This window comes from Corynebacterium sp., assembly GCF_030532195.1.
Taxonomy (GTDB): Bacteria; Actinomycetota; Actinomycetes; order Mycobacteriales; family Mycobacteriaceae; genus Corynebacterium.
The window spans coordinates 468,156-525,160 of record NZ_JAUNLP010000001.1 but is presented as its reverse complement, the minus strand read 5'-3'; the positions used below and the strand labels follow the sequence as shown (position 1 = coordinate 525,160).

The 57,005-nt window shown below is 58.9% G+C and carries 53 protein-coding genes (2 of these 53 cut by a window edge); 40 read left to right on the top strand and 13 right to left on the bottom strand.

Features of this window, described 5'->3' with window-relative positions; translation table 11 throughout:
* The 15 genes from prmC to Q4E11_RS02285 form a co-directional block, all read left to right on the top strand.
* Nucleotides 1–52, top strand: partial view of a peptide chain release factor N(5)-glutamine methyltransferase gene (gene prmC, locus Q4E11_RS02355; RefSeq protein WP_303163283.1) — the 3' end only. Its footprint begins 899 nt before the window's first position; 52 of the gene's 951 nt are visible here — the last part of the coding sequence; its start codon lies off the left edge, out of view; it ends in the stop codon at nt 50–52.
* A gap of 49 nt (nt 53–101) precedes the next feature.
* Nucleotides 102–758, top strand: a complete 657-nt coding sequence (locus Q4E11_RS02350; RefSeq protein ID WP_303163281.1) for an L-threonylcarbamoyladenylate synthase — start codon at nt 102–104, stop codon at nt 756–758.
* A gap of 28 nt (nt 759–786) precedes the next feature.
* Nucleotides 787–2,031, top strand: a complete 1,245-nt coding sequence (locus Q4E11_RS02345) for a glycosyltransferase family 4 protein (protein ID WP_303163280.1) — start codon at nt 787–789, stop codon at nt 2,029–2,031.
* Complete coding sequence (locus Q4E11_RS02340) at nt 2,028–2,477, top strand: hypothetical protein (RefSeq protein WP_303163277.1); 450 nt, start codon at nt 2,028–2,030, stop codon at nt 2,475–2,477. The genes Q4E11_RS02345 and Q4E11_RS02340 overlap by 4 nt, the downstream gene beginning before the upstream one ends.
* Before the next feature lie 379 nt (nt 2,478–2,856).
* Complete coding sequence (gene atpB, locus Q4E11_RS02335; protein WP_303163276.1) at nt 2,857–3,651, top strand: F0F1 ATP synthase subunit A; 795 nt, start codon at nt 2,857–2,859, stop codon at nt 3,649–3,651.
* 142 nt (nt 3,652–3,793) lie between these two features.
* Nucleotides 3,794–4,045: an ATP synthase F0 subunit C gene (locus Q4E11_RS02330; protein WP_070429331.1), complete on the top strand. Its 252-nt coding sequence runs from the start codon at nt 3,794–3,796 to the stop codon at nt 4,043–4,045.
* Between the two features lie 30 nt (nt 4,046–4,075).
* Nucleotides 4,076–4,639 (top strand): F0F1 ATP synthase subunit B, encoded by a 564-nt coding sequence (locus Q4E11_RS02325; protein WP_303163275.1) that lies wholly within the window; start codon nt 4,076–4,078, stop codon nt 4,637–4,639.
* Between the two features lie 5 nt (nt 4,640–4,644).
* The gene (locus Q4E11_RS02320; RefSeq protein WP_303163274.1) at nt 4,645–5,463 is read left to right on the top strand and encodes a F0F1 ATP synthase subunit delta; all 819 of its coding nucleotides are present in this window, start codon (nt 4,645–4,647) and stop codon (nt 5,461–5,463) included.
* A 54-nt stretch (nt 5,464–5,517) separates the two neighbouring features.
* On the top strand, nt 5,518–7,161 hold the full coding sequence (atpA, locus tag Q4E11_RS02315) for a F0F1 ATP synthase subunit alpha (protein ID WP_303163273.1): 1,644 nt from the start codon (nt 5,518–5,520) through the stop codon (nt 7,159–7,161).
* A gap of 53 nt (nt 7,162–7,214) precedes the next feature.
* Nucleotides 7,215–8,195, top strand: coding sequence for a F0F1 ATP synthase subunit gamma (locus Q4E11_RS02310; RefSeq protein ID WP_303163272.1), 981 nt, complete (start codon nt 7,215–7,217; stop codon nt 8,193–8,195).
* A 2-nt stretch (nt 8,196–8,197) separates the two neighbouring features.
* The gene (gene atpD, locus Q4E11_RS02305; protein ID WP_303163269.1) at nt 8,198–9,637 is read left to right on the top strand and encodes a F0F1 ATP synthase subunit beta; all 1,440 of its coding nucleotides are present in this window, start codon (nt 8,198–8,200) and stop codon (nt 9,635–9,637) included.
* Between the two features lie 11 nt (nt 9,638–9,648).
* The gene (locus Q4E11_RS02300) at nt 9,649–10,020 is read left to right on the top strand and encodes a F0F1 ATP synthase subunit epsilon (protein WP_303163268.1); all 372 of its coding nucleotides are present in this window, start codon (nt 9,649–9,651) and stop codon (nt 10,018–10,020) included.
* Between the two features lie 241 nt (nt 10,021–10,261).
* Entirely contained in the window at nt 10,262–10,744 is a 483-nt protein-coding gene (locus tag Q4E11_RS02295; protein ID WP_303163267.1) for a DUF2550 domain-containing protein, read from the top strand.
* A gap of 66 nt (nt 10,745–10,810) precedes the next feature.
* On the top strand, nt 10,811–11,503 hold the full coding sequence (gene nucS, locus Q4E11_RS02290) for an endonuclease NucS (RefSeq protein WP_303163266.1): 693 nt from the start codon (nt 10,811–10,813) through the stop codon (nt 11,501–11,503).
* A 2-nt stretch (nt 11,504–11,505) separates the two neighbouring features.
* Nucleotides 11,506–11,862 carry an ATP/GTP-binding protein gene (locus tag Q4E11_RS02285; protein WP_303163264.1) on the top strand — a complete coding sequence of 119 codons (357 nt, stop codon included), beginning with the start codon at nt 11,506–11,508 and terminating at the stop codon, nt 11,860–11,862.
* Between the two features lie 87 nt (nt 11,863–11,949).
* Here Q4E11_RS02285 and mce read toward each other — a convergent pair whose 3' ends face one another.
* A complete protein-coding gene (mce, locus tag Q4E11_RS02280; protein ID WP_303163262.1) occupies nt 11,950–12,402 on the bottom strand; it encodes a methylmalonyl-CoA epimerase in 453 nt (150 codons plus the stop codon).
* Between the two features lie 31 nt (nt 12,403–12,433).
* Between mce and Q4E11_RS02275 the strand changes: the two genes are divergently transcribed.
* Both Q4E11_RS02275 and Q4E11_RS02270 read left to right on the top strand, forming a co-directional pair.
* The gene (locus Q4E11_RS02275; RefSeq protein WP_303163487.1) at nt 12,434–12,739 is read left to right on the top strand and encodes a thiamine-binding protein; all 306 of its coding nucleotides are present in this window, start codon (nt 12,434–12,436) and stop codon (nt 12,737–12,739) included.
* Between the two features lie 48 nt (nt 12,740–12,787).
* Entirely contained in the window at nt 12,788–13,837 is a 1,050-nt protein-coding gene (locus tag Q4E11_RS02270) for a co-chaperone YbbN (protein WP_303163260.1), read from the top strand.
* Between the two features lie 30 nt (nt 13,838–13,867).
* Here Q4E11_RS02270 and Q4E11_RS02265 read toward each other — a convergent pair whose 3' ends face one another.
* A complete protein-coding gene (locus Q4E11_RS02265; RefSeq protein WP_303163258.1) occupies nt 13,868–14,263 on the bottom strand; it encodes a TIGR02611 family protein in 396 nt (131 codons plus the stop codon).
* Between the two features lie 225 nt (nt 14,264–14,488).
* On the opposite strand from Q4E11_RS02265, the gene Q4E11_RS02260 reads away from it, so the two are divergent.
* On the top strand, nt 14,489–15,640 hold the full coding sequence (locus tag Q4E11_RS02260) for a serine hydrolase (protein ID WP_303163256.1): 1,152 nt from the start codon (nt 14,489–14,491) through the stop codon (nt 15,638–15,640).
* 79 nt (nt 15,641–15,719) lie between these two features.
* Here Q4E11_RS02260 and glgB read toward each other — a convergent pair whose 3' ends face one another.
* Nucleotides 15,720–17,915, bottom strand: a complete 2,196-nt coding sequence (glgB, locus tag Q4E11_RS02255; RefSeq protein ID WP_303163255.1) for a 1,4-alpha-glucan branching protein GlgB — start codon at nt 17,913–17,915, stop codon at nt 15,720–15,722.
* A gap of 138 nt (nt 17,916–18,053) precedes the next feature.
* Nucleotides 18,054–20,084 (bottom strand): maltotransferase domain-containing protein, encoded by a 2,031-nt coding sequence (locus Q4E11_RS02250; protein ID WP_303163254.1) that lies wholly within the window; start codon nt 20,082–20,084, stop codon nt 18,054–18,056.
* Between the two features lie 143 nt (nt 20,085–20,227).
* On the opposite strand from Q4E11_RS02250, the gene Q4E11_RS02245 reads away from it, so the two are divergent.
* The 8 genes from Q4E11_RS02245 (at nt 20,228) to Q4E11_RS02210 (ending at nt 28,858) form a co-directional block, all read left to right on the top strand.
* On the top strand, nt 20,228–21,067 hold the full coding sequence (locus tag Q4E11_RS02245; protein WP_303163253.1) for an ABC transporter ATP-binding protein: 840 nt from the start codon (nt 20,228–20,230) through the stop codon (nt 21,065–21,067).
* 2 nt (nt 21,068–21,069) lie between these two features.
* Nucleotides 21,070–21,873: an NUDIX domain-containing protein gene (locus Q4E11_RS02240; RefSeq protein WP_303163251.1), complete on the top strand. Its 804-nt coding sequence runs from the start codon at nt 21,070–21,072 to the stop codon at nt 21,871–21,873.
* 26 nt (nt 21,874–21,899) lie between these two features.
* Nucleotides 21,900–23,084: an SAM-dependent methyltransferase gene (locus tag Q4E11_RS02235; RefSeq protein WP_303163249.1), complete on the top strand. Its 1,185-nt coding sequence runs from the start codon at nt 21,900–21,902 to the stop codon at nt 23,082–23,084.
* A 337-nt stretch (nt 23,085–23,421) separates the two neighbouring features.
* Nucleotides 23,422–24,207: an electron transfer flavoprotein subunit beta/FixA family protein gene (locus tag Q4E11_RS02230; protein WP_303163248.1), complete on the top strand. Its 786-nt coding sequence runs from the start codon at nt 23,422–23,424 to the stop codon at nt 24,205–24,207.
* A gap of 54 nt (nt 24,208–24,261) precedes the next feature.
* Nucleotides 24,262–25,209 carry an electron transfer flavoprotein subunit alpha/FixB family protein gene (locus Q4E11_RS02225; protein WP_303163246.1) on the top strand — a complete coding sequence of 316 codons (948 nt, stop codon included), beginning with the start codon at nt 24,262–24,264 and terminating at the stop codon, nt 25,207–25,209.
* 221 nt (nt 25,210–25,430) lie between these two features.
* A complete protein-coding gene (locus tag Q4E11_RS02220; protein ID WP_303163486.1) occupies nt 25,431–26,606 on the top strand; it encodes a cysteine desulfurase family protein in 1,176 nt (391 codons plus the stop codon).
* A 63-nt stretch (nt 26,607–26,669) separates the two neighbouring features.
* On the top strand, nt 26,670–27,803 hold the full coding sequence (mnmA, locus tag Q4E11_RS02215; RefSeq protein ID WP_303163244.1) for a tRNA 2-thiouridine(34) synthase MnmA: 1,134 nt from the start codon (nt 26,670–26,672) through the stop codon (nt 27,801–27,803).
* A 2-nt stretch (nt 27,804–27,805) separates the two neighbouring features.
* Nucleotides 27,806–28,858, top strand: a complete 1,053-nt coding sequence (locus tag Q4E11_RS02210) for a methionine synthase (protein WP_303163243.1) — start codon at nt 27,806–27,808, stop codon at nt 28,856–28,858.
* A gap of 5 nt (nt 28,859–28,863) precedes the next feature.
* On the opposite strand, the gene Q4E11_RS02205 is transcribed toward Q4E11_RS02210, so the two are convergent.
* Together Q4E11_RS02205 and Q4E11_RS02200 are read right to left on the bottom strand one after the other, a co-directional pair.
* A complete protein-coding gene (locus Q4E11_RS02205; RefSeq protein ID WP_303163242.1) occupies nt 28,864–30,024 on the bottom strand; it encodes an ATP-binding protein in 1,161 nt (386 codons plus the stop codon).
* Between the two features lie 164 nt (nt 30,025–30,188).
* Nucleotides 30,189–30,857, bottom strand: coding sequence for a 3'-5' exonuclease (locus tag Q4E11_RS02200; RefSeq protein ID WP_303163241.1), 669 nt, complete (start codon nt 30,855–30,857; stop codon nt 30,189–30,191).
* Nucleotides 30,858–30,967: 110 nt separating this feature from the next.
* On the opposite strand from Q4E11_RS02200, the gene ligA reads away from it, so the two are divergent.
* Nucleotides 30,968–33,049, top strand: a complete 2,082-nt coding sequence (ligA, locus tag Q4E11_RS02195) for an NAD-dependent DNA ligase LigA (protein ID WP_303163485.1) — start codon at nt 30,968–30,970, stop codon at nt 33,047–33,049.
* Here ligA and Q4E11_RS02190 read toward each other — a convergent pair.
* Complete coding sequence (locus Q4E11_RS02190) at nt 33,046–35,412, bottom strand: glycogen/starch/alpha-glucan phosphorylase (RefSeq protein ID WP_303163240.1); 2,367 nt, start codon at nt 35,410–35,412, stop codon at nt 33,046–33,048. The two genes, ligA and Q4E11_RS02190, sit on opposite strands and share 4 nt — an antisense overlap.
* A 107-nt stretch (nt 35,413–35,519) precedes the next feature.
* Nucleotides 35,520–36,182, bottom strand: a complete 663-nt coding sequence (locus tag Q4E11_RS02185; protein ID WP_303163239.1) for an amino acid-binding ACT domain protein — start codon at nt 36,180–36,182, stop codon at nt 35,520–35,522.
* Nucleotides 36,183–36,410: 228 nt separating this feature from the next.
* On the opposite strand from Q4E11_RS02185, the gene gatC reads away from it, so the two are divergent.
* The 7 genes from gatC to Q4E11_RS02150 all read left to right on the top strand — a co-directional run bounded on the left by gatC (nt 36,411) and on the right by Q4E11_RS02150 (nt 44,160).
* Entirely contained in the window at nt 36,411–36,704 is a 294-nt protein-coding gene (gatC, locus tag Q4E11_RS02180) for an Asp-tRNA(Asn)/Glu-tRNA(Gln) amidotransferase subunit GatC (RefSeq protein WP_303163237.1), read from the top strand.
* 15 nt (nt 36,705–36,719) lie between these two features.
* Nucleotides 36,720–38,234, top strand: a complete 1,515-nt coding sequence (gatA, locus tag Q4E11_RS02175; RefSeq protein WP_303163236.1) for an Asp-tRNA(Asn)/Glu-tRNA(Gln) amidotransferase subunit GatA — start codon at nt 36,720–36,722, stop codon at nt 38,232–38,234.
* A gap of 126 nt (nt 38,235–38,360) precedes the next feature.
* Nucleotides 38,361–39,455, top strand: a complete 1,095-nt coding sequence (locus Q4E11_RS02170; protein ID WP_303163235.1) for an iron ABC transporter permease — start codon at nt 38,361–38,363, stop codon at nt 39,453–39,455.
* Complete coding sequence (locus Q4E11_RS02165; protein WP_303163233.1) at nt 39,456–40,247, top strand: ABC transporter ATP-binding protein; 792 nt, start codon at nt 39,456–39,458, stop codon at nt 40,245–40,247. It begins immediately after the preceding gene.
* Between the two features lie 15 nt (nt 40,248–40,262).
* Nucleotides 40,263–41,381, top strand: coding sequence for an ABC transporter substrate-binding protein (locus Q4E11_RS02160; RefSeq protein ID WP_303163231.1), 1,119 nt, complete (start codon nt 40,263–40,265; stop codon nt 41,379–41,381).
* Between the two features lie 67 nt (nt 41,382–41,448).
* Nucleotides 41,449–42,480, top strand: coding sequence for an ATP-dependent 6-phosphofructokinase (locus Q4E11_RS02155; RefSeq protein WP_303163230.1), 1,032 nt, complete (start codon nt 41,449–41,451; stop codon nt 42,478–42,480).
* Between the two features lie 195 nt (nt 42,481–42,675).
* The gene (locus tag Q4E11_RS02150) at nt 42,676–44,160 is read left to right on the top strand and encodes a hypothetical protein (protein WP_303163228.1); all 1,485 of its coding nucleotides are present in this window, start codon (nt 42,676–42,678) and stop codon (nt 44,158–44,160) included.
* A gap of 18 nt (nt 44,161–44,178) precedes the next feature.
* On the opposite strand, the gene Q4E11_RS02145 is transcribed toward Q4E11_RS02150, so the two are convergent.
* Entirely contained in the window at nt 44,179–45,012 is an 834-nt protein-coding gene (locus Q4E11_RS02145) for a class I SAM-dependent methyltransferase (RefSeq protein ID WP_303163226.1), read from the bottom strand.
* Nucleotides 45,013–45,065: 53 nt separating this feature from the next.
* Between Q4E11_RS02145 and gatB the strand changes: the two genes are divergently transcribed.
* Nucleotides 45,066–46,574, top strand: coding sequence for an Asp-tRNA(Asn)/Glu-tRNA(Gln) amidotransferase subunit GatB (gene gatB / locus Q4E11_RS02140; RefSeq protein WP_303163224.1), 1,509 nt, complete (start codon nt 45,066–45,068; stop codon nt 46,572–46,574).
* A gap of 12 nt (nt 46,575–46,586) precedes the next feature.
* Here gatB and Q4E11_RS02135 read toward each other — a convergent pair whose 3' ends face one another.
* Nucleotides 46,587–47,672 (bottom strand): glucose dehydrogenase, encoded by a 1,086-nt coding sequence (locus tag Q4E11_RS02135; protein WP_303163222.1) that lies wholly within the window; start codon nt 47,670–47,672, stop codon nt 46,587–46,589.
* Nucleotides 47,673–47,748: 76 nt separating this feature from the next.
* Here Q4E11_RS02135 and Q4E11_RS02130 point away from each other — a divergent pair, with 76 nt between their 5' ends.
* Both Q4E11_RS02130 and Q4E11_RS02125 read left to right on the top strand, forming a co-directional pair.
* Nucleotides 47,749–49,062, top strand: coding sequence for a DoxX family membrane protein (locus tag Q4E11_RS02130; RefSeq protein WP_303163221.1), 1,314 nt, complete (start codon nt 47,749–47,751; stop codon nt 49,060–49,062).
* A gap of 77 nt (nt 49,063–49,139) precedes the next feature.
* Nucleotides 49,140–50,018, top strand: coding sequence for a hypothetical protein (locus Q4E11_RS02125; protein ID WP_303163220.1), 879 nt, complete (start codon nt 49,140–49,142; stop codon nt 50,016–50,018).
* Nucleotides 50,019–50,043: 25 nt separating this feature from the next.
* Here the strand turns inward: Q4E11_RS02125 and ilvD are convergent, their stop codons facing one another.
* The 3 genes from ilvD to Q4E11_RS02110 all read right to left on the bottom strand — a co-directional run bounded on the left by ilvD (nt 50,044) and on the right by Q4E11_RS02110 (nt 54,184).
* On the bottom strand, nt 50,044–51,888 hold the full coding sequence (gene ilvD, locus Q4E11_RS02120) for a dihydroxy-acid dehydratase (protein ID WP_303163219.1): 1,845 nt from the start codon (nt 51,886–51,888) through the stop codon (nt 50,044–50,046).
* Between the two features lie 134 nt (nt 51,889–52,022).
* Nucleotides 52,023–52,511 carry a PH domain-containing protein gene (locus Q4E11_RS02115; RefSeq protein WP_303163217.1) on the bottom strand — a complete coding sequence of 163 codons (489 nt, stop codon included), beginning with the start codon at nt 52,509–52,511 and terminating at the stop codon, nt 52,023–52,025.
* Between the two features lie 44 nt (nt 52,512–52,555).
* Complete coding sequence (locus tag Q4E11_RS02110) at nt 52,556–54,184, bottom strand: mechanosensitive ion channel family protein (protein ID WP_303163215.1); 1,629 nt, start codon at nt 54,182–54,184, stop codon at nt 52,556–52,558.
* 202 nt (nt 54,185–54,386) lie between these two features.
* On the opposite strand from Q4E11_RS02110, the gene Q4E11_RS02105 reads away from it, so the two are divergent.
* The 3 genes from Q4E11_RS02105 to ilvC all read left to right on the top strand — a co-directional run.
* Nucleotides 54,387–56,297 (top strand): acetolactate synthase large subunit, encoded by a 1,911-nt coding sequence (locus Q4E11_RS02105; RefSeq protein ID WP_303163213.1) that lies wholly within the window; start codon nt 54,387–54,389, stop codon nt 56,295–56,297.
* A 35-nt stretch (nt 56,298–56,332) separates the two neighbouring features.
* Nucleotides 56,333–56,836, top strand: coding sequence for an acetolactate synthase small subunit (ilvN, locus tag Q4E11_RS02100; RefSeq protein ID WP_303163211.1), 504 nt, complete (start codon nt 56,333–56,335; stop codon nt 56,834–56,836).
* Nucleotides 56,837–56,897: 61 nt separating this feature from the next.
* On the top strand, nt 56,898–57,005 hold the start of the coding sequence (ilvC, locus tag Q4E11_RS02095) for a ketol-acid reductoisomerase (RefSeq protein ID WP_303163210.1). 909 nt of this gene lie beyond the right edge of the window; the window shows 108 of its 1,017 coding nt (coding positions 1–108); the start codon lies at nt 56,898–56,900; its stop codon lies beyond the right edge, outside the window.

The window sequence follows — 57,005 nt, the reverse complement described above, 5'->3', positions numbered from 1 at the left end:
AGACTTCGCGGGGCGCGATCGTTTTACCGTCGCACGCAAGCCGGGTGCTTGAAATTACCTAAATATATACGCATGAGTTTTGAAGCAGGAGCAAAAATCTGATGAGCAGGATTATGGACTGCAGCACAGATGAAAATCGCGAACGCGCGATCACGACGGCAGTGGACGCTGTCAAGGCTGGTCGGCTGATTGTGATGCCGACGGACACGGTCTACGGCCTCGGCTGCGATGCCTTTGATAATCAGGCAGTCGCGTCACTGCTGCGTGCCAAGCACCGCGGCCCGGATATGCCGGTGCCGGTTTTGGTCGGCTCCTGGACCACCATCGAGGGCCTTGTTCGGGAATACACCCCGGCAGCCCGCGCACTGGTTGAAGCCTTCTGGCCGGGCGGCTTGTCGCTCGTGGTCAACCAGGCCCCGAGCCTGCCGTGGAACCTCGGCGACACCGCCGGTACCGTCATGCTGCGCATGCCGCTGCACCCGATTGCAATTGAGATTCTGCGTCGCACTGGCCCCATGGCTGTGTCGAGCGCGAACATCTCCGGGCAGGCGCCGGCCACCAACGCCGTGCGCGCAAAGCAGATGCTCGGTGGGGAAGCGGCCGTCTACGTCGACGGTGGCGAGGCCACTATTGGTACTCCTTCAACAATTGTCGACATTTCGACTCCGACTCCGCGTATTCTGCGCGAAGGGGCAGTCCCGGTGGAAGCCGTGGCTGAGGTACTCGGCACTACGGCCGAGCGTCTTCGCGGGCAGTAATTTCTAGCAGCAGTTTTCAGCAGGGACTATGACAAGCATTTTGGCAGCGCAGTCGGGTGGAGCAGGTGTGCCCATCCGAGAGCTCGCCATGCTTGTTTTAGTCGCAGCCGCGGTGAGCTATCTGCTCACGGGCGTGGTGCGCTACGTGCTGGTGCGCTCCGGGTGGCTTGATCAACCGCGCCTGCGCGATGTCCACGACATCCCAAAGCCAAGGCTTGGTGGCGTGGCGATGTACTCCGGAGTGCTCGCCGCCGTGGCGTTGGCCTCGGTCATGCCGGCACTCAACCGCGGTTTTCCACCTATGACACCCGATATGCGCGCAATTGTGGTTGCCGCATCAGTGCTGTTAGTGGTGGGAATTTGGGATGACCTCTTTGACCTGGATGCAATTACCAAGCTGATAGGCCAAATCGCTGCAGCGCTCTTGATGTCTTTCATGGGCGTCAACTGGTATCTGCTCTATATCCCATTTGGTGGCGGTTCCACGCTTATTCTCGACCCAATCATGTCCACAGTCTTTACTGTGTTGTTCACGGTCGCGCTCATCAACGCTTTCAACTTCGTCGACGGCATCGACGGACTCGCCGCCGGCCTGGGCATGATCGCCGCCGGCGCGATTCTGGTCTATTCGATGGTCATGCTCCATGACCAAGGTGGAACGGTTTCCGCATATCCGCCGGCCATGATTTCGGCGTGCCTCTTTGGCGCCTGCCTCGGCTTTCTGCCGCACAACTTCGAACCGGCGCGCATCTTCATGGGGGACTCCGGCGCAATGATGATCGGGCTGCTGCTCGCCGGTGCCTCCGTCTCGGCTTCCGGTCGCATCGCACCGTCTATGTACGGCACTGCCGACGTCATCGCCTTGATGTCGCCGATCTTGGTCGTCATCGCCGCCATCAGCGTGCCGATGCTCGACCTTCTCCTCGCTGTCATCCGCCGCGTCAGCCAGGGCAAGTCGCCCTTCTCACCAGACAAGATGCACATCCACCACCGTCTGCTGTCGATGGGGCACAGCCACCGCCGCGTCGTGCTGGTGCTCTACCTGTGGGTCTCCGTTGTCGCGTACGCCGCTGTCGCGACCACCGTGTTCCCATCGGAATTCGTCGCAATCACCTTTGGTCTGCTGCTTATCGTCGCGGTTATCTTCACCGTCCGCAGGCGCAATTCGCTTAACGACGGAGCCTCCAGCGGTAAGCAGCCTGGAAATAGTGGCGGCAGCCGACAGGCCCGCAGACAACGGCATGGCGGCAGAAGGTACAATCTTCGACCGTGACTGAAAAAACAACACCGGAGCCAGAGTCAAAGTACGACGACTCCAGGCGACCTTTGCTCGCAGCCCTTCGTTCGGGTGCCATCGCCCTTGCCGCCATCACAGTGCTCTCACTGCTTGTCTGGGGTGGTAAGAACGGCATGCCCGGTGTGTGGGGAGTACTGCTAGGTGCCGGTATCAGTGGTGGATTCGTATTAATTACGGTGCTGGGCATTCTCTTTACTGCCCGTACAACTCCTGCAACGACGCTCGCTGTCGTGCTCGGTGGATGGCTGCTGAAGATTATCGTGCTGATCGGAATCTTGGTTCTTATTAGAGATCTTGAGTTTTACGACAACATGACATTCTTCGTCACCGTGATTCTTACATTGCTGGTTACACTCGGCGCTGAAGTGTGGGGAATGTCGCAATCTAACCTCACTTACGTCCAGCCGGAGAAGAAAGAATAGTGTTCTGACCTGCTGAGAACATGAAGTTTGTCTACAAAACTGCAGGTTAAGGACATTTTGCAGGAAATCTGCAGCGCATGCCACAAATAGAGGCCAAAACCCAACTGGGGTGTTGGCCTCTTTGTGGTTTTCGGGGTCGGTTTCGCGGGGGTGTACCGGGTGGGGAATTTGAGTCGAAACTGTTATCCTGAGTTTCGGGTAAGACGGCCTGTAGGGGATTAAACAGAGTTTCCACAGGTACGGTCCCCGTGAGCGCCGTGCTGATGAGCGAATGGAATCCGCGGCGCGACACGTTAAATGACGTCCTTCGCACCGCTTGACAATAGTTCTAGCGGCCCAATCACGGGAGAGAACGCTGAGCGTTACAACACTTGCCGAGATGCGGGGTGAGTTCCACTCACCCAACTTGCAGGAGGAGTATTTCCCGGGTGAACAATTTGGTGACTTCATCTTCGGAGGTGCTGGCGACTGGTTCGCCATGGACCGTCTGATGGTCGTTCGCCTTTTGATGGCCGTTATCGTCGCCGTGTTCTTCGTCGTCGCAATGCGTCGTCCGAAGCTCGTGCCGACTGGTATGCAGAACGTTGCGGAGTTGATGCTGGACTTCGTCCGCATCCACATCGCGGAGGAGATTCTGGGTAAGAAGGAGGGGCGTCGTTTCCTTCCGGTTCTGACCACCATCTTCTTCCTTGTTATCTCGATGAATATTGCGGCCGTTATTCCTGGCCTCAATATTTCGCCAAACGCCCGAATCGGTATGCCGCTGGTTCTGGCGCTGTTCGCTTACATTGCCTTCATCTACGCGGGCTCGAAGAAGATGGGCTTCTTCAAGTACGTGAAGTCGACCGTAGTGATTCCGAACTTGCCACCGGCGCTCCACATCATCGTGGTGCCTATCGAGATTCTCTCCACCTTCGTTCTCCGTCCAGTTACGCTGACCATCCGTCTGATGGCCAACATGCTGGCGGGCCACATGGTTCTAGTCCTGCTGTTCGGTGCCACGAACTTCTTCTTCTGGCAGCTGAATGGTTGGACCGCCCTGTCCGGGTTGACCCTCATTGCTGCTGTAGCATTCACGCTGTTCGAGCTGCTGGTGATTTTCCTGCAGGCGTACATCTTCGCCCTGCTGAGCGCCGTATACATCGAACTGTCGCTACACGCAGACGAGCACTAGCCCACAATAAAGAGGCCGCACACTTCGGCAATAAGGCCTCGTCAATTTAATAGCAAGACCCACTTGACCCATAAACCCCGGTTTTACCTAAATAGCAACTGATTTCTCCGGGGTCATCCTTTAAGAAAGGGAACGGTTCATAATGAACGACGTCATCCTCTCCGCCCAGGACGCTGTCCAGGCTGTCGACACCAACTCCGGCCTGAAGACCATCGGTTACGGTCTGTCCACCCTGGGCCCGGGCCTCGGCATCGGCATCGTCGCCGGCAAGACCGTTGAGGGTATGGCACGCCAGCCAGAGATGGCCGGCCAGCTGCGTACCACCATGTTCCTGGGTATCGCCTTCACTGAGGCCCTCGCCCTGATCGGCCTGGTCGCAGGCTTCGTTTTCTAAGTCCGGACCTCAAGCGGAGAACATTAAACCATGACAGATTTCACCTTTTTGCTGGCAGCGGAGGGCCTCCCAATGGGAGAGTCCATCAACCCGCTGCTGCCAAAGACATATGACATCGTCTGGTCTCTTGTCCCGCTGGTAGTTATCCTGGTTCTCTTCTGGAAGCTCGTTCTTCCGAAGTTCCAGGAGGTCCTGACCGAGCGGGAGGACCGGATTGAGGGCGGCATTGAACGCGCTGAGGCTGCACAGGCCGAGGCAAAGGCCGCTCTGGAAAAGTACAACAGTCAGCTCGCTGAGGCCCGCACTGAAGCAGCAAAGATTCGCGACGAAGCCCGTGCACAGGGTCAGCGCATCATTGCAGACGCTACGACCAAGGCCAACGACGAGAGCGCACGAATCATCGAGTCCGGTGAAAAGCAGCTTGCTGCCCAGCGTGAGCAGGTAGTCGCAGAGCTGCGCAAGGAAATGGGCCAGAATTCCATCAATCTGGCTGAGCGCCTCCTGGGCGAGCAGCTGTCCGATGAGGTTCGTACCTCCTCGACGATTGATAATTTCCTGTCCAACCTTGACACCGTGGCTCCGGCCGGAAAGTAGGCGACATGCACGCAGCAAGCCGCGAATCCCTGGCAGCACTGAGCAAGCGCCTGGATGCCGCCGTCGGCGGCGACCAGATTTCAGTCGCTCAGGCTGCTCAGACTGGTTCCGAGCTTTTCGACATCGTCGAGGTCCTGGACTCCGACCGCGGCCTGCGTGTCGCTGTCGCCGACCCTTCGGCGACTGCGGAACAGCGTTCCGGCCTTGTCCGGAGCCTGTTCGCGGGCAAGGTATCTGAGACGACACTTAACATCGTCGTGGATGCTGCCGCGCAGGTATGGTCCACCCCGCGTGAACTGCGCGAGGGACTGGTGGAGCTGGGTCGTCGTGCCCTTCTTCGCTCCGCCGAAGGCCAGGGACAGCTCGAGACCGTTGAGTCCGAACTGTTCCAACTAGGACATATCCTGGCTGAGCAGTCGCAGCTTGAACAGCTGCTGGCCGACAAGGCCGCAACCCCCGAAGCCAAGCGTGGGCTCCTGGCCTCTGTGCTGTACGGCAAGGTCACCTCGGTGACTGAGACCCTGGCACTGCAGGCTGTTGGACGCCCATCCAAGCGCCCCGCGGACGACATTGACTCCCTGTCCCGGCTAGCCGCCGGCCTGCGGAACCACGTCGTCGCTCGCGTGACCAGTGTCACCGCCCTCTCTGACGAGCAAGAGCGCGCACTGGCGGACAAGCTCGGCCGAGTCTACGGCAAGGCGATGTCCATCCACACCGTTATCGATAAGTCGATTATTGGTGGACTGGTCATCCGGGTTGGCGACGAGGTCATCGACGGTAGCCTTTCAACGAAGCTTGAGAAGCTGCGCGTCGGCCTCGGCTGACGGATGGTTTAGACGATTAATCACTGGAAGAATATTACCGAGAGCAGGAAGAACATGGCGGAGCTGACGATCTCCTCCGACGAGATCCGTAGCGCGATTGCGAACTACACCTCGAGCTACTCCCCGGAGGCCTCCCGCGAGGAGGTTGGCGTTGTTATCAGTGCAGCTGATGGTATCGCCCAGGTTTCGGGAATGCCGTCGGTCATGACGAATGAGCTTCTTGAGTTCCCAGGCGGCGTCATTGGCGTCGCACAGAACCTTGACACCGACAAGGTCGGCGTCGTGGTCCTGGGTAACTTCGAGTCGCTTAAAGAGGGTGACGAGGTAAAGCGGACGGGTGACGTCCTTTCAATTCCGGTCGGGGATAACTTCCTCGGTCGCGTTATCAACCCCCTGGGCCAGCCTATTGACGGCCTGGGCGACATTGAGGCTGAAGAGGACCGCGTCCTCGAGCTGCAGGCACCTTCCGTGCTGCAGCGTCAGCCAGTTGAAGAGCCGATGGCTACTGGTATTAAGGCCATCGACGCTATGACCCCAATTGGTCGTGGTCAGCGTCAGCTGATCATTGGTGACCGTAAGACCGGTAAGACCGCGGTCTGCCTGGACACCATCTTGAACCAGAAGGCTAACTGGGAGTCCGGCGACCCGGACAAGCAGGTGCGATGCATCTACGTTGCCGTTGGTCAGAAGGGCTCGACCATCGCTGGTGTGCGCCAGACCCTCGAGGAGCAGGGCGCACTTGAGTACACCACCATCGTCGCTGCCCCGGCGTCGGATGCCGCAGGCTTTAAGTGGCTTGCACCATTCGCAGGCGCCGCACTGGGACAGCACTGGATGTACCAGGGCAAGCACGTCTTGGTTATCTACGATGACTTGACCAAGCAGGCAGAGGCATACCGTGCCATCTCGCTGCTGCTGCGTCGCCCACCGGGACGCGAAGCTTACCCGGGTGACGTCTTCTACCTGCACTCCCGTCTGCTGGAGCGTGCTGCAAAGCTCTCCGACGACATGGGTGCTGGCTCGCTGACCGCACTGCCGATCATCGAAACCAAGGCAAACGACGTGTCGGCCTTCATTCCGACCAACGTCATTTCCATTACTGACGGCCAGGTCTTCCTCGAGTCTGATCTGTTCAACCAGGGTGTCCGCCCGGCTATTAACGTCGGTGTCTCGGTCTCCCGTGTTGGTGGTGCCGCTCAGACCAAGGGTATGAAGAAGGTTTCCGGTAACCTGCGTCTTGACCTCGCTGCTTACCGCGACCTGGAAGCATTCGCAATGTTCGCTTCCGACCTGGATGACGCTTCCAAGCGTCAGCTCGAGCGCGGTCAGCGTCTGGTTGAGCTGCTGAAGCAGAAGGAAAACCACCCGCAGCCGGTCGAGTACCAGATGACCTCCATCTTCCTCGCAGGCGAGGGCGAGTTCGACGATGTCCCGGTTGAGGATGTCCGTCGCTTCGAGGCTGAGTTGTTGGAGCACCTGCAGGACACCCAGAAGCCGGTCTTTGAACAGATCGCTGGCGGCGTCCCGTTCTCCGACGAGTCCAAGGCTGCTCTGAAGTCCGCAACTGCTAACTTCAAGAAGTCTTTCCAGACCTCCGAGGGTGCCCCGCTGGCTTCCGAGGCTCCGGTCGACGCACTGAACGCCGACGAGCTGAAGAAGCAGCAGATTACGGTCTCCCGCAAGACTGCCAAGAATTAGGCAGGTTGAGCTACTCAATGACCGTTTTCGCAAAAGAAGGGAGGGAATAGGACATGGCGAATCTTCGTGAACTTCGAGCTCGCATCAAGTCGGTGAACTCGACCAAGAAGATCACCAAGGCCCAGGAGCTTATCGCTACCTCGCGCATTACTAAGGCGCAGCGTCGCGTGGCAGACTCCCAGCCGTACGCCGACGAAATCGAGAAGGTCATCGGACGTCTCGCATCGGCTTCGTCGCTGGATCACCCAATGCTGGTTCAGCGTGAGGGTGCCCAGCGTGTCGCAGTCCTGGTTGTCACCAGTGACCGTGGCATGTGTGGCGGCTACAACCACAATGTCCTCACTAAGGCCGCAGAGCTGCGGACCGCCCTGGAGGAAAAGGGCCATGAGGTCGTTCTCTACGTAACTGGCCGCAAGGGTATCGAGTACTACGACTTCCGTGGTGTCGAGCTCGCCGGTACGTGGGAGGGCTTCTCTCAGGACCCGGACTACGCCGCAACGCACGACGTGCGTCGCCACCTCATCGATGGCTTCACCGCAACGTCGGATAGCACCGCGAAGTACCGCGAAGGCCTGCGTGTTGCCGAGGGCGAGCCCATTCAGGGCTTCGACCAGGTACACGTTGTCTACACGGAATTCGTTTCCATGCTTTCTCAGACCCCGCGTGCACACCAGATGCTCCCAATCGAGCCTGTGTACGAGGACGTCGAGATCGCACAAGGTGAGGACATGCTTTCCGACGGATCGGATGAGCTCACCGCGGACTACGAGTTCGAGCCTGATCCCGACACCCTGTTGGCAGAGCTCCTGCCGCAGTACGTGTCTCGCACCCTGTTTGCAGTGATGCTCGAGGCCGCTGCCTCTGAGTCCGCTGCCCGTCGTAACGCTATGAAGTCTGCGACGGACAACGCTACCGAGCTGGTCAAGGACCTCTCGCGTGTTGCAAACCAGGCACGTCAGGCACAGATTACCCAGGAAATCACAGAAATCGTCGGTGGCGCCGGTGCGCTCGACGACAGCGGAGAAAGTGACTAGATATGAGCACAGCTCTAAATGAGCAGAACACCACCACGGCTGTGGGCCGTGTTGTGCGTGTCATCGGTGCCGTCGTCGACGTGGAGTTCCCGCGTAACGAACTGCCGGCACTTTACAACGCGCTGACCGTGGAAGTTACTCTTCCTTCGGTCGCAAAGACCATCGTCCTCGAGACTGCTCAGCACCTCGGTGACAACATGGTTCGTACCATTGCTATGGCCCCGACCGACGGCCTTGTCCGCGGTTCCGAGGTCAAGGACACCGGTAAGCCGATTTCGGTTCCGGTTGGTGACATCGTCAAGGGTCACGTCTTTAACGCAATGGGCGACTGCCTGGATGAGCCGGGTCTGGGTCGCGATGGCGAGCAGTGGGGCATCCACCGCGAGCCGCCGGCTTTCGACCAGCTCGAGGGTAAGACCGAGATTCTGGAAACCGGTATTAAGGTCATCGACCTGCTGACCCCGTACGTAAAGGGCGGCAAGATTGGTCTGTTCGGTGGTGCAGGTGTCGGTAAGACCGTCCTTATTCAGGAGATGATTACTCGTATTGCACGAGAGTTCTCCGGTACTTCGGTCTTCGCCGGTGTTGGTGAGCGTACCCGTGAGGGCACCGACCTCTTCCTGGAAATGGAAGAGATGGGCGTTCTCCAGGACACCGCCCTGGTCTTCGGCCAGATGGATGAGCCTCCGGGAGTCCGTATGCGCGTCGCGCTGTCCGGCCTGACCATGGCTGAGTACTTCCGTGACGTTCAGCACCAGGACGTGCTGCTCTTCATTGACAACATCTTCCGTTTCACCCAGGCCGGTTCTGAGGTCTCGACCCTGCTGGGTCGTATGCCTTCCGCCGTGGGTTACCAGCCGACCCTGGCTGACGAGATGGGTGTTCTGCAGGAGCGCATTACCTCCACCAAGGGCCGTTCGATTACCTCTCTGCAGGCCGTTTACGTTCCTGCCGACGACTACACCGACCCGGCCCCGGCAACGACCTTCGCCCACCTCGACGCAACCACCGAGCTCGACCGCTCGATTGCTTCGAAGGGTATTTACCCGGCAGTGAACCCGCTGACCTCGACCTCTCGTATTCTCGAGCCGTCGATCGTCGGTGAGGAGCACTACCGCGTTGCTCAGCAGGTTATTAACATCCTGCAGAAGAACAAGGAACTCCAGGACATCATCGCCATCCTCGGTATGGACGAGCTGTCCGAGGAGGACAAGGTGACCGTGCAGCGTGCACGTCGTATCCAGCGATTCTTGGGTCAGAACTTCTTCGTTGCACAGAAGTTCACGGGTCTGCCTGGTTCGTACGTCCCGCTGAAGGACACCATCGAAGCCTTCGACCGCATCTGCAAGGGCGACTTCGACAACTACCCAGAAATGGCCTTCGACGGCCTGGGTGGCCTCGACGATGTCGAGAAGAAGTACGCTGAAATGCAGAAGAAGTAAGGGGCATCCTCATGGCTGAAATCACCACTGAACTGGTCGCTGTTGAGCGTCCGCTCTGGAAGGGCAAGGCCACCCTGGTCTCTGCCCAGACCACTGAGGGTGAGATCGGCGTGCTGCCCGGACACCAGCCGTTGCTTGGCCAGCTGGTCAACAACGGTGCGGTGACCATCAAGACCGCTGACGGCGAAACCCTCGTCGCTTCGGTCCAGGGTGGGTTCATTTCCGTGTCGTCCTCGAAGATTTCTATCCTCGCGGACAGGGCAATGTGGGCTGACGAGGTTGATCTTTCCGACGCCGAGTCCAAGCTTGCTTCGGATGACCCTGAAGTAAAGGCACAGGGTGAGTCGGAGGTCCGCGCGGCTCGTCGCGCAACTTCGAAGTAACCTAGTGGCCTGAACATCCGGTCGCACGACCGTATTCTTCCTGCTTCTATAAGACGAGGCGGTGAGTTTTCCAAGATGATTCTTGGGAGGTTCGCCGTCTCGTTTTTCTTATACTTTTTTCATACCTTTGCAACAATCGGGTAAGATTTGTAAAAAGCCTCTACTGCGCTTTTGACCCAAGGTTCGTCATCTATTCCCCGGATTGCGAGGCTGGCAGGCTGTGTTTTCGAGCGTAACCCTGATGTCTATCGTGTTTATGATCATCGGTGCGATTTTGATTATTGGCGGAGCTCTTGCTCTGTGGCGTTTCGCAAGCCTGCATGCCAAGGGGACGCCGATGATTGCCCGACCGATTCCGGCCGCTGACGGCGCTCATTGGCGTCATGGTGTCATGGTTTACACCGAGTCCTGCCTAAAGCTGTATAAGCTACGTTCGCTGCGGCCCGGTCGTGATGCTGAGTTTGCCCGTAACGATGTCAAGATTCTCGATCGTCGAGATCCCACTGACGTCGAAGCGGGCTTTTTTCAACCCGGTTTAAGGGTAGTGCGCATTGACTCGGCAAAAAATGGGCAGTGGGAACTGGCTCTGGACTCATCTGCGGATACCGCGCTTGTGGCGTGGGTGGAATCGAAGCCGTCGTCACGCCAGACCCGAGAACTTCCGACCAATATTGAGCGCCGGTTCCGTCACGTGGCTGACCGCGGACGTCGGGCGCAAAAGTAGCGGCAAAAGTAGAGGGAAACGGGTTCTAAGTTTTTGCCTTGACCGGGCGCACGTTAGGGTAGGGGAATGCGCCTAGTCATTGCCGAATGCACCGTCGACTACGTCGGTCGCCTGAATGCCCACTTGCCGCTTGCCCCACGCCTGCTGTTGGTCAAGGCGGATGGTTCGGTGTCCGTACACGCCGATGACCGTGCATATAAGCCACTGAACTGGATGACTCCTCCGTGCACGCTGACGGAAAAGGAGATTCTCGACGAGTCCGGAGAGGACACCGGCGAGATGCTTTGGGTCGTAGAGAATAAGAAGCGTGAGCAGCTGCGTATTACCATCGCCAAGGTGCTTGCTGATAGCACCTATGAGCTCGGGGAAGACCCGGGACTTGAAAAGGACGGTGTGGAAGCACACCTGCAGGAGCTGCTCGCAGATCAGTTTTCCACCTTCGGTGAGGGCTATACCCTGATTCGTCGCGAATACCCGACGGCAATTGGTCCGGTCGATCTGCTTGGGCGTGATGAAAACGGCGCGACTGTTGCCGTCGAGGTCAAACGTCGCGGCGGAATCGACGGTGTGGAGCAGCTGACTCGCTATCTGGATATGCTCAACCGCGATGAGCTGCTCGCACCGGTGACAGGTATCTTTGCCGCCCAGGAAATCAAGCCGCAGGCCAAGACACTCGCGGAAGATCGTGGTATTCGCTGTGTGACCGTCGATTATGATGCCCTGCGCGGTCTGGAATCCAACGAATTGCGGTTGTTCTAGTTATGCCTCGCAGAAATCACAAGCGTCGCGGTAACGGACAGGGCAGGGGCGGCAAGAATAGCCGCAGGCGTGGCGGGAACAGTTCACTGCCGGCCTTCGGCTCCACCTTCCAGTCCACTCGAACTGAGTCCGGTCCGGCCGGTTGGCAGGACGTGGACTTCTCAGTGCGCAACATCAGTGCCGGACAGTCCACCAAGGTCTACCGCTGCCCGGGCTGTGATCAGGAAATTATGCCGGGGACCTCTCATATTGTCGCCTGGCCGCAGCACTATGGGGCGGGTGCCGATGACCGTCGCCACTGGCACACCAACTGCTGGCGCAACAGAGCCCACCGCACCATCACTCGGCGCTGGGGATAAGGGAATAGCGACCGATACGCGATGGGAAGCGATGGGCTCTGGGGCATGGCGCCGTCGAAAAGCAATCAGACGGCGTAGTGCATAAATTTACTTAGCCGGCTCAACGAGCTCCAGCAGCACGCCACCTGCATCCTTCGGGTGGATGAAGTTGATGCGCGAACCCGCGGTGCCGATCTTCGGTTCCGGGTAGAGCACGCGGGTGCCCTGCTCCTTCAGATGAGCCATCAGGGCCTCCAGATCAGTGACGCGAACTGCGTACTGCTGGATACCCGGGCCCTTCTTATCCAGGTACTTTGCAATGGTGGACTGCTCATTCAGCGGTGCGAGAATCTGAACCAGAGTGCCGCCCTCGACCTTGTCAGCCGGGCCGAGCATTGCCTCGTGGACGCCCTGCTCTTCGTTGACCTCATCGTGGTAATTGATAAAGCCGAGATTTGCGCGGTACCACTCGACAGCCGCATCAAAATCCGGAACTGCGACGCCGACGTGATCGACGGCGACTACGTACTTATGGGGAACTGGAATCTGTGACTCACTCATGATTCCAAGAATACCCGCTATCATCGGCGCCATGATTGTCGCGTTTTCTGTTGCCCCCACTTTCTCCGATCCTGACCAGGGAATGGCCGAGGCCGTCGCCGAAGCCGTTCGGGTAGTCCGCGAATCGGGACTGCCCAATGAGACCAACGCAATGTTCACGCTCGTGGAAGGCGAGTGGGATGAGGTCATGGACGTCATTAAGCGTGCCACCGAGGCCGTGACGCGCGTCAGTCCGCGCACGTCGCTGGTGATTAAGGCGGACATCCGCAATGGGTACACCGGGCAGTTGCGCGCAAAGGTCGACGCGGTGGAAGACGTCTTGAATGAGGCCGACTAGCGTAGGCTTTTAAGGCGCTTGACGACGACTTGAGAGAGGACCCAAATAATGCCAGCTGGACATGGTCACTCGCACGGCCATTCGCACTCCCATGGCCATTCCCACAGCCATGATGGCCACCGTGAATGCTCAACTCCGCCGCCGCCTCCGGGCACGGTTGATTTGGAGCAGCTCGCTCAGCGGGCCGAGGCCGAGCGGCAGCGCCGCGAAGAAATCCAGCGGGCCAGCGGGGATCAGGGCGACGGCTTGCCGCCGGTCGTAGAAATTACCCCCGCTAACCTGGAGGCCGAAGTCATTTTGCGCTCGGAGCAGGTTCCGGTGATTGTGCTCATCGGAGCCGCCGGTGCTGCCGATTCGCTGCGATTGCGCTCTGAGATGGAACAGGTGGCGCGGGCAGCGGGGCTGCATTGGATTTTGGCGTGGGTCGATGCTGATGCGTCCCCACAGTTGGCGCGCGCATTCGGTGTGCAGGCTCTGCCAACCGTGACTGCCGTGGCTATGGGCAGCCCGATTGGCATGTTTGTCGGCGAGAAGACTCGCGAATGGCTGGATCAGTGGATTGCTCAGGTTATGGAGGCAACTCGTGGTCGCCTGAAGGGACTGCCGGCGGGTACGCGCATGGCAGGTGAGGGTGCTGATCAGCCGGAGCCGACTGATTTCTTCGGAAATCCGGTGCCAACTGATGATCCACGGCTGGAGCAAGCGGAAGGCCTTCTTTCCGAAGGCAACTTTGATGAAGCCCTCTTGCTGTATGAGGCAATGCTGCAGTCCGAGCCCGCAAACCAGGGGCTCAAACGCGCTCGCGCGAATGTGGCGTTCTTCGCGCGTGCCGCCAAGATTGATCGCACCAGTGATCCGATTGCGAAGGCCGATGCCGCTCCGACCGATGTCACGCTAGCGCTCGACGCTGCTGACGTCACTATGCTTGTGGATGACCCTGCGAAGGCACTTGACCGCTTGTTGGTGCTCCTGCCACAGGTAGTTGGTGACGACCGCGAAAAGGTCAAGACCCGCCTGCTAGAGCTGCTCTCGCTATTTGATACCGCCGATCCAGTTGCTCTGGATGCGCGCCGTCGAATGGCAAGCGCTCTGTACTAGAAAGCGGAAGGTGCCTCCAATGTGGCGCGCCTAGCCGGAGGCATCGGTGTACGGCCAGTCCTCCGGCGCAATGAAGTAGTACGCACTGCCCATGCACGTGGCCATGAATGCCAACAGCAGAACGAATAGGGTGGCCTTCGTGGCTATATGACGTTTGCCATACCACTCGTAGAAGGCATCCAGTTTGGCCGCGAGCCAAATATTAAAGTGGCGCGTCGGCGGGTGAACTAGCGACAAAATGCCCAGTGCCACAAAAATGCACAGCCATCCCGGCGCTGGGGTCGGCAAAATGATGATGCCGAAAATGAGGAGCGCAAAGCCTGCCACGACCAGAACAGGGGAAAGTACAGGCCCATACCATGTCTTTCGCATCTGAGCGTGACGAGCCTGCATCCGGTCCATCAACCGATGTACCTTCTTTTCCATGGCACCTCACATTCATTGACACTTTTTTAATGTGCCGATATCCCTCCTATTCTCGCACAGATTACAGGCCTTAGTGCAACCGCTTTTACTGGTGAAGATGTACCGGTGGTAAAGTCTCAGACCGTTCTTAACTGAATTTGGTTAAACCGAATGGCTCACCAAAGATTTAACGGCCCAAGACCTTTTGGGTGCCGTTAGAAATTTCTCACCAACAAGGAGCATTGCATGCGACTGCGAGTTGGCGCCCAGCGCAAAACATCGACTTTGGTCGTCGCAGCACTTTCTCTCAGTACTCTGTTGGCGGGTTGCACGATAGATACCGCTAAGGACACGGCTTCGAAGGCTGAAAAAGCGGTAGAGCAGCCAAAAGAACCTGACAATGGCTGGGATACCTCCGAAGAAATTGAGTGGACGGATGCTCAACAGGTTCTCGATCAGGCCGCAGAGAATTTCTCCGAAAACTATGGCATCAAGCTCGGTGTGTACCTGCGGGTAATCGATGGCCCGTATAAGGGGCTCACGGCGTCGGTAGGCAAGGACAAGACGGAGTACTCCGCGTCGACCATTAAGGCGCCGTTGGTTGTGACAGCGCTGAAGAAGTTTGGCGATCAGTTGGATAAGACCGTCACTGTTGACTGGGATGACGCCGTTGGCGGAAGCGTGCTGAGCGTTGGCGAGTACACGATTGACACCCTGTTGTCCTATGTCATGCGCTACTCGGACAACACCGCTGCCAATGGGCTTATTGATGCCGTCGGCGGATTCGATGCCGTCAACAAGACCATTAAGGAAGCCGGTGTGGACGAGTCCCGCTACCACATGGGCAATAAGTTCAACATTCCCAATCCCAGTGGCGATCGCTCCTGGTTTACCCCTTCGCAGGCCGCGCTGTTTATGGCGCGCATTCAGGAAGTCGCGGACGGTACCGCAAAGCACAAGTTCCTAGACCAGGAAACGGCAGAAACGGCGCTGACCTATCTGACGTATGGCGGTTCGCAGAAGTTCGTCATGAACGTCGGTGCAGCAGTGCAAAAGACCGGCGACACCGAAGAGGGCGTCAACGATCACGGAATCATCTACACGGGCGCAGGCCCTATCGCATACGGCATTACGACGCGCTTTGACGTTGCGCTCAACGAGCTTACCGACGCCCTGCTCGGCCAGCTCGGTGCTCAAATTGCCCCGCTGTTGCCGGATTACAACCGTCTCGGTAAAGACGGCAAGCCCGTGACGCCCAAGCAGGCTGCGGTCTGGAGTGCCGATGAGGATGGGGACGGAATTGCAGATCGTCTCGGTAGCGGCGACTTCGATGACTCCGGCTCGGCGAACTTTGATGAGTCACTCGAGCCGGATTGGTTCAACCCGTTCCGGGCCTAGGGCGTTGTTTATGTGGGCGGGGTAGGGGCGGGGCTGCCAATGTGAAACTGGGGCTGAGCTGGTCACCGAACGGGTTGGGTTATCCCTGCCACTTCAACCAGATTGCAGTGTGAGCTGGCAAAACCAGGTCAACCGAGTGTGCCTGGCCGTTCCAGCCGAACTCCTCAGCGGTGACAGTGCCGTTTTCTCCGTAGCCGGAGCCCTCGTACCGCCTGGCGTTGGTGTTGAGAATCTCTTCCCACTGGCCGCCGCGAGGAAGGCCAATCTTGTAGACCTCCTGCGTGGTACCGGACAGGTTGTAAACACACGCAATCACCGAACCATCGGTGCCGTAGCGGACAAAGGAGACCACGTTGTTAGCCGAGTCATCAGCGTTAATCCACTGGAAGCCGTCTGGGTTGTTGTCCTGCGTAAAGAATGCCGGATTCTCTTTGTACAGGCCGTTGATGTCCTTGACCAGCAGCTGAATACCGCGGTGGAACTCGCCGGCCCAACCCTCGAGGTTGTCCCAGGCGACGGACTCGTCATGGTTCCATTCATGATTCTGGCCGAGGTCCTGGCCCTGGAAGAGCAGCTGCTTGCCCGGGTGCGCCCACATGAAGGACAGGAAGGTACGCAGACCGGCGGCCTTATCCCAGTCGCCGCCCGGCATGCGCTCCCACAGGGAGCCCTTGCCGTGGACGACCTCATCGTGGCTGATTGGCAGGATGAACTTCTCGGAGTAGGCGTAGACCATGGCGAAGGTCAGCTCATGGTGGTGGTAGGAGCGGTAAATCGGCTCCTTGCTGAAGTACTCCAGGGTGTCGTTCATCCACCCCATGTTCCACTTCATGGAGAAACCCAAGCCACCATTTTCGGTCGAAGCGGTAACGCCCGGCCAGGAGGTGGACTCCTCGGCGACAGTCAGGAAGCCTGGGTGGTGCTTATGAACTGTTGCGTTGAACTCCTGCAGGAACTGCACCGCATCGAGGTTTTCGCGGCCACCGTACTGGTTCGGCAGCCATTCGCCCTCGTTGCGTGAGTAGTCCAGGTACAGCATGGAGGCGACGGCATCCACACGCAGACCGTCGATGTGGAACTCCTCTGCCCAGTACAGAGCGTTGGCGTAGAGGAAGTTACGGACCTCATTGCGGCCGAAATCGAAGACGTAGGTACCCCAGTCGCGCTGCTCACCACGGCGCCAGTCCGGGTGCTCATAGCAGGCGGTGCCGTCAAACCGGGCTAGCGCGAACTCGTCCTTCGGGAAGTGACCCGGAACCCAGTCCATAATCACACCGATACCGGCCTTGTGGAATGCTTCAACCAGACCACGGAACTGATCCGGGGTGCCGAAGCGACTGGTCGGCGCGTAGTAGCCAGAGACCTGGTAACCCCAGGACCCGGAGAATGGGTGCTCGGAAACCGGCATGAACTCTACGTGGGTGTAGCCCATGTCCACGACATAGCGCACCAGCTTTTCAGCCATGACCTCATAGGTCAGCCCCTGCTTCCAGGAGCCCAGGTGCACCTCGTAGATCGAAACCGGCTCATCATCCCAGTTGGTTTGAGCACGCTTTTCCATCCACTCCTGGTCACCCCAGGTGTACTCGGATTCAGTGACCACAGAGCCAGTAGCCGGCGGCAGCTCCGCCGCACGCGCCATCGGGTCAGCCTTATCGCGGCGGTGCCCCTCCGGCGTGGTGATTGCGAATTTGTAAATATCACCAACACCCACACCCGGCAGGAACAGCTCCCAAATGCCGGAGCCACCCATCGAACGCATTGGGTACTGAGCGCCGTTCCACATGCAGAAGTCACCGACAACAGCGACACCCTGCGCGTTCGGAGCCCAGACAGTAAAGGACGTGCCGTCGACTACGCCCATCTCGGTCTCATAGGAAACGGTGTGCGCACCGAGAACCTTCCACAGCTCCTCATGACGCCCCTCACCAATCAGGTGGAGGTCACCCGGCTGAATAGTGGGCAGGAAACGGTAGCCGTCGGCACGCTCTACGGTGTCTCCGGATTCCCACTCAATGCGCAGGCGGTAGTCGAAGTCATCGCCGCCGGGGACGAGTGCTGCAAAGAAGCTATCGCCCAGATCTTCCGCCTCAAACTCACCGCGCGTACTTACGACGGTGACTGTCTTCGCACCGAAAACCCTGGTGCGAATGACCGTGTCACCATCGACGACGTGAGCGCCGTAGATACTGTGCGGGTCGTAGTGAGTGCAGTAGCGCAGTCGATCCATATCGCCGGAGTCGATTGCGAGGCGGGGATCGGTGTGGACTCCCATGGAAGATCCTTCCAAAGCGTTCTAGGTAGGTGGATGTAAAGAAGTTAGGCAGGGTAGAAGATTTGCTGAAAATCACCCGTCAGCTTAACGACGAATCTTGCGTCCCGTGGCGGGTGCAGCGGCTAGCTAACCCCGAAACTAGCCCTCGTAGTCTGGTACCTCGCGCCAGGCCAGCTTATTGCGGAGGTTTTCATCGATGACCGGCAGCTTGATGATGTGCGCGACGTTTTCCCATGGAGCCAGGCGGACGTAGTTGTCCTTGCCCCAGTTGAACTGGTTGCCGGTGATGAGGTCAGTGACATCCATGCGGTCATGGTTGCGGTGACCGATGCGGTCCATGTCGATGTGAAGAGTGCCCTCCTGAGCGTTCCACGGATCGAGGTTGATGACCACCAGGATGGCATCGCCCGTGACCGGATCCAGCTTGGAGTAGGCGATGAGGTTGTCATTGTCGATGTCGTGGAAGTGCAGGTTACGCAACTGCTGCAGTGCTGGGTGCTCGCGGCGGAGCTTGTTCAGCGTTGCGATGAACGGCTCCAGCGAATTGCCCGTGGCAAGCGCCTGGTCGTAGTCGCGGTGGCGCAGCTGGTACTTCTCGCTGTCAAGGTACTCCTCAGAGCCCTCCTTGACCGGTACATTCTCAAATAGCTCGAAACCGGAGTACATGCCCCACAGCGGCGACATGGTGGCAGCCAGGGCTGCGCGGATAGCGAATGCGCCACGGCCGCCCTTGACCAGGAACTCGTGCAGGATGTCCGGGGTATTGGTCCACAGCGCTGGGCGGGCGATGTCCGCGTGGCGGACAATCTCCTCACCGAACTCGGTCAGCTCTTCCTTCGTGGTCTTCCACGGGAAGTAGATGTAGGACTGCGTGAAGCCCGCCTTGGCCAGGCCGTAGAGGCGAGCCGGTGCGGTGAAGGCCTCAGCCAGGAAGATGACTTCAGGATTGGTCTCATGCACGGTCTCAATGAGCCATTCCCAGAAGTTGCCCGGCTTGGTGTGTGGGTTATCCACACGGAAGACCTTGATGCCGCGCTTGATCCAGAACTTCACCACGCGCAGAACCTCTGCATAGAGGCCCTTGGCATCATTGTCGAAGTTCAGCGGATAGATGTCCTGGTACTTCTTCGGCGGATTCTCCGCGTAGGCAATCGTGCCGTCCGGCAGAACAGTGAACCACTCAGGATGAGCCGCAGCCCATGGGTGATCCGGAGCGCACTGCAATGCCAAGTCAATGGCGACCTCCAAGTCGCGGTTCTTAGCTTCCTTGATGAACTCCTTGAAGTCCTGCTCATCACCGAGGCTCGGGTGGATTGCGTCGTGGCCACCTTCGGCAGAGCCGATAGCCCAGGGAGATCCGACATCGCCCGGTTCCGGAGTCAGCGTGTTGTTACGGCCCTTTCGATTGACCTCACCAATCGGGTGGATTGGCGGTAGGTAGACGGTGTCGAAGCCCATGCGCTGTGCGCGTTCGAGCTGTGCGACAGCGGTCTTGAAAGTGCCGTGGAGGAGCTCGCCATTTTCGCCAAAGCCACCGTTAGAACGTGGGAAGAACTCGTACCAAGAGGAGTAAAGAGCCTCACGGCGGTCAACCTTGACCTTGCGGGTCTTGCCGCGGGTGAGGAGGTCACGCACCGGGTGCGCCTGCAGAATGGCCCTGGTTTCGTCGGAAAGCGCGGCAGCGATGCGTGCTCGAAGATCGCCCTCCCCGCGCAGACCTGCGGCGATAGAGCGCAGGTGATTGCGGTGAACAGCGGCGGCGCTGGTGGCGGCGCGGTCGAACAGTGCGGCACCGATTTCCAGGTCGTTGGAGAGTTCTTCTTCGGACTGGCCGGCTTCGTACTTCTTCGTAATGGCGTTGCGCCAGGTTGCCATAGGGTCCGACCATGCATCGATACGGATAGTCCACAGACCCGGAACGTCGGGGACGAAGGTGGCGTTGACCTGATTTGGATCATGGTCAGAAAAGTGCATTGGGATGCGCTGGGAGCGGGCGGCAAAAGCCGATTCCTTCGGGCCCTTGACGTTGAGCGTTGCGTTCATTGCGTCGTGGCCTTCGCGCCAGATGACGGCGAAAGTTGGAACGACTTCACCCACTACGGCCTTCGATGGAGTTGCACCACCGTTGATTTGAGGGCGAATATCGTCAATACCGATTCGACCAGTCATAAAAGACGTTCTCCTAAATTCTTGGCGAGCTGTGGTGAAAGTCGAAGTAAAAGGCATCTCGAGTGAACTCGATTTGCTCTCTACCGAGAATAGTTGAGAATGTCCAAGCGCACATTCGGGCAAAGTTAGGGCACCATAGATGTGTGGCTGAATTGGAAGAAGACTTTAACGAAGATCTGCTAATCGACTTTCGCGGAGTAAATCTCGTCCGCGGCGGCCGTACGCTGGTCGGGCCGGTGGATTGGCAAGTAGAACTCGACGAGCGCTGGGTCATCATGGGCCCAAATGGCGCAGGCAAAACATCGCTGATGCGTATCGCCGCGGCTGAGGAGTTCCCGTCTTCAGGGGTGGCGCGCGTTATGGGGGAACAGATTGGTCGCACCGATATGCGTGATTTGCGCACGATGATTGGCCTGACGTCATCATCAATTGCGCACCGCATTCCCAACGATGAAAAGGTCGCGGACCTTGTCATCTCCGCGGGGTACTCCGTGTTGGGGCGATGGCGTGAGACCTATGAGGAAATGGACTTCGAACAACTCGCCGAAATCCTTGAGCGCATGGGGGCAGAGCATCTCGCCGATCGCACCTGGGGAACACTCAGTGAAGGTGAGCGCAAGCGCGTTCTCATCGCACGCGCCATGATGGTCAACCCAGAGCTGCTGCTTCTCGACGAACCGGGTGCCGGCCTCGACCTCGGCGGCCGCGAGGACCTGGTTGGTTATTTAGGAGAGCTCGCACTCGACCCAGACGCGCCGGCGATGGTGATGATTACCCACCACCCAGAGGAAATTCCCTACGGGTTCACGCACGCAATGTTGTTGGATGAGGGCAACGTCATCGCACAGGGGCTTATCGACGACGTCCTGACCGGCGAAAATCTGACGAAGGCCTTCCACCAGGAAATCGTGGTTGACCGCATTGATGGTCGCTACTTTGCGCGCCGGGCACGCATTGCCGGCAAGCACCGGAAGCGTTCATAGCCATGACTACTCACACTCCACCTGTAGAACCACGACTGGCCGCGACAGTGCTGTTGCTGCGTGATGGTGACCGCGGACTTGAGGTCTATGTGCAGGAGCGCGTCTCGTCGATGCGCTTTGCGCCAAATATGACAGTCTTTCCCGGCGGTGGCGTGGATAGACGGGATTTCCCGGCCGAGAACACACCGGGCCTGGCCGCTGCATCACGCATTGCCGCTGCATTCGATGTTGACCGTGCGCGTGCCCATGCATTGACGTGTGCAGCGGTGCGAGAGACCTTCGAGGAATCGGGCACGCTGCTGGTGCGCGATGCCAAGGGGGATATTGTCAGCGACGGTCACCGGTTCCACCGCCAGCGTCGTCAGTTGGAAGCTCACGAGCTGTCCCTGACTGAATTTTTGAGCAATGAAAAACTGGCGCTGGATGAGCAACTGGTCAGCCCCTGGGCAAATTGGGTGACACCTGAGTCCAACCCGATTCGCTATGACACATATTTCTTCCTTGCGGCACTTCCGGAAGGCCAGGATCCCGACGGGGACACCACCGAGGCATCGTCGGTGGGCTGGTTCCGGCCAGCAACGATTCTCGATGGCTGGCGCCGAGACCTGCTGGGGCTGATGCCGCCGACATGGGCACAGCTCATGCGTCTCGATGGCGTAAGCACCGTAGCCGAGGCGCTCACCATGGCCGACGAGACTCCTGTGCGCCGTACCAGCAGCGACTTTTTCGAAGATCCATTCATGGATGAGTACTTCGCTGTTGCCACGCACATGGGGCATCTGCGTAAGAACGTAAAAGACCATTAATAGAAACAGTGAAAGAGGAGTAGCGCGTGTCTCTGTCTGTGGCGGAGGTAGCGGCCATCGCAGAGCACCCCGAGTGGGTGCAGGAAGCCGACGAATTGGCGCTGACAAAGAAGTCGCTCATCGCCGATTCAGAGAAGATGCGCGCGCTCTGCGGAGATTTTGGCCGAGCAATCATCGAAGTCGCAGCAGCGAGACGGTCGGCGGCGGGAAAGCTTCCCGCTGCCTGGATTTTCTCATCAGAAGCGGCGCAACAGGCCACACCCTTTGTCGTTGCTGCTGCGCGTGCCAAGCGCCTGGCTGAGTACGGTGCCGAGGCAGTTGCCGACGTGACGTGTTCAATCGGCACCGAAGTCGCGGCACTTGACAGCGAAGGCGTGGGTGTTGTCGGCTCTGACATCGATCCGGCCAGACTGGCTATGGCCCGCCACAACGTGGGCAAGGCCATTTTTGCCCAGGCCGATGCACTGGTACCGGCATTCGACGCACCCGTTATCGTCGCAGATCCCGCTCGCCGCGCAGGTGGGCGTCGCATCACCAACCCAGAGGATTTGCTGCCCCCGTTATCGAAGCTGATTGAGGCATGGCCGAATCGCGAGCTGGCAATTAAATGCGCCCCAGGTCTCGACTTCAGCGACTGGAGTGGGGAAGTGGCTCTGACCTCAGTGGATGGATCCGTTAAAGAGGCGTGTTTGTATACGCCGGGACTGGCTGGAGTAAATGGTAGGCAGCAGGTGACACGGTCGGCGACGGTTATCGAGCACGTCGATAAGCACGATTCTCTGAGCCTTTCGGCGGCGCGCGTGACAACATACGACGACACCATGCCTGACGATGTCGATGTGCGCGCTGCCGGCCGCTACATTATTGATCCGGATGGGGCAGTGGTGCGCGCCGGGCTGGTGCGGCATTTTGCGGCGACGCATGGGCTGTGGCAGCTCGATGAGCGGATTGCGCACGTCAGCGGGGACACGCTGCCGGAGGGGGTCGCCGGTTTTGAGGTCATCGAGCAGGTGGGGCTGAAGCAGGTTCGCAAGGCGCTGGCGGCGCTGGATTGCGGTTCGGCGGAAATCCTGGTGCGCGGGGTCGACGTGAATCCGGATGTGCTGCGCAAACAGTGGAAATTAAAGGGTGCCAACGCGCTGGCGGTTGTTGTCACACGCATCGGCCGCAGTGCGACGGCGTTTATTTGTAAGGCGCGTGAAGTGGGATAGCCGTCGCTTTACGACGAAAAATCGGTGGGGGTAGCCGCTTGGGGATCAGTGTTTGCTGATGGCGAATCTGGCCGCGGCCCCTGTTGTCGCGCTCACATTTGCGTATGATGACGTGCAGAAATGTTGTTAGCACTCGAGGCGCTGCTATAGCGGCTCGGAAAAAATTTAAAAAAATAACGACATTGTTATCTGGATCACCTTCGCAACGCCGATAGGTTCTGTTATCTTCAACACAGACGACCTAAAGCGTGGCCTGGTTCACTAAGTAGTGAAGTAGCTCGCGAAGACGGGTCAGATAAACGTTCACCAGTAATCAACTAGTAAGGACGACAGAAAAATGCCGAACATCGTGGTTCTGGTCAAGCAGGTTCCGGACACCTGGTCTGAGCGCAAGCTCACTGACGACAAGTTTGTCCTCGATCGCGAGGCTGCGGACGCAGTTCTCGACGAAATTAATGAGAATGCCGTTGAGGCTGCTCTTCAGCTGAAGGAAGAGCACGGCGGTAACGTCACCGTCGCTACTGTCGGCCCGGATCGTGCCATCGAGGCACTGCGCAAGGCTCTGTCCATGGGCGCTGACGACGCAGTCATTCTCTCGGACGAGGCTCTCGAGGGCTCCGACGCTGTTCAGACTGCTTGGGCACTGTCCAACGTCATTGACACTTTGGATGACGTTGATCTCATCATCACCGGTAACGCTTCCACTGACGGTGGCACCGGTTCCGTCCCGGCAATCCTTGGTGTTTACCGCGACCTGCCGGTTCTGACACACCTGCGCTCTGTCGCTATCGACGGTGACTCCATCACCGGTGAGCGCGAGGTTGAAGACGGCGTCTACCAGCTCAAGGCTTCCCTGCCGGCAGTTGTCTCCGTCACTGAGAAGGCAAACAGCCCGCGCTTCGCATCCTTCAAGGGCATCATGGCCGCTAAGAAGAAGCCGGTTACTGAGTTGACTCTGGATGACGTTGCCGCTGAGGCAGAGCAGGTCGGTCTTGAAAACGCTGCTACCGGCGTCACTGGCGTTACTCCGAAGCCGGAGAAGACCGCTGGTGAGCGTGTTACCGATGAGGGTGATGGCGGCGTGAAGCTGGCTGAGTACCTCAAGGCCCAGAAGTTCATCTAAGTCGTTTGACGCGAATAGAAGACTAATAGAGATACAAGTAGGAGAAAGATCACTATGACCGACGTCCTCGTTCTCGTCGAGCACGCAAACGGCGAGCTGAAGAACAACACCGCTGAGCTGCTGACCGCAGCATCCGCATTCGGCACCCCGGCAGCAGTTGTCGTGGGTACCCCGGGCACCGCTGCTGGTTTCGCAGATACCCTGGCTTCCTACGGCGCTGGCGAGATTCTCGCTGCCGAGTCGGATGACGCTGCAAAGTACCTGATCACCCCTGAGGTTGACGTACTGGTTGGCCTGGCATCCGAGCGTGAGGTTCCGGTGCTGGTGTCCGCTTCCGCAACGGGCAAGGAAATTGCTGGTCGCGTCGCAGCACTGACTGGTTCCGGTCTGCTTTCCGACGTGGTTGCTATCAACGATGACCGCTCCGTGAAGTACTCCATCTTCGGTGGCGAGTACACCGTTGACGGTGTCGGCTACGGCGCATCCCCGGTTTACGCTCTGCGCCCGGGTTCTGTTGACCCGGAGGAGAAGTCCGGTTCCGCAGATGTCACTGAGATTGCATTCCCGGAGATTGGTAACAACGCTGTTGAGATTGTTTCCTTCGCTCCGTCTGAGGGTGGCGACCGTCCGGAGCTGACCGAGGCCAAGCTGGTTGTTTCCGGTGGCCGCGGTGTTGCCTCCGAGGATGGCTTCAAGAATGTTGTCGAGCCGATGGCTGACGTTCTGGGCGCTGCAGTTGGTGCTTCCCGTGCCGCTGTCGACGCTGGCTACTACCCAGGTCAGTTCCAGGTCGGCCAGACCGGTAAGACCGTTTCCCCGGATCTCTACCTCGCACTGGGTATTTCCGGCGCTATCCAGCACAAGGCTGGTATGCAGACCTCCAAGACCATTGTTGTTGTCAACAAGGACGAAGAGGCTCCACTGTTCGAGATTGCAGACTTCGGTGTCGTCGGCGACCTGTTCGACGTCGTTCCGCAGGCAATCGAGGAACTCAAGAAGTAATTCTTGGAAAGCCCAAATGCACTCAGGCTAGGCACAACTTCGTTGTCAGACGTTTGCCAGCCGTGAGCTGCATCTGACAAGCGGGTCAGAACTTCGCTTACACATCGTTATTGAAATCGATGATGTGAGTGAGAAGTTCTGGCCCGCTTTGCCATTGAACAGCTTTGTTAGAATCGAAGGCCATGTCACAGGACATCTCTTCAGTCGCCACCGAAACCACCATGTCGCGCTCGGATAAGAACGCGGCCGCTAAGAACACCGCAGCCCGGCATTTTATGGATCACGCCGCAACCACCCCCATGCGTTCTGAGGCGCGGGAGGCGCTGATTGAAAATTTGGGGCTGTCCAATCCCTCGGGGCAGTACGCCACGGCACGCGCCGCCAAGCGAGTGCTGGAGGAATCCCGTGAGGAAATTGCCCGGCTGCTGGGTGCCGACCCCATCGAGGTAGTGTTCACCTCCGGTGGCACAGAGGCCGATAACTTAGCTATTTCCGGTCTCTATTTCAAGGCATCCGGATCGGAGATTGTCGTCCCGCCCATTGAACACGATGCTGTGCTGAAGTCCTGTCAGCACCTGGAAAAGGAGCACTGGGCAAAGATCGTCGAAGCGCCAGTCGGGCGCGATGGCCGCGTGGATATGGCCAAGTTCCCGGAGATTAGTAGGCAGAACACAGCGCTGGTGACGTGTATGTGGGCGAACAATGAAACCGGCGCCATTCAGCCGGTAGCGGAGATTGCCGCGCTGGCAAAGGATGCTCATGTGCCGTTTCATATCGATGCTGTACAGGTGGCCGGGCATCTGCCGATTGATTTTCACGCAAGCGGCGCTACTACCATGGCCATTTCCGCACATAAGTTCGGCGGTCCCCGAGGGATTGGGGCGCTGCTTGTTCGTCGTGAAGCGAAACTTACCCCGCATAACAACGGCGGCGGGCAGGAACGCGGACTGCGCTCTGGCACGCAGGACGTGGCATCGGCAGCGGGCATGGCGTCAGGATTGCGTGCGGCCGTGGATGCGATGTCGGCGGACACCGAGCGGATTCGCAATCTGACGCAGCAGCTCATGGCGGCAATTGCGAAGATTGACGGGGCCGTCATTCATACCAACGATCCCGCTTTGCCGGGGCATGTCTACGCCAGTTTCCCCGGCGCGGAAGCAGACAGTCTGATTATGCTTTTTGATGCTGCAGGTATTGATTGCTCCACCGGATCGGCCTGTAGTGCAGGTGTCAATCGCCCCTCGCACGTGCTGCTCGCGATGGGAGTCTCTGAGCCGGACGCGCGGTCATCGATTCGTTTTACGCTGGGGCAGACCTCCACACAGGCTGATGTCGATGCTGTGATTGCAGCACTACCGGATACGGTGGCGCGGGCGCGAAGTGCGGGCATGGCTTAGTTTTTGACTCGTGGTGGTATGGTGACACGTGCACAAAATCTAGGTGGGAAAGGGACAACGCACATGCGAGTTCTAGCAGCAATGAGCGGTGGTGTGGATTCATCCGTGGCGGCGGCGCGGGCATTGGCCGCAGGTCACGAGGTCGTCGGCGTGCACTTGGCGCTGTCGAAAGATCCGCAGTCCGTTCGCGCCGGATCCCGCGGCTGCTGTTCGTTAGAGGACTCCGGCGATGCCCGTCGCGTCTGTGATGAGCTGGGCATTCCTTTCTATGTCTGGGATTTCTCCGAGCGCTTTAAGGAAGAAGTCATGGATGACTTCTATGACTCCTACGAGCGCGGCGAGACCCCGAATCCGTGCCTGCGCTGCAATGAACGCATCAAGTTCGCAGCACTGCTAGAGCGCGGCGTGGCGCTCGGTTTCGACGCTGTGGTCACAGGCCACTACGCGTTGCTTGGCGACGACGGCCTGCTGCGCCGTGGCCGTGACGCGAAGAAGGACCAGTCCTATGTACTGGGCGTGCTCGACCGGGAGCAGCTGCAGCGCTCGATGTTCCCGGTTGGGGACACGGAAAAGCCGGAGATTCGTGAAGAAGCTCGCGGGATGGGGCTCGGCACCGCCAACAAGCCGGACTCCTACGACATCTGCTTTATCCCAGATGGCAACACCAAGGCATTCCTCGGTGCCAAGATTGGCCGTCGCCCGGGCACCATTGTGGATAAGGAAACTGGTGACACCGTTGCTGAGCATGATGGCGTCTACGGTTTCACCATTGGTCAGCGCAAGGGAATTGGCCTGGCTGGCCCCATGCCAGACGGCAAGCCACGCTACGTAACGGGCATCGATGCTGAGACCGGCACGGTAACTATCGGCACGGCCGCGGACTTAAATGTCAACGTGTTGGAAGCTGACCGCGCAATTTGGCTGTCCGACCCCGATGACGTGCTCGCCGCCTCTGAGTCCGGCAAACTGCAGGTGCAGGTGCGCGCACATGGCCGCCCAATCGACTGCCGCATCGAAGTGCTGGCGGGACCGGACGATGACACCACCGGTCGCGGTGGCGCGTTCCGCGTGCAGTTGGATGAGTCGCTGCGAGGCGTTGCTCCTGGTCAGGCCGCGGTTTTGTACCACACTGACGCTGCTGGCGACTACGTATTGGGCTCGGGCACAATCGTCTCGACTGCCCGCGAAGAGGATTAATCGTGACCTCTTTTGTAGGCCTTGGCCCAATGCCAGGGCGCGATCCACATGAAGTGGCTGACATTGTCATTGGCGAATGTCTTGATGGCCACGTCGCCCTGCCGAGCCTTCCTGCCCGAGGACTCGGCGCAGACGCTGTCGGCCGCACGGCAGCCATCATGGCCGACTTAGTCGTGGATAGAGGAGCGCGCTCCTGGCGTATCGCCGACCGCCGTGGCCGTGCCAGCGCGTTGGCCACTGATTATCTTCACCGCGACGTCGATGCCTGCGAAGAGGTGTGGGGTCGAACCCCACAGAGGATCCGTCTGACTTCCCTGGGGCCGTGGACTATGGCTACCTCTGTGGAAAATGCGACAGGCCATCTCATTGCCATCGACCGCGGGGCCGTAAAGTACTTCGCGCAGTCACTCGCGGCGGGTCTGGCTGCACACATCAACGACGTTCGGCGCCGTTTTGACTGCGATATCGAGGTATTTCTGGCAGAACCTGCGCTCGGTGCGGTGGCCCAGGGCAAAATCAAGGCACCGTCAATGCTGATGGGCAACGCGAGCTATCTTCCCGCCCAGGGACACCGCGAAATCGCAGAAATCTTTCGCGAGGTCACGGGGCCACTGCGTGACGACGGCATCGAGGTGACCATCGCACTTTCCAGCCCCACAGGTCTTTCAGTCCAGGCCCTGGCAGATTCCGAGGCGACCGGCGTATGGCTGCCACGGCAAGAACTCACCACCACTGCGCAGCTGGATTTCGCAGCCGCTCTGGTGGGTGCCGGTATGTCCTTGGAGCTGGGCATTGTTCCCGTCACGGTGGCCGAGCGGGAAGAACACACAGGTAAGCCAGTGGCGACACCTGCCCGAGACCTCGCCGAACAGGCGGCATTGTTTTGGGATGAGCTGGGCTATTCCCGGTTGCAGATTGCTGAGAGCCTGAATCTGGCACCAGTTGGTGGGTTTACCGCCAGCTCCATTGCAGAGGCGCAAGCGCAGTTGGGTGCTGGGCGAAGCGCCACGGAGCTGCTTCGCCGGGCAGCTGGTGACTTGGCGCGCGACGAATAGCGGCCTTAATCCACCAGTGTGTTGAGGTAATCGGCGAAGTAGGGAAGCGTGAATTCCACATATCCCGTCGATGCCGGCACAATGAGTTCGCGGTAAATCAGGTCATGGCGCAGTTGTGAGACCCCAGAGGGTTTGCGTCCCATGGCCTCTGCGATGGCATTTGTTGCCACAGGTTGGCCGTCAGGGGAGATGCGCGCCATCTTTTTGAGGAAATCGATTTGGCGAGGTGGAACATTTCGCAAGCTGGGCGCGTGTACCTGCAGCCCGATGCGGCGGATGGATTCCGCTGCGGCATCGGAGACATGCTCTGCCGTAATGGTGTCTGAGTTAGCCAACCGCGCTTTTGCCCAGGCGACAGAGCCAATGGTTTGAATGAGATACGGGTAGCCATGGCTCAATTCCGCAGCCAGCTCAACGGCTTCTTCAGTCATCGCTCGTTCACCGAGCTGTGCAGTCCGGTGAATGATGTCTTTGGTTGTTGCCGCATCTAATCGACCGAGAGACACGCGCTCGGCACGACGTAAGAACGTAGCGCCTTCCAACTGGAGTAAATCCTCAATACCGCTGGGCAGTCCGGCTGCTACGAAGGCAATTTCGGCATCGTCGCGGTTGAGATCTTGAATCGCATGAGCAATTTCATTGAGCTGTGCGGGATCGGCACTTTGGACCTCATCGAGGGTGAGCAAAATTCCAGAGCCCTGTGGCATGAGCAGAGCCGAGAGATCCTGAAGCTGACTGAGTAAATTCCGGCCTGGCTCGGGCTGAGTATTGCTAAGTTCCGTCCTGAATCCGCCAATGCCGGCGATGGAGATGCCAGTGAGGTGACGGCCGGTATCAGTCGGAGCGCTGTCGATGGTGGCTAGCGCACGCGGAATGGTGACGTCGGTGAGCTCAGAAATCATTTCAGAGCCGATGTGTGCACGCAGAACAATCCAGCCCAGCTGCTGTGCGCCCTCCTCAAATTCATTGAGAAGAACCGTCTTTCCAATTCCTCGAGTACCGGAAATCAGTGCCGTCCGCCATGGGTTGCCCGGTCCTTCCGCAAGTGCCAGTTCAAAGGAGTCCAGCTCAATATCACGCCCGCCGATGACGGCAGGAGAGCGTCCGAATGTGGGATGGAAAGGATTACGAGGGAGGGGATTGGCCATGTCACTGCGATTGGTCACGCATCAATCGTAGCAATGGATAATCACCATTGGCTTAGATAGTTTGGATATTCGACAGGATTTTGGATAATTACCGTTTCTTTGGATAATCGAGAAACTCTGGATACGCAATGCGGAACTTCCATTGTGGAAATGCGCTCCGAGGCTGTGAAAAGCCGCGCTAGCTAATCCATCGGCCAACCGAAAGTGAAGTCCGACGTGTCCTTGCCCTTGCCAGCTAAGTACTGCTGCAAGTTCTTCTTGTACCTGTAGTAGGCGACAGCCTGCAGCTCCATGAGCTCCTCGCCGGACTTTTCCGTAATCTCCGGGTAGTGGCGGGCCATCACCCACGCAATGCGGGCGGCGGCCAGCGCATCCTCCGTAGCATCATGAGCACTATCCAGCCGCACCTGATAGTGGTGGCACACATCAGTCAGCGTGCGCTTTTCCCGCCGGTCCGGATCGAAGTGATGATCGAGCACAAAAGGATCCACAATCAGGCCATCCACAGTAAAAGTCGGATCCTGGGAGCGCAGTACGGTCAGATCATACGCAGCGTTATACGCAATTACTGCCAGCCCATCGCGCCATGCAGCACGAAGACCTGCGATGGTATCGGCCAGTACTTCATCATGAGGACGACCCTGCGCACGTGCCTGCTCTGTCGTAATACCGTGAACATCCGAAGCGGCCTTAGGGATTTCAACCCCAGGATCAGCCAGCATGATTGTGGAGTCCTTGCCGCCATCAGCCAGCCGGACCAGCGCAGAAGTGACAATTTTGCAGGTGTGAGGATTGGTGCCAGTAGTCTCCAGATCAAACGCCAGCATGCGCCGCGGATCGAAATTATGCATGCCTCAACTGTAGCGGAGGCCCCGGATTCGTTTGCTTGACCGCCACAGTCCACTCCGGGCCATGGCATAGAATGAGCCACGTGACTTCCTCTACCGATGCGAACTCCGACATGTCGAACTCCGACTTGCCACCAACCTCAACTGCTAGTGCGCCAGCCCCGGCGCCGGCGGAAATCCGCCAGCAGTGGGAGGAACTAGCAGCCCAGATTCGAGATAACGCTGCGCTGTACTACACCGCACAGCCGGTTATTTCGGATGCTGAATATGATGCGATGTTCCGCGAGCTCCAACAGTTGGAGGAGCAGTGGCCGGACCTTGCCACTCCGGACAGCCCCACGCAGCAGGTGGGTGCCCGCGTGGACAAGCCCGCTGATGGGGAGATTTTTGAGCCTGTTGAGCACCTTGAGCGCCTCTACAGTTTGGACAATGTTTTTGATGAGCAGGAACTGCTCGATTGGCTCGCTCGCACTCCTGCCACCACGTATCTCACTGAATTGAAGATTGATGGCCTGTCCATTGACCTGGTGTATGAGCAGGGGCGCTTGGTTCGCGCTGCCACGCGAGGGGACGGGCGTGTGGGCGAAAATGTCACCGCTAATGCCCGCACTATTGCGGACATCCCGCATGAGCTCACCGGGGACAACATTCCTGCCGTGCTTGAAGTCCGTGGTGAGGTCTACATTTCGCTCGAAGAATTTGAGCGTATTAATGCAGATCGTGTTGAGTCAGGTCAAAAGCCTTTCGCCAACCCGCGCAACGCGGCGGCTGGCTCTCTGCGGCAGAAGGATGTTGCGGAAGTCGCCAAGCGCCGCCTGTCCATGATCTGCCACGGCATTGGTCATATCGAAGGCTGGCGTCCGCAGTCCCAGCATGAGGCTTACCAAGCCTTGGGTCAGTGGGGATTCCACGTGTCGCCGTATACCAAGCAGGTCCACAGCGCTGATGACGTCGTCAAGCAGATGCAGTACTGGGGCGAGCACCGTCATGACGCTATCCATGAGATGGACGGTCTAGTGGTGAAAGTCGATTCGCTGGCGGAACAGCGGGCGCTGGGTGCGACATCGCGCGCACCACGGTGGGCGATTGCATACAAGTACCCGCCGGAAGAGGTCACGACAGATCTGCTGGATATTCGCGTCTCCATTGGTCGCACGGGACGTGCGACGCCGTATGCCGTGATGAAGCCAGTGTTTGTCGCAGGCTCTACGGTTGAGATGGCGACGTTGCACAATCCCTCTGAGGTGCGCCGCAAGGGCGTGCTGATTGGGGACCGCGTGACTATCCGCAAGGCCGGCGAGGTGATTCCGGAGGTCTTAGGGCCTGTCGCCGATGTCCGCGATGGCAGCGAGCGCGAGTTCATTTACCCGACGCTGTGCCCGGAGTGCGGTACGCGATTGGCGCCGTCGAAGGAGGGCGACGCTGACTGGCGCTGCCCGAACACGCGTTATTGCCCAGGTCAGCTGCGTCGTCGCGTAGAGTTTCTCGCCTCCCGTTCGGGGTTTGATATTGAGAATCTGGGGGAGCGCGGCGCCGCTGATCTCATCCACCGCGGCGTGCTTGACGACGAATCACGGCTCTTCGACCTCACCGAGGACGATTTGCTGGGCACCGAGGTCTACACCACCGCTTCGCGCAAGACGCTAAACGCCAACGGCAAGAAGCTGCTGGCCAATATTGAGGCGGCCAAGGACAAGGAACTGTGGCGGGTGCTGGTTAGTTTGTCCATCAGGCATGTCGGCCCGACGGTGGCTCGCACACTGGCGCAGAAGTTCGGCTCCATGGCGGCGCTGCGTGCGGCATCGCGTGAGGAAATCTCAGCAATTGACGGTGTTGGTGAGGTAATCGGCAACTCCGTGGCTGACTGGTTTGAGGTGGACTGGCACCGCGAGGTTGTCGAGCGCTGGGAGGCCGCCGGGGTTCGCATGGCCGATGAGGTCACCGATCGCCCTGAGCAAGTGCTTGAGGGCCTGACAGTCGTGGTGACCGGCTCGTTGGAGGATTTCACCCGAGACAGCGCAAAGGAAGCAATCATTTCCCGCGGCGGTAAGGCTGCGGGCTCCGTGTCAAAGAAGACCGACTTTGTGGTTGTCGGTGAAAATGCCGGCTCCAAGGCCACGAAGGCCGAGGAGCTCGGCGTGCCCATCCTCGATGAGGATGGGTTCAAGAAGTTGCTGGAAACCGGCCAAGCTTAAATCTGGGTCGGCTCCAGCTTCCAGACCTCGTTAGCGTAGTCGCGGATGGTGCGGTCGGAGGAGAAGCGGCCCGAACGGATGATGTTCAGGAAGCACTTCTTGGCCCATGCCAGCTCATCGCGGTAATCCTGCGCCATACGGTCACGGGTTTCGCGGTAGTCAGCGAAGTCACCGAGGACGTAGTAGACATCGGCAGGCTCGTAACCGTTGGACTCCAGCAGCGAGAAGTGCAGGTCATGGAACATTCCGCTGCCACCGTCATCAAAAGTGCCGTCGATAAGCGAATCTACGGCGCGCTTGAGACCTGGGACGGTCTCGTACGTACCGCGCGGGCTGTAGGTTTGACGCAGCTCCGGCAGCTCTTCTTCCAGCGCACCGAAGATGTAGGCATTTTCGGAGCCAGCAGCGTCGACAATCTCAACATTGGCGCCGTCCATGGTGCCGAGAGTCAGTGCACCGTTCATCATGAACTTCATGTTCGACGTACCCGAGGCTTCCTTACCTGCGGTGGAAATCTGCTCGGAGATATCGGTGGCAGGAATGATGTGCTCAGCCGGGGTGACGTTGTAGTTCTCAACGAATGCGACCTGCAGGCGGCCTTCCATATCCGGATCGTTGTTGACCAGGTTGGCAATCTCGTTGATGAACTTGATGATTGCCTTAGCGCGGACGTAGCCAGGCGCAGCCTTAGCGCCGAAGATGAACACGCGCGGCGGAACATCCAGCGACGGATCTTCCTTAATACGGTAGTACAGATCCAGAATGTAGAGCGCATTGAGCAGCTGACGTTTGTACTCGTGCAGGCGCTTGATCTGGGTATCGAAGATGGCATCCGGATTCACCGAAATGTCCTGGCGGTGCTTAAGCCAGGTGGCGAAGTCCTTCTTGTTCTCATGCTTGATGTCGAGAATTTCGCGCAGGACATCCTCATCATCGGCGAACTTCTCCAGCTCAGTGAGCTTGTCCAGGTCAGTCACCCAGTCATCGGAGCCCGACAGGCGGGTCAGCAGTGCCGACAGACGTGGGTTGCACTGATTGAGCCAACGACGCGGAGTAACACCATTGGTCTTGTTGTTGAAGCGCTCCGGCCAGATGTCGTACCAGTCACGCAGGGTCTCGCGCTTGATGATTTCGGTGTGCAGCGCCGCGACACCGTTGATGGAGTAGGCGGCGTAGCAGGCAATCCATGCCATATGGATGCGACCGTGGGAAATCGGTGCCATGTAGTCAATCTTGCCCGGGTCAAAGCCCTCTGCTGCCAGCTGCTCGCGGAAACGGCGGTCAATCTCGCGGGTGATTTCCAGTACGCGGCCGAACAGACGATCAAAGATGGAGTACTCCCACGTCTCCAGTGCCTCAGCCAAGACGGTGTGGTTGGTGTAGGCAAAGGTGTTGGACACCACGTGCCATGCGTCATCCCAGCCCAAACCGTGCTCATCCATCAGCAGGCGCATCAACTCCGGAATAGCCAGCACCGGGTGGGTGTCATTGAGCTGGATGGAGTTGTACTTGTGGAAATCACGCAGGTCATCGCCGTGATTATCAATGTAGGCATCAATCATCGTCTGCAGCGATGCCGAGACGAAGAAGTACTGCTGGCGAACACGCAGCACCTTGCCGTCATAGGTGGAATCATTCGGGTAGAGCACACGGCACAAATCGTGCACGCGTTCACGCTCGACGATGGCATCGGTGAAGCGCTGAGAGTTGAAGGCGTCGTAGTCGAACTCGCGCATCGGCTCAGCGCGCCACAGGCGCAGCGTGCCGACGTTATCAGTGCCGTAACCGGTAATTGGCATGTCGTACGGCACTGCGCGAACAACCAGGTCATCAAAAGTGACAATCTTGGAGCATTCCTCGCGGCGGACAACGAAGGGGTAGCCCTCTTCCATCCACGGATCCGGGTGCTCTTCCTGGAAGCCATTTTCGAAGGTCTGCTTGAACAGGCCGTAGCGGTAGAGGATGCCGTAGCCAGTAACTGGCAGATTCTGTGTGGCACAGGAGTCGAGGAAGCAGGCGGCCAGGCGACCAAGACCGCCGTTGCCCAGTGCTGCGTCATGCTCAGCTTCCAGTACGTCGGTGAGGTTCTTGCCGTACTTTTCCACTGCCGCCGATGCCTCATCAACAAGACCGACGTTGAGGAGGTTATTCAGCAGAGCACGTCCCATGAGGAATTCAGCAGAGAAGTAGTGCTGCTGACGCGTAGCGGCGTAGGCCTCAGTGGTGCGCTGCCAATTTTCAGCGATGTTATCGACGACAACGCGCGACAGGCCGGACCAGAATTCCATTTCATTGGAAGACTGAGGGAGACGGCCCGATTCAGCGCGAACGTGGGATCCGACGAGGTCACTCATGTTCGACATTAAAGAAGACTCCTTATAGGCGGGTTTCGATTCCAGACTCTACCGTTAAGTCCGGATCACCGCGCCTTACAGGGGAGGAGTACAGCTGATATTTCACATGGGTGAAACTAATCGATGATGGCTCCGACGATGGTGCCGATGCGGCCCAAATGCTCGACCTCGCTCGGCAGGAAATCAGGTCCACCTGGGCGGCCAATAATGAGGACGAGGCCTTCGCCCATAGGAGTTGCCGCGATGGCGGAGTCCATCACTGTCCAGTCCTCCGGCAGCCACGTTTCCTCCTCCGGATCGAGGTTGCGCGGAGAACTGATTGGGGCCTCAGGCAGCGTCTGCCCATTGTCCTCAGGGGCTGCGACGGAGGACGCGCGACGCACCCATTGACCGTCTTGTTCACCCAGGACAAGAGCCCAGCCCGCGGTCATCGTCCGCGGCATGCCGTTAACAATGTCGCCGAGTGCGCGATCCAAATTCTTGGTGTGTTGAGAGAATTCCGCCAGCAGCGCAATCTGGCCGCGGCGGTCGACCGAACCCGAAAAAGGTCGAATGGAATCAACTTCCACGCCGCTGATGGATTGCGCGGCAGTAATCAGGGTGTCCGGCAGCAGGCCGGTCGGCAGATCCACAACAATGTCATCAATGACAACTCCGTCGTGGCCAAAGTCGACCACGTCGACGCTGCGAATATCGCCTTCCACTTCGCCGAGTGCTGCAGCGACATAACCGAGGGAGCCGGGTTCGTCGGGCAGCTGGATGCGAAGTAGGTAACTCATGGCTGCGTGCACAACCTTTCGAATAAGTGAATGTGATTCTTACGGGTTAATCATAGGAGCAGTGATTCAGGTTACAGGGTAAACCTTTAAAATGGTAGACCCTGCGGCAAACAGGCGCGAGTGGAGCGACTACTGTTGGCAAGTACAGCCCGCCGCGGCCGTATAAATCTAGTTTCAACTAAACTTTTCTGCACTAGCTTCTTAAGAAGGAATGAAAGGGGTACTAGCGTGCCAGCTATCTCACGTGATGAGGTCGCCCACCTAGCGCGACTGTCCCGTCTGGCACTGACTGATGCAGAGCTCGACGAGTTCGCCGGTCAGATTGACGGCATTATTAACCACGTCCAGGCCGTTCAAAAGGTGGCTGCGGAAGATGTGGAACCGATGAGTCACCCCTCCTCGCTGTCCGGTGTGATGCGCGAAGACGTCGTCAAGCCCACGCTGACGGCAGAGCAGGCGTTGGATCAGGCTCCGTCCCAGGAGCGTCAGCGCTTCGAAGTTCCCCAGATTCTCGGCGAGTAGGAGTACGTGGAAGAAATGACTGCAGCTAACCCGAACCTGCATGCCGCTGTTGCTGATGACCCCATTCTGGGGCTCAGCGCATTCGAGCTCGCGCAGAAGATCCATGCCCGTGAGCTGACCTCCGTGGAGGTTACTCAGGCATTCCTCGACCGCATTGCGGCCGTTGACGAGGACATCCACGCATTCCTGCACGTCGGTGCCGAAGAGGCACTGGCTGCGGCTCGCAAGGTAGATGAGTCGCTGGATGCTGGTGAGGAGCCGGCTTCCGCCCTGGCAGGTGTGCCGCTGGCCCTGAAGGACGTCTTCACCACCACGGATGCGCCGACCACCTGTGCCTCCAAGATGCTCGAGGGCTACATGAGCCCGTACGACGCAACAGTGACCGCCAAGCTGCGCGCGGCTGGTATCCCGATTCTGGGCAAGACCAATATGGATGAGTTCGCCATGGGCTCGTCCACGGAAAACTCCGCATACGGCCCGACCCACAACCCGTGGGATGTTGAGCGCACTGCAGGTGGCTCCGGCGGTGGCTCGTCGGCAGCACTGGCCTCTGGTATGGCTCCGCTGGCAATCGGTACTGACACCGGTGGCTCTATTCGTCAGCCAGCAGCACTGACCGCAACTGTCGGCGTGAAGCCGACCTACGGCACCGTGTCCCGCTACGGCCTGGTCGCTTGTGCCTCCTCGCTGGACCAGGGTGGCCCAACAGCGCGTACGGTTCTGGACACCGCCCTGCTGCATGAGATCATCGCTGGTCACGACGAGAATGATTCGACCTCCACGAATCAGCCGATCGCAGATGTTGTCGCTGCCGCCAAGGAAGGTGCCACCGGTGACCTGACCGGGGTTAAGGTCGGCGTCGTCAAGCAGTTCGACCGTACTGAGGGCTACCAGGAAGGTGTTCTGGACAGCTTCCACGAGGCCGTCGAGAAGCTGAAGGAAGCTGGCGCCGAGGTCGTCGAGGTGGACTGCCCGAACTTCGACCACGCACTGAGCGCTTACTACCTAATTCTGCCGTGTGAGGTCAGCTCGAACCTGGCTCGCTTCGACGGTATGCGTTATGGCCAGCGTGTTGGCGATGACGGCACGCACTCGGCAGATGAGGTCATGGCAATGACCCGCGCTGCTGGTTTCGGTGATGAGGTCAAGCGCCGCATCATCATCGGTACCTACGCTCTGTCTGTCGGTTACTACGATGCCTACTACATTCAGGCGCAGCGCGTTCGTACCCTCATTCAGCAGGACTTTGAGCGCGCCTTCGAGCAGGTTGATGTCCTGGTGTCGCCGACCACTCCGACCACCGCCTTCAAGCTGGGGGAGAAGGTCGACGATCCGCTGAGCATGTACATGTTCGACCTGTGCACCCTGCCGCTGAACCTGGCTGGTATGTGCGGTATGTCTGTTCCTTCTGGCCTGGCATCCGACACCGGCCTGCCGGTTGGTCTGCAGATTATGGCTCCGCGCCACGGTGATGACCGCCTGTACAAGGTCGGTGCAGCCTACGAAAAGGCGCGCGGCCCGGTCGCATAGCCTGAGGTAGCCACCTCACCAAAATTCATAAAACCTAAAACCGTCGTCTCCTCTCACGCGAGGGACGGCGGTTTTGGGTATTTTGGCAAGTTTTCGTTTTCAAGCAGGGACGCAAATATTTCGATGATGACAAGGTTTCGATGGGATGCATCGCCCGGTGGCACATCGACAGCGAGATGGAGGTGGACGCTGCCCGTCAGCTATGGGGTTGTCACTGTCATTGCAATTGCACTGAGCATTGCTGGTGCAATGGTGTTAGGCTCCGCCGACATCACGTGGTCAACCACGCTGCAGGTGATTTCGCACCATCTGTTCAGCACAGAACTCGATTCGGCAATTCCACCGAGCGCGGACACAATTGTGTGGAAACTGCGCGCGCCCAGGGGAGTCCTGGCCGCGATTGTGGGGGCTGGCCTGGCTGTGTCTGGCGTTGCCATGCAGACACTGGTGCGCAACCCACTGGCAGACCCCTATTTGTTGGGAATTTCCGCTGGGGCTGGGGCAGGTGCTACCGCGGTCATTATCTTCGGGGCTTTTGCTGGCACTCCGATTGCGCCACTGACAGTCGGTGCGCTTCTCGGCGCCCTGGCGGCAACGCTGGCTGTTGGTGCTTTTGCCCGCGCTGGCGGTGGACTTACACCACTGCGGTTGGTGCTGTCAGGTGTGGTGCTCTCGGCGGCATTTTCAGCGCTGAGTAGCTTCCTGGTCTTTGCCGGGCCAGATCCGCGCGCCGCTCAATCGGTGATGTTCTGGATGTTGGGGTCGGTGGCATCGGCTACCTGGCAGCGCACCCTGCTGCCGCTGGTTGTTCTGGCTATCGTGCTCATTTTCTTCCTCATTAAGGCTCGTCACCTCGATGCCTTGGCCACGGGAGATAGCACAGCTGCGGCGGTTGGCATTGATGTGCCGCGACTGCGAAAGCAGATTTTTGTGGCACAGGCAATACTGGTCGGCACGCTGGTTGCAGTCTCCGGCGGTATCGGTTTTGTTGGTCTGGTAATTCCGCACGTCACTCGGATTCTCGTCGGAGCCGCTCACCGAGTGGTACTGCCCATCGCAGCGCTGTTCGGCGGATTGTTCCTGGTCTGGGTGGATATTCTCGCCCGCGTTGTGGGAGGCGCCCAGGAAATGCCGCTGGGTGTGGTGACGGGATTGGTGGGCGCGCCGCTGTTTCTCTACCTGATGAGCCGGAGCAATTACAGCTACGGAGGCAGCGAGTAGATGAAGAACATCTCCCCAAAACTCGAGGCCACGAATGTGCGCTGCGATATTGCGGGTCGCACGATTGTCGACGATGTGAACCTGCAATTCGGCGATGAAGCCATGACCGCAATTGTGGGTATCAACGGCGCCGGTAAGTCAACGCTGTTGCGCGTACTCGCGGGTATTGACGCACCGAGCGCTGGTCAGGTGCATCTGAATGGTCATCAGATGAGCACGCTGGACTCGCGCAAACGTGCTCGCGATCTCGCATTTGTCGCCCAGAGTGAAATCCCGCCGGCAGAAATGCGCGTAAGGGATTTCGTCTCGCTCGGACGACTGCCGTACCAACGTCTCTTCGCAGGCAACTCCGAAGAAGATTGCACGCATATACAAAAGGCACTGGCCAAGGTCGAACTCGACGATTTGGCCTATCGAGCCTGCGGGCAGCTCTCGGGTGGACAACGCCGTCGGGTGTGTTTGGCGCGTGCTATCGCGCAAGACTCGCCGTTGATGCTGTTGGATGAGCCGACGAATCACCTTGACGTGCGCCATCAGCAGGCGGTCTTACGGCTTGCTCGCAACACCGGCACCTGCGTCATCGCCGCTATCCACGATCTCGATCTGGTGATGAATCACTTCGACCGCGTTATCGTCATCGCCGATGGCGGGGTAGTGGCGGATGGTGCGCCGCGCGAGGTGCTCAGCCACACCCTCGTCGCTGAGGTTTTCCACGTCGCCTCGCATCAGCTGAACTCTCCGACTGGCCGGAGGCACCTCGCTATCGACAGCGAGCTCCATCACGACAAGTAGAAATTGAGAAGATTAATGAAAAGCAACGCTTTACGACGGCTCCTGCGACATGCAGCCGCCGCAACAACCGTGGCAGCCCTGACTGTGGGTGCCACCGCGTGTACTGACCAGGATGACCCGCAAGCGTCGTCGACAAGCATCACTTTGACCAACTGCGGTGAGGAAGTGAACTACGCGGGCACCGCGCAGAAACTGCTGATCAATGACAGCAATCTGGTGTCGATGGCGTTGGCGGTCGGCGCGGCGGATCAGATAGCTGCGGTCAGTTCGGTCAATACCCAAATGCCGGTGTTGGAGGCCGCGTATGGCGATGCCATTACTAAGATTTCGGAGATCTCGAAGGAATATCCGAGCTTGGAGCAAGTGATTGCCGCCGAGCCGGATGTGATGCTTGCCGGCTGGGGATACGGCTTTAGTGAAGACCGCGGTATTACGCCCGAGTCACTGCGTGAGTACCAGATTGGTGCTTATACGTTGACTGAGTCGTGCCGTACTGGTGCGTCGAATGCCAACGCGAAAACGGACAGTGGCGATCCTGAGCATATCCGAGGTGTGGTCAATCCGTGGGAGGCGGTGCGTATTGATGTGGCGAACATCGCCAAGCTGACCGGGCACGAGGAAAACGGTAGGCAGGTCGTATCCGATATCGATGCTCGATTGAAGAAGTTGGATCAGGCACCGAAGGAAAACCGCAAGCCGGTGGGTTTGGTGTTTGACTCCGCAGCCGACGCGCCGTTGACCTCAGGTGCATTCGGTGCGCCGCAGGGCATCCTGGATAAAGCCGGAGCGACACATGCCACTGAGTCAATCAAGGACACATGGACCACGACCTCATGGGAGCATGTGGCCGAGACCGAACCGGATTTCATTGCGCTGGTGGAATATCCGGGGCAGAGCTTTGAGGAGAAGATTCGGACTCTGCGTACGAACCCGGCGACCAAGGATTTGCGGGCTGTCAAGGAAGAGCGCTTTATTAATCTTCCGTATGTCATGTGGACGGAATCACCATTGAATGTCGATGCCGCAGAGCATGTGCGTAAGGCGTTGGAAAAGTTTGGTTTGCAGCCGGAATCCGAAATAACGACATCGATGAATCTGCCCGCTGATCTGCCGGGGCGTGAATACTTCCATTAGTCCAGCTCACGTTTTGTTCGCAGGTTCTGCCAAGCACGATGCGAATATCGCGACTAAGGTGGGCATCATGCGAATTGCGACCCTTACCTCCGGTGGAGATTGCCCCGGTTTGAATGCCGTTATCCGTGCAATTGTCCGAACAAGCTCGAGTGAGTTCGGCTCAACCGTCGTCGGCTTTGAGGACGGTTGGATTGGTCTCATGGAAGACCGAAGGGTTCAGCTTTACGACGATGAGCGGATTGACCGCATGCTGCTGCGCGGTGGCACAATGCTGGGTACCGGCCGTGTCCACCCGGACATCCTTATGTCGAACCTTGACCGCATCAAGGAGAACTTGGATGATGCGGGCATTGATGCCCTCATCCCAATCGGCGGTGAAGGTACCCTCAAGGCCGGTAAGTGGCTGTCGGACAACGGTGTCCCGGTTGTCGGTGTGCCAAAGACCATTGACAATGACGTCAACGGCACCGACTACACCTTCGGTTTCGACACTGCAGTGGCAGTGGCAACCGATGCGGTTGATCGCCTGCACACTACGGCAGAATCTCACCAGCGTGTGATGATTGTGGAGGTCATGGGACGCCACGTCGGCTGGATTGCCCTGCACGCTGGCATGGCCGGTGGCGCACACCACATCGTCATTCCGGAAAAGCCCTTTGACATCAATGAGATTGTCAAGTCCATGGAACGCCGTTTCCAGATGGGCGAGAAGTACGGCATTATCGTCGTCGCCGAGGGCGCAACCCCGAAGCCGGGCACGATGGAGTACGAAGAGGGCGGTGTTGACCAGTTCGGTCACCAGACCTTCAACGGCATCGGTCAGGTCATTGGTGCGGAGATTAAGAAGCGCACCGGCTACGATGTCCGCACCACGGTGCTTGGCCACATCCAGCGCGGTGGTACTCCGACGGCGTATGACCGCGTGCTGGCCACTCGCTACGGTGTCCACGCAACCCGGGCAGTTCATGAGGGTGACTTTGGCAAGATTGTTGCGCTCCACGGTGAACATATTGAGCGCATCACCATCGATGATGCTGTCTCGGAGCTCAAGGTCGTTCCGGAGTCCCGTTATAAGACTGCGGCTGCACTCTTCGGCTAAAAGTGGGCTATGAGGTTGTACTTGTGGCTCAATTAGAGAACGAGTTGGCTAAATCTCTATAACGATATAGGCACTTTGCCCGGATTGATGATAGATGCACCAATCCGGGCATTATTGTTATTGCGGTCCCTTTTTGGAAAATAGACGTACTTTTAGGATTTTCTCACCATGTGGAAAAGAGCCACATCAATTGCAATGGCCTTTGTAGGCCTAACCGTCGGTGCGGGCTTTGCCTCCGGCCAGGAAATGATGCAGTACTTCGTGGCATTCGGAGAAAACGGTCTGTGGGGCGTTATTCTCGCCTCGGTCGTGATGATCATCAGTGGCCTGGCCGTCCTCTCGCTGGCAAGTTACTTCCAGGCTGACGAGCACTCTGAGGTCTTTGATGAAATCACTAAGAAGTGGATTTCCAAGATCTTGGATATCGCAGTGATGGTCACGCTATTTTGTACCGGATTCGTCATGTTTGCCGGTGCAGGTGCAAACCTCAACCAGCAGTTCGGCCTAGACGTGTGGATTGGTGCCACAATCATGGTGGCACTGACCCTCGGCGTAGGCATGCTGGACGCAGACAAGGTCAGCCGTGTTATCGGCATGATTACGCCATTCATCATCGTGTTCTTGCTCGGTGCCGGTATCTACACGCTGGTCACCAATGACACCTCAATGGCAGAGGCTGCTCAGTACACCACGGAGCTGCCGACAACTCTGCCGCACTGGTCGATTTCGGCGCTGAACTACGTCGGCTTCTGTGTCATGGTGGCAGTCTCCATGTCGATTGTTATCGGCGGCAGCTACCTCAATCCCCGCGAGGCGGGTATTGGCGGTTTGATGGGCGGCACCATCTACGGCGGCCTGTTGACGTTGGTGACCTTCGCCCTGTTCTTCAAGGTGGAAACCGTCGGCCATGAGGATATGCCAACTCTGGCCATTGTGGATGACATTCATCCGGTGCTCGGCACCATCATGGCCATCATCATCTACGGCATGATTTTCAACACGGCCATCGGTATGTTCTACGCCCTGGGCCGTCGCCTGACCCGCAACACGCCGCACCGTTTCCGCCTGGTGTTCATCGTGACCGTACTGATTGGCTTCGGCTTGAGCTTCTTTGGCTTCAAGTCGCTGGTCGGCTCGATTTACCCGGCGCTGGGCTACTTCGGTATCGCTCTGATTGCGGTTCTGTGCGGTGCCTACCTGCTGGGCCGTAACAAGTTGGTCGAGGAATCCAAGCGCCGCGGTCGCATCCGCAAGCTGGCACGCCGCAAGATTCATCCGGACCGCAAGTTCACCACCGCCGACCAGAAGAAGCTGGATCGTGCCGTAGCGGATTCGAACGTCTCCAATGTGGACTTGCAGGAAAGTGTTCGCGATGAAATCGTCGACGAACTGGTCAGCGATGACGATGTGGACTTCACTGAGGAAGATGCGGAGCGCATTGTCGAAAAGGACAATGAGCGTCTGGAAAAGCTCGCCGAGATTGAAGAGGAACACGAGGATGACAATCCGCGTGTGACCGCCAAGGATTCCTTCCCAGGCGAGGCAACTGCCACGGCTTCGGATAAGTTGGCTAGCCAGACCAAGAGTGCCATCAAGAGGGTGGCGGGGCCAATGAAGCCCAAGCCAAAGCAGCCAAAGCAGTCGAAGCAGCCAAAGCAGAAGCCCTCGGCCGACAAATAACGAAAACGTCAGCGCAAGCTAGCTGGCTCGAAAATAGAAGGCATCGCACCGATAGGGAAGGGCGATGCCTTCTTCGTATGTAAAGCCCAAATGCTCATGTAGATACCAATGCAGGTTGGCTTCCACCTTCTCACGCGTGGCCGGCTTCGAACGCAGCCAATAGGAACGTGTTCGCGCCAGCAGCACGATGTCCTCCAACGTGAGAGTTTGTTCCCACGTTGTGCGCACCTCATCGGCCAAAGTCAGTTCGGGGCCTACCTCGGGGTAGAAGCCGGGGCGCAGCACATCTCCGGCGTGCATGATGCGGCTGAGACGATGCACCCACGGCACGGAGACATCGAGGTTGTTCCACACCAACATGGCCACGCCACCGTCGCTTAAGATGCGTGCGAACTCCTTACTCGCAGCGGCGGTGTCCACCCAGTGCCAGGTTTGCGCGCAGGTGGCGACATTGACGCTGCCAGTGGAAAGTCCAGTGCGCTCTGCTGTGCCGTCGGTGCACTGAATACCGGGAAGATTGTGCGACAGGGCCTGCCGCATCGCAGTCGAAGGATCGAGCGCGAGTATGGCCGCGTCGCGGTAGACGTCGTCAAGCGCGGCAGTGAGTTTTCCGGTGCCGGCGCCGATATCGGCGACGACCTGTGGCGTCGGTGCTAATGCGGTCAGTGCCGCGATGACTTCGGGCGGATAGCCGGGGCGCACGCGGTGATAGCCGGTTGCGCCGTCGCGGCTTTCCTGCAGCTCATCGTCAAAAGTAGCGCCAGCGCGGTGGCGGTCGGCGGGAGTGCGAAAGGTGGGCGTATCGCGTGTCGACGTCGGTGGAATCGGCGGATGTTCATTTACTCCAGGCACGAGTTCTACCCTAGGGCACGCCGCAGGCGGTATCGCTAGTAGACTGTACAACCATGACCGCTGCATACGCTGATGACTTGATGGACTTTGATGAGGTCCTCGAACGATTTGACCCGGTAATGGGCATGGAGGTCCACGTCGAGCTTGCGACGAAGACCAAGATGTTCTCGTCTTCCTCGGCAAATTTCGGTGCCGAGCCCAATAGCAACGTCGACCCTTGCAGCCTTGGCCTGCCGGGCGCGCTGCCCGTGGTTAACCGTCAGGGCGTTGAGTGGGCCATTAAGATCGGTCTGGCTCTCAACTGCCAGATTGCGGAGTCCTCTCGCTTTGCACGCAAGAACTACTTCTACCCGGATCAGCCGAAGAACTACCAGATTTCCCAGTACGACGAGCCAATCGCATACGACGGATATCTTGACGTTCAGCTTGACGACGGCACGGAGTTCCGTGTCGAAATCGAGCGTGCTCACATGGAAGAAGACACTGGCAAGCTGACGCACCTGGGCGGTGCCGATGGCCGTATTCACGGCGCCACGCGTTCGCTGGTGGACTGCAACCGCGCAGGCATTCCACTGATTGAGATTGTGACGAAGCCAATTATCGGTGCTGGCGAGCGTGCGCCAGAGGTTGCTCGTGCGTACGTTTCGGCACTGCGTGACTTGGTGAAGTCCCTCGGTGTCTCCGATGCTCGCATGGATCAGGGCTCGATGCGTGTGGACTCCAACGTTTCCCTGCGCCCGATTGGCCAGGAGGAATTCGGTACTCGTACTGAGACCAAGAACATCAACTCTCTGAAGTCTGTTGAACAGGCTGTTCGCTACGAGATGCAGCGTCAGGCCGCTGCCATCGTCAACGGTGAGGAGATTGTTCAGGAGACCCGTCACTACCAGGAGACCGACGGCACGACGTCCAAGGGCCGCCCGAAGGAGTCGCAGTCGGACTACCGCTACTTCAATGACCCGGACCTGCCTCCGGTCATCGCTCCGCGTGAGTGGGTGGAGGAAATCCGCGCAACGCTGCCGGAGCTGCCGTGGGTCCGCCGCGCACGCATCCAGGAAGAGTGGGGCCTGAAGGACGAGGAAATGCGCGACCTGGTCAACGCCGGCGCACTCGACCTGATTGTGGACACCGTCGAGGCCGGCGCTGGTCCGGCTGAGGCTCGCTCCTGGTGGGTTGCCTACCTGGCACAGAAGGCCAATGAGGCGGGCGTGGAGCTGGCTCAGCTGGAGATCACTCCAGCACAGGTCGCCCGCGTGATCGCTCTGATTGAAGAGGGCAAGCTGACCAACAAGCTGGCTCGTAAGGCTGTCGATGGCGTTCTCGCTGGCGAGGGCGACGTGGATGAGGTTGTTGCCGCTCGTGGTCTGGAGGTCGTCCGAGACGACGGAGCTATTGAGAAGGCTGTCGACGATGCCCTGGCTGCCAACCCGGACATCGTGGAGAAGTACCGCGCCGGCAACAAGAAGGTTGTCGGTGCCATCGTGGGCCAGGTCATGAAGGCCACCCGTGGCAAGGCTGACCCAGCTCAGGTCAACCAGCTGATTGCTAAGAAGCTGAACTAGCAGCTCGGAGGTTTAATCCGGGGAACCGCCGGCGGCGCCATCGCTCGGCAGTCGGACGACTCGCTCGTCCGACTCCGAGGGCTTGGCCCCGGCGGTTTTATTCGTTGTGGCACCCCACACTTCGATGCCCTGACCCGAGGCAACGGCTGCCACGTGGGAGATTTGGCCAAAGTCACCGTCAACCAGCACGTCCGGTGATCCCTTTACTTCCCAGCCGCTGCCAGGACCATTGAACTCCGGCCCAATCGGCAGTGAAATCACCTTTTGTGCATTCGGAATGGCGATGACCGCTCGGTCACCCATCACGGCACACCCGCCGATGGAATCATTGAGGTCAACGCCTCCGAGCGGATCAATAATGGGGCCGGTGAGCTGCACTAGCTGTGGTGTGCCATCGAGAATTGCGGTTGCCAGCGGTGGCATGGATTCCGGTCCGTGGCAAAACTGCTGGAATTGAATGCCGGGGTCACCGACCAAGAGCTTGCGGGGTGCTTCTTCGCCGAAGATGCGGTCAAAATAAATTCCCAGAATGCCGGGTTCACTCAGCTCAGGTAGCTCACGAATATCAGCGGGAGCATCGTCCAAAATGGTGACTCGAGCGAGGGTGTCGTCGTTACGCAGCACAAAAACCTGACGGTCTTCGGTGACAGCGGGGCTGGGCAGAAGCTGCTTGGCGGGCGCGCCGATATTGGCGATTTCGCGCGGCTTCTTACCGGGAGCGACCACGGTGAGCGCGCCGTCGTCAGTTGCGACGAGCGCTTGACCTGGGCCAATCGAAGTTAGCGCGGTCGTTAGCGGCAGGCAGGCGGCCAGCGTGACATCGTCAATGTCGCACGGCCCCGACTCCTTCTTCTTCCGTTCTGTGGTGGGAACAGGGGAGTCAGGCAGATCCGGAGACGAGAACTTGGGCATCGCAATGCCCGTGGGCTCGGCGGTGTCCTCAGCGAACGGCGCTTCAAGCGATGCCGATGAGCTCATGCATCCCGAAAGCACGAGCGTGCCGACGGCACCAGCAGCGAGTGCAGCCCTGCGGGGACCGCGAAAACGGGACTGCGGACTGCGGCTGTCGGGGCGTGTGCAATCGTGGCGGGAACTCATAGGCCTACACAATACCGCGCCGAATCACGGCCACGCCTGCGACCAAAAGTGAATCAGTGGTTTTAATGTTGACGGTGTGAGCGACTCAGAGAAGTACCCGAACGACCGCGCCCTCGAGAATGTGGAGGACGGATTCGATGACGATCTCGACGTCCCGACCTACCGCAAGCTCGCTGAGCCGATGAACGACGACGTAACAGACGACACCAGCGATGACAGTGACAACACTGCGACGCAGGTCTTCCCAGGTGTGCCTGAGAAGAACGTAGCTTCAGAGGCCGAGGAGGCCTCCAAGAAGTCTGCACCAGAGCCAGGACCAGAATCAGAACCGGACCTTGAGCCGCTGACGGACGCTGATATGGCGGAACTGCCGGAGACCGATTCGGCTGCGGTTGAGTCGGAAGCAAAGCCGGAACCAGAGCCTGAGCCTGAACCCACTCCGCGCAGGCGTTATGATGCCTACGCTGCAGCCGGGCGAACTGCTCCACAGGTGATTAGCCCTGCCGGCAGACCCAAGGAGGAGCCCGAGGCCCCGGAGCCACAGGACGCTGCAGCTACCGAAATCCTGCACAAGCCGAACCAGGGGGAGTCCGTCAACCCTGATGAGGACTTCGGTCAGCCGACCGAAGCTTTCTCCGCTAGGGAGAACGAGGAACTCCACCCAGCAGCAGGGGACACGTTTAATGATTCGGCCCAGCAGTCCAACGCCGAGACCGAATTTCTCGACCGCACGGACTTCGCCGAGCCGACTCCGGCGGCCGAGGCTGCACCGACTCAGGTCGCAGCACCTGCAGGAGCTGTGGCAGCTGACGGCCAGGTGGACGAAGACACGGACTTCTACGACGGCGATGAGCCGGAGTACCGCCGCGGCACCACCGATTTCGGTTTGCTGCTGGTGCGTCTGGGCCTCGGCGCGTTGCTGTTGGTCCACGGCCTGACGACGCTGCTGGGGTGGGGCAATTCCGGTGGCACCACCGCCTTGGAGGCGCAGTTTAACCAGAACAACTTCGCGTTCGGGGCAGTGATGGCCACGGCCATTCCGACAACCCAGCTCATCGCTGGTACCTTGCTGGTGCTCGGTTTGGCCACACCGCTGGCAGCAGCGCTTGCGTTGGCACTGTCGGCCTACCTCAGCATGTTTGATGTCGCAACGACGTCCGGCGGGTTGAGCCTGGTCGGCGATGGTGCCGCTGACCTGCAGCTGCAGCTGCTCATGACGGCCATGGCACTGGGACTGCAGTTCACCGGCCCAGGTCGAATTGGTATCGACTTCGGCCGCAGCTGGGCACGTCGCCCGCTGGCATCGTCGTGGATTTTCGGTGCTCTGGCCATCCTGGCCGCAGTGGGACTGTGGTGGCTGACAACGAACACGCTGCCATTTGTCCGATAACGACAATTCACCGCCACACCGCAGACAGGACTCGACCGAATAGGATTAGCGGAGCAGGCGGGGGTACAATGCCCCCTATGCTGAAATCGAGTCGCCGACTAAAGACCACCCTCGCGGTGGTCTTTTGCATGTCTGCAGTCGGTGCTGCGGTTGCGGTCGATGACCATTCCGGTGCCGTTGCCGATGCTCGCAACTCGGATACAGACTCCGGGCCGTCGATAAGCACCGTAACGCCATACGCGAAGGATTTGCCGCGGATGAACGTCAACGGCGAGGGGCGCATTCAAACCAATCCGCGCACGCAGATGTCGGTGAGCTATTCGCCGATTGGGGTGGGGTACAGCACTGATGAGGATCAGCGACCGCTGCCGGCGCTGTCGCTGATCAAGCTCTACATCGGTCAGTACGTGCTGGAACACGGCGCTGCCGCGGATGCTAAGCGGGTGGAAAAGATGGTGTCGCGTTCCGATGACGACCTTGCGGCCGAGTTCTACGAACTGTATCCGGAATCGGTTGACAGCATTGCCGCGGAATACGGTCTTTTTAGTACCTTCGGCGGGCAGAAGTGGGGCGTCTCGCGAACGACCGCAGCTGACGTCGTGTCCTTTATTTCGCAGTTGCGACTGCGCGATTCTGACTCGGTTGTTCTCAAGGCAATGCGCCAGTGGTCTCCTGTTGCCGCAGATGGATATCGTCAGGATTTCGGTCTTGCCGGATTGCCGGGCTCTGAGGGCGCCAAGATGGGTTGGTCCAATGGGCGCACGTGGCACTCTTCTGTTGTCTTCGGGCCGGGCTATGTCATGGCTGCCATTACGGAGGGCAGCAAGTTGGACCATACGAAGGATGTCGCCGAAGGCATCGACGGTGTGGAATACCAGCAGTTGCTGAAAAACTCGACGAAGGATGACGCGAATAGCACAAAGGCCCGTGCAAAGAACACGGGCCTAAAGTCCTGAGAATTTAACTCAAGTGACCAGCTAACTAGTCAACTACACGCACAGCGCCCTTATCAGCGCTGGATGCCATCTTTGCGTAAGCACGCAGTGCCTTGGACACCTTGCGCGGACGCGGCTTGTGCGGAGTAAATGGCTTGTCGCGCTTGAGTTCCTCATCGCGGCGTGCTGCCAATTCCTCATCGGAGACCTGAATCTCGAGACGTCGTTCAGCGACGTCGATGTAGACCGGGTCGCCGTCGCGTACCAGACCGATGGCGCCACCAGCAGCGGCCTCGGGGGAGACGTGGCCAATGGACAGGCCTGATGAACCACCGGAGAAGCGGCCGTCGGTGACCAGTGCACAGACCTTGCCCAGGCCGGCGCCCTTGATGAATGCGGTTGGGTGCAGCATCTCCTGCATGCCCGGGCCCCCGGAAGGTCCCTCGTAGATGACAAAGAGGACCTCGCCTGGCTGCAGTGTGCGATTCAGAATGACCGATACGGCTTCTTCTTGGCTTTCGACGACGCGAGCCTTGCCCTCGAAGTGGAACTGGTCTTCGCTAATACCGGCGGTCTTGAGCACGGCACCATCCTCTGCGATGTTGCCGCGCAGGACGCACAGGCCACCTTCCTTGGTGTAGGCGTGATCGATGTCGCGAATGCAGCCGTTTTCGGAGTCGGTGTCCAGGCTCTCCCAGCGGTTGGACGTGGAGAACGGCTCGGTAGTGCGAACGCCGCCCGGAGCTGCGTGGAAGAGCTCGATGGCCTCATCGGTTGCCTTGCCGCCACGGATGTCCCAGTTATCCAGGTGCTCCTCCAGAGATGGGGAGTGCACCGAGTGGACATCCATGTTCAGCAGGCCAGCGCGACGCAGCTCGCCGAGGATGGCCGGAATACCGCCGGCGCGGTGGACATCTTCCATGTAGTAATCGGAGTTCGGAGCCACCTTGGACAGGCACGGCACGCGACGCGAGATGGCATCGATGTCGGCCAAATCGAAGTCAATCTCGCCTTCCTGGGCGGCAGCCAGGATGTGCAGCACCGTGTTGGTGGAGCCGCCCATGGCAACGTCCAGGGTCATAGCATTGACGAATGCTTCGCGAGTAGCGACGCTGCGTGGCAGCACCGACTCGTCGCCGTCGTTGTAGTAGCGCTTGGCCAAGTCCACAATCAGCTTGCCGGCGCGGGTGAACAGGTCGCGGCGAGCCTTCTGCGTGGCCAGCGTAGAACCGTTGCCCGGCAGTGACAGACCCAGCGCCTCGGTCAGGCAGTTCATGGAGTTGGCGGTGAACATACCCGAGCAGGAACCACAGGTCGGGCAGGCCGAACGCTCGATGTCGAGGAGGTTCTTGTCATCGACCTTGTCGTTGGCGGATGCAGAGATTGCAGAGATCAGGTCAGAGCCAGGCTTGACGACGCCGTCGACAACAATCGACGAGCCTGATTCCATTGGACCACCGGAGACGAAGACCACCGGAATATTCAGACGCAGAGCCGCATTGAGCATGCCCGGGGTGATCTTGTCGCAGTTGGAGATACACACCAGGGCATCTGCGGTGTGGGCATTGACCATGTACTCCACGGAGTCGGCGATAATCTCGCGCGATGGCAGGGAGTAGAGCATGCCATCATGTCCCATGGCGATACCGTCATCGACAGCGATGGTGTTGAACTCGCGGGGAACACCACCGGCCTCAGTAATGGCCTCAGCGACGATGTCGCCGACGTCCTTGAGGTGAACGTGGCCGGGAACAAACTGCGTGTAGGAGTTTGCAATTGCGATAATCGGCTTGCCGAAGTCGCCGTCGGTCATGCCGGTTGCTCGCCACAGGGAGCGGGCACCAGCGGCATTGCGGCCAGCAGTGGTGACTTTGGAGCGAAGGGGAATCATGTGGGGTGCCCTTCCTAGATAGGGTGCAAGGTAACTACTTGTTCATACTAATCACAAAAAGCCCCTAATGTCTCATTTCGTGGTCATAGGTGTCCACATAATGAGATTTAGGGGCCTTTTGGTTGGTGCAGGCGCTACTTCTCGGTTGGCTTTTCGACCTTCTTCATCACCGAGTAGCCGTCGCGGTCAAAGACTTCGACCTTGTCATTTTCCGCCATACGAGCCGAGGAAATCGGATCTGGAATCATGCCGCCGGTAGCTTCCTTCAGCGCCGGCAGGGAGTTAAAGGAGATTGCGGGCAGTGCCACGCGCTCCTTGTCCTTGGTCACGGCAAAGGCGCGGCCGCGCTTATCAAAGAACAGCCCCGCAAAATCGCTCCACGGCACCGAGCGGCGCTTATTGAGCAAGTAGACCGCAGTGATACCGCGCGGCCCCACCGTGGTGCGCACCCGGAAAATCCAGAGTGTGTAAATGAGTGGGGCCAGCAGCGTGACGGCCAACCATGGCGTGAAGCCGATGGCGATAATGCACAGCACGAGCATGAACGCAACAATGAAAAGGTGCGTCTTCGCAGGGCGAAAACGCTGCGTTGCAATTTTTGGCTGCGAGGTCGAATTAGTCATGGCCTTTGATTGTAGCGGGTTGTTCGGATGCGGTTAGGAAGCGGTTATTGGACCGTTGCGGAGTTTGGCTCCACCTGGTTTGTGGAGTCCGACGACTGCGAGTCGCCAGTGCCGGAGTCATTCTGCTCGGTGGTCGGCTCGGTGGTCTCGGTTGTCGTCTGCTGCTGACGCTGCTGGGTGCGCGTCGGCTGCTGAGTATTCTCCGTTGTCTGCTCCTCGGTAGTCCGCTGCTCCTGCGTGTTCGGTGCCGTCGTCTCGGTTGTCTGGACATCCTGCTGTGTCGTCGTCGGAGTCTCGGAAACCTGCGACGAGGTCGGCTCGGTGGTCTTTTCCTCCTTGGTTGCCACGCGATCGCTCCAGCGGCTCGGTGCCAACCAGCCGGATGGGCCGTTTTCGGTCTCCACCGTCATCAAATTCAAGATGGCGAGAATGACCAGGGTTACCAACAGCACAATCGTCGATACGCGTGCACGACCACCTGCCGACAGAATGCGACGCGCCTTCTGGCGAGTAGTAAGCGTCGACCACTCAGGGTGGCTTGTCAGCTTCTTAATCTCATCATCCTGTTCCTCTTGCTCACGACGAGCTTCATCGAGCTGCTCGCCGGCGTGCGGGATATCAGAACGGGCGACGTCATCTTGCTTGTCGACGGCCTGGGTTGCCATCACGGCAGTTTTGGCGGTCTCGGCATCTGCGACAGTTGGCACGAGTTCGGTCGGCGTGCTGTCTGCGTCGTCACGCTTCTTCGCCTTGGCGGCGTTGAGCTGTTCGATCATCGCGTCATCGCGAGCGTGACCCGTGACCTCTTCGGCCGGTTCGAACGGTGTCTTCTGTGCGCGCTCGCCGTAGTCGTCCCACCAGGTGTCGATGACTGCGGCGCGGATCGCGCGTTCGATCAGCCACTGATCACCTGGCTTACAGTCGACGACCAGACGCATGGTGACAGTCCACGGCAGGCCCATGACCGTCGGGGGATTGAGTTCCGTCGAGGACTGCAGCGTGATGTCGGACAGCACTGCGTCCTTGATGGAGTCCAGCGAGATGGCGTGCTCAGCCGCCGCGACAGTGCGCTCTTCCAGATCCTTAATGGAGCCGCCGGCCGTCATTGGCACTGGCACTTCAACCACGGCGCGCGACCACTGCGAGGAGTAGTTGATACACATGCGCGACTCGGAGTTCGGCACAATAATCTCTTCGCCGTTGAGCGTACGAATCGTGGTAGCGCGCAGCGTCATATTGACCACGTCACCCTGGACCGTGCCGGAGGGGGAGTGGAACTCTACCCAGTCGCCGACACCGTACTGCTTTTCAGCGATGATGAACACGCCGCCGAGGAAGTCAGCGATAACGCCCTGCGCGCCAAAACCAACTGCAGCGGAAACAACCGTTGCGGGGATTGCCGCGGCGGTAAGTGAGATACCGAATTTGGACAAAATCGCAATAATCAGGACGAAGTATGCGATAACTTCAACGAGATAAACAACTGCGCCAATCAGCGCACGTTTTCCCTTGGACTGTTCATCTTCGGAGGACATGTTTCCGGACGTCATCGCCAGAATGAAGCGCCGGATACGTGGCACAAGAATTAGCAGAATGGTCAGGCAAGCGATGGATAGGCCGTTGTTGGCCACCCACTGCCATGCCCGCAACAACATATATTGCAAAAATTCCATGCCTTCCACCGTAAGGGGTCGGCCTTAATACAGGCTGAATTTATTAGTAAATAAACTTCAGCTCATCGCTGACTCGGTACGGGGGTGTCCAATTGGCGGGATTGACTTCTCACTATGTGGACGCTATGGTTGTTTCCAGCGTCACATTCATAGTCAGAATGTGTGTCCAGGAATTGTCCACCAATTACCCAGGAGCGAAATCGTGAACGCGCACGAGCAGCACACCCCATCGCCCGCCCAATTCGCGGCCAAGGCGCGCACCAATGCACCCGAGCGAATCTCTGGTGCAAAGGCCATTGTCCGATCCCTTGAAGAGCTCGGTGTCGAGGTAGCCTTCGGTATTCCCGGTGGTGCAGTGCTTCCGCTCTACGATCCGATTTATGACTCGGAAAAGCTCCGCCACGTCCTGGTCCGCCACGAGCAGGGTGCGGGGCACGCCGCTACCGGCTACGCGCAGGTCTCCGGCAAGGTCGGCGTCTGCATCGCAACGTCCGGTCCGGGTGCTACCAACCTGGTGACACCGCTTGCCGACGCACAGATGGACTCCGTCCCAGTCGTTGCCATCACCGGCCAGGTCGGTCGCCCGCTGCTGGGCACCGATGCGTTCCAGGAAGCCGACATCCGCGGCGTGACCATGCCGATTACCAAGCACAACTTCATGGTCACCGAGGCAGAAGATATTCCCCGCGCTATCGCAGAGGCGTTCCACCTGGCTTCTTCTGGCCGTCCGGGTCCGGTTCTGGTTGACGTTCCGAAGGACCTGCAGAACACGATGATTGATTTCGTGTGGCCGCCGGAGATTGACCTGCCGGGTTACCGTCCGGTCACCACTCCGCACCAGCGTCAGATTGACGAGGCTGCAGAGATGATCGCCGCAGCAAAGCGCCCGGTGTTCTACATCGGCGGCGGTGTGATCAAGGCCGACGCTTCGGAGGAACTGCTCACTTTCGCAGAGCAGACCGGCGTGCCGGTGGTCACCACGCTGATGGCTCGCGGTGCTTTCCCAGATGCGCACCGCCTCCACATGGGAATGCCGGGTATGCACGGCAAGGTCTCAGCTGTTGCAGCGCTGCAGAAGTCGGACTTGCTCATCACCATCGGCGCGCGTTTCGACGACCGCGTCACCGGTGACCTGAAGTCCTTCGCGCCGAACGCCAAGGTCATCCACGCTGACATCGACCCGGCCGAAATTGGCAAGCTCCGCGAGGTAGACGTACCGATTGTCGGCGACGCCCGTGAGGTCCTGGCCGCCCTCAGCGAGTCCTATACCAAACTGGGACTTGCGCGTCCGCAGATCTCCGACTGGCTAAAGCTTCTCGACGGACTCCGCGACGAGTTTCCGCTCGGATGGGAAGATCCGGCAGACGGTGCGATTGCACCGCAGTTTGTGCTCAAGACTCTGTCGGACATCGTCGGCCCGGATGCAATTTACGTTGCAGGTGTTGGCCAGCACCAGATGTGGGCTGCACAGTTCATTCAGTACGAAAACCCGCGTACCTGGCTGAACTCCGGTGGTGCTGGCACGATGGGCTACTCGGTGCCCGCCGCCATGGGCGCCAAGGCTGCTGCGCCGGATAAGGAAGTGTGGGCGGTCGACGGTGATGGCTGCTTCCAGATGACCAATCAGGAGCTGACCACCTGTGCCATGGAGGGCTTCCCAATCAAGGTTGCGCTGATTAACAACGGCAATCTGGGCATGGTGCGCCAGTGGCAGACCCTGTTCTACGACCAGCGTTACTCCAACACGAAGTTGCGCCCGGAGGACAACTCCTACCTGCCGGACTTCGTCCAGCTCTCCGAGGGACTTGGCTGCGTGGCAATTCGGGTAACCAAGAAGGAGGAAGTCGCACCGGCAATCCAGAAGGCCCGCGAGATCAACGACCGCCCGGTGGTCATCGACTTCATTGTCGGTGAGGATGCTCAGGTGTGGCCGATGGTTGCAGCTGGCAAGTCGAATGACGAAGTCGAGTACGCCCGCGGCCTGCGTCCGCTGTTCAACGACGAAAATTCGGCAGCGGAAACCCCGGCTGACATCCACGGCACTGTCGTGGAAAACGCCGACGATGCCGCGAAACAGCCCGCAGCGAACCACCCGACCATGAAGACCCGCTAATCGGGATTCGAAGCAACAGGAAAGCGAGTCACAAAATGGCTGAACTGCACACTCTATCCGTGTTGACCCTCGATGAACCGGGTATCTTGGTCCGTATTGCGGGCATGTTCACCCGACGGGGATTCAACATTCAGTCGATCACCTCGGGCGAGACCGAGACCGAAGGTGTCAATCGCATCACCGTGGTGGTTGAGACCGAAACTCTGCCAATTGAACAGATTACGAAGCAGCTCAACAAGCTGGTTCCAGTGTTGAAGGTTGTCCGCCAGCCCCCAGAGACCCTGGTTTCGCGCGGACTGCTGATGGTGAAGGTTTCCTGCGACAACACCAACCGTCCGCAGGTTGTCGATGCCGCTAACCTCTTCCGTGCCCGTGTGGTGGACGTAGCTCAGGAGTCTGTCATCATCGAGGCCACGGGCGAGCGCTCCAAGCTGGTGGCGCTGCTGGAGGTACTTGAGCCGTTCGGTATCCGCGAGCTTATTCAGTCCGGTAGTGTCGCAATGGCACGCGGACCGAAGCCAATGCTCCAGTCCCGCTAACGACAAAAACGCAAGAAATTCACGAAATTCACGAACCTGATTCGAAAAGAGGCTAATTACTATGGCTATTGAACTGCTGTACGACGACGATGCTGATCTGTCCATCATCCAGGGACGCAAGGTCGCAATCCTGGGTTACGGTTCCCAGGGGCACGCTCACGCTCAGAAC

What these genes read in the sequence shown, in the direction of transcription:
- Q4E11_RS02150 (WP_303163228.1), top strand. Translation starts at nt 42,676, where the DNA reads ATGGCCTTTGTAGGCCTAACCGTCGGTGCGGGCTTTGCCTCCGGCCAG.
- glgB (WP_303163255.1), bottom strand. Translation starts at nt 17,915, where the DNA reads ATGGGAGTCCACACCGATCCCCGCCTCGCAATCGACTCCGGCGATATG.
- Q4E11_RS02260 (WP_303163256.1), top strand. Translation starts at nt 14,489, where the DNA reads ATGCGACTGCGAGTTGGCGCCCAGCGCAAAACATCGACTTTGGTCGTC.
- atpD (WP_303163269.1), top strand. Translation starts at nt 8,198, where the DNA reads ATGAGCACAGCTCTAAATGAGCAGAACACCACCACGGCTGTGGGCCGT.
- Q4E11_RS02155 (WP_303163230.1), top strand. Translation starts at nt 41,449, where the DNA reads ATGCGAATTGCGACCCTTACCTCCGGTGGAGATTGCCCCGGTTTGAAT.
- Q4E11_RS02230 (WP_303163248.1), top strand. Translation starts at nt 23,422, where the DNA reads ATGCCGAACATCGTGGTTCTGGTCAAGCAGGTTCCGGACACCTGGTCT.
- nucS (WP_303163266.1), top strand. Translation starts at nt 10,811, where the DNA reads ATGCGCCTAGTCATTGCCGAATGCACCGTCGACTACGTCGGTCGCCTG.
- Q4E11_RS02325 (WP_303163275.1), top strand. Translation starts at nt 4,076, where the DNA reads ATGACAGATTTCACCTTTTTGCTGGCAGCGGAGGGCCTCCCAATGGGA.
- ilvN (WP_303163211.1), top strand. Translation starts at nt 56,333, where the DNA reads ATGGCTGAACTGCACACTCTATCCGTGTTGACCCTCGATGAACCGGGT.
- Q4E11_RS02295 (WP_303163267.1), top strand. Translation starts at nt 10,262, where the DNA reads ATGTCTATCGTGTTTATGATCATCGGTGCGATTTTGATTATTGGCGGA.
- Q4E11_RS02125 (WP_303163220.1), top strand. Translation starts at nt 49,140, where the DNA reads ATGCTGAAATCGAGTCGCCGACTAAAGACCACCCTCGCGGTGGTCTTT.
- Q4E11_RS02160 (WP_303163231.1), top strand. Translation starts at nt 40,263, where the DNA reads ATGAAAAGCAACGCTTTACGACGGCTCCTGCGACATGCAGCCGCCGCA.
- Q4E11_RS02225 (WP_303163246.1), top strand. Translation starts at nt 24,262, where the DNA reads ATGACCGACGTCCTCGTTCTCGTCGAGCACGCAAACGGCGAGCTGAAG.
- mnmA (WP_303163244.1), top strand. Translation starts at nt 26,670, where the DNA reads ATGCGAGTTCTAGCAGCAATGAGCGGTGGTGTGGATTCATCCGTGGCG.
- Q4E11_RS02170 (WP_303163235.1), top strand. Translation starts at nt 38,361, where the DNA reads ATGACAAGGTTTCGATGGGATGCATCGCCCGGTGGCACATCGACAGCG.
- Q4E11_RS02270 (WP_303163260.1), top strand. Translation starts at nt 12,788, where the DNA reads ATGCCAGCTGGACATGGTCACTCGCACGGCCATTCGCACTCCCATGGC.
- Q4E11_RS02265 (WP_303163258.1), bottom strand. Translation starts at nt 14,263, where the DNA reads ATGGAAAAGAAGGTACATCGGTTGATGGACCGGATGCAGGCTCGTCAC.
- ligA (WP_303163485.1), top strand. Translation starts at nt 30,968, where the DNA reads ATGTCGAACTCCGACTTGCCACCAACCTCAACTGCTAGTGCGCCAGCC.
- Q4E11_RS02310 (WP_303163272.1), top strand. Translation starts at nt 7,215, where the DNA reads ATGGCGAATCTTCGTGAACTTCGAGCTCGCATCAAGTCGGTGAACTCG.
- Q4E11_RS02110 (WP_303163215.1), bottom strand. Translation starts at nt 54,184, where the DNA reads ATGGAATTTTTGCAATATATGTTGTTGCGGGCATGGCAGTGGGTGGCC.
- Q4E11_RS02165 (WP_303163233.1), top strand. Translation starts at nt 39,456, where the DNA reads ATGAAGAACATCTCCCCAAAACTCGAGGCCACGAATGTGCGCTGCGAT.
- Q4E11_RS02350 (WP_303163281.1), top strand. Translation starts at nt 102, where the DNA reads ATGAGCAGGATTATGGACTGCAGCACAGATGAAAATCGCGAACGCGCG.
- Q4E11_RS02285 (WP_303163264.1), top strand. Translation starts at nt 11,506, where the DNA reads ATGCCTCGCAGAAATCACAAGCGTCGCGGTAACGGACAGGGCAGGGGC.
- Q4E11_RS02300 (WP_303163268.1), top strand. Translation starts at nt 9,649, where the DNA reads ATGGCTGAAATCACCACTGAACTGGTCGCTGTTGAGCGTCCGCTCTGG.
- gatA (WP_303163236.1), top strand. Translation starts at nt 36,720, where the DNA reads ATGACTGCAGCTAACCCGAACCTGCATGCCGCTGTTGCTGATGACCCC.
- Q4E11_RS02275 (WP_303163487.1), top strand. Translation starts at nt 12,434, where the DNA reads ATGATTGTCGCGTTTTCTGTTGCCCCCACTTTCTCCGATCCTGACCAG.
- Q4E11_RS02185 (WP_303163239.1), bottom strand. Translation starts at nt 36,182, where the DNA reads ATGAGTTACCTACTTCGCATCCAGCTGCCCGACGAACCCGGCTCCCTC.
- Q4E11_RS02240 (WP_303163251.1), top strand. Translation starts at nt 21,070, where the DNA reads ATGACTACTCACACTCCACCTGTAGAACCACGACTGGCCGCGACAGTG.
- Q4E11_RS02250 (WP_303163254.1), bottom strand. Translation starts at nt 20,084, where the DNA reads ATGACTGGTCGAATCGGTATTGACGATATTCGCCCTCAAATCAACGGT.
- Q4E11_RS02200 (WP_303163241.1), bottom strand. Translation starts at nt 30,857, where the DNA reads ATGCATAATTTCGATCCGCGGCGCATGCTGGCGTTTGATCTGGAGACT.
- Q4E11_RS02345 (WP_303163280.1), top strand. Translation starts at nt 787, where the DNA reads ATGACAAGCATTTTGGCAGCGCAGTCGGGTGGAGCAGGTGTGCCCATC.
- Q4E11_RS02115 (WP_303163217.1), bottom strand. Translation starts at nt 52,511, where the DNA reads ATGACTAATTCGACCTCGCAGCCAAAAATTGCAACGCAGCGTTTTCGC.
- gatB (WP_303163224.1), top strand. Translation starts at nt 45,066, where the DNA reads ATGACCGCTGCATACGCTGATGACTTGATGGACTTTGATGAGGTCCTC.
- Q4E11_RS02320 (WP_303163274.1), top strand. Translation starts at nt 4,645, where the DNA reads ATGCACGCAGCAAGCCGCGAATCCCTGGCAGCACTGAGCAAGCGCCTG.
- mce (WP_303163262.1), bottom strand. Translation starts at nt 12,402, where the DNA reads ATGAGTGAGTCACAGATTCCAGTTCCCCATAAGTACGTAGTCGCCGTC.
- atpB (WP_303163276.1), top strand. Translation starts at nt 2,857, where the DNA reads ATGCGGGGTGAGTTCCACTCACCCAACTTGCAGGAGGAGTATTTCCCG.
- Q4E11_RS02190 (WP_303163240.1), bottom strand. Translation starts at nt 35,412, where the DNA reads ATGTCGAACATGAGTGACCTCGTCGGATCCCACGTTCGCGCTGAATCG.
- atpA (WP_303163273.1), top strand. Translation starts at nt 5,518, where the DNA reads ATGGCGGAGCTGACGATCTCCTCCGACGAGATCCGTAGCGCGATTGCG.
- Q4E11_RS02135 (WP_303163222.1), bottom strand. Translation starts at nt 47,672, where the DNA reads ATGAGTTCCCGCCACGATTGCACACGCCCCGACAGCCGCAGTCCGCAG.
- Q4E11_RS02330 (WP_070429331.1), top strand. Translation starts at nt 3,794, where the DNA reads ATGAACGACGTCATCCTCTCCGCCCAGGACGCTGTCCAGGCTGTCGAC.
- Q4E11_RS02220 (WP_303163486.1), top strand. Translation starts at nt 25,431, where the DNA reads ATGTCGCGCTCGGATAAGAACGCGGCCGCTAAGAACACCGCAGCCCGG.
- ilvD (WP_303163219.1), bottom strand. Translation starts at nt 51,888, where the DNA reads ATGATTCCCCTTCGCTCCAAAGTCACCACTGCTGGCCGCAATGCCGCT.